The sequence below is a fragment of the Deinococcus sp. AJ005 genome (assembly GCF_009017495.1).
Classification (GTDB): Bacteria; Deinococcota; Deinococci; order Deinococcales; family Deinococcaceae; genus Deinococcus.
In genome coordinates, this window is record NZ_CP044990.1 from 2,561,155 (window position 1) to 2,614,651 (window position 53,497).

The window sequence follows — 53,497 nt, forward strand, 5'->3', positions numbered from 1 at the left end:
AGCACACAGACGTGGCGGGCCTGCGCGTGACGCCTCAGCGGGCCGGGCACATCCTGGGCAGCGCGTACCTGCTGCTGGAGTGCGCGGACGGGCGGCTGATCATGAGCGGCGATCTGGGCAACCGCGCGAGTGGCCTGCAACTGGATTTCACGCCCCCACCCCAGGCCGACGCCGTGGTGCTGGAAACCACCTATGCCAACCGCAGCCACCGCGCATGGCCCGAAACCCTGGCCGAGTTCAGCGCCGCCTTGCGCGTCAGCGTGCGCGCGGGCGGCAAAATTCTGATCCCCAGCTTTGCCATCGAGCGCTCGCAGACCATCCTGCATGCCCTCAAGAAACTGATGGATTCCGGCGAGGTGCCGCGCATTCCGGTGTTTCTGGATTCCCCGATGGCCGCCCGCGCCACCCGCGCGTATTTCGGGTTCGGGGATGAACTGGTGCCCGAGGTCCGGGACGCCCTGCGCGCAGGCGAGGACCCCTTCGCGCCCAGCACGCTACACGAGGTCCTGACCGGCGACGAGTCGCAACGCATCAACCGCTACGACGGCCCGGCGATCATCCTGGCGGGCAACGGCATGATGACCGGCGGGCGCATCCAGCACCACCTGCGCCACCACCTGTGGAAGCCGGGGACCAGCCTGATCATCGTGTCCTACCAGTCGCCCAGCAGCCTGGGCGGGCAGATCGTGGCCGGGGCCGACACCGTACAGATCATGGGCGAGGACATCGCCGTGCGGGCGCAGATCCACACCATCGGCGGCTTTTCCGCCCACGCCGATCAGGACGATCTGCTGGCCTTTCTGGAGACTGCCGGAAACCCCCATGTCTGGCTGGTTCACGGCGAGGTGCCGGTGATGGACGCCTTCCTGCCCAGGCTGGCAGCCCGTGGCCTGAAAGGCGACATCGTGCCGGACCGTCAGGAGGTGGAGTTGCTGGGGAACGGCTTCAGCGGCGGGCGTCCGCCGGGGCTGGCACTGGACCCGCTGGCAACGGGCGTGAAGATGGAGGCGGGCGAATAAAACCTTAACCTGGCCCCGCTATGCTGGGCGGCGATGAAGCGCGCCTTTCTTCCCCTTCTCCTCCTGACCCTGACGGCCTGCAACGACAAGAGTGCCGACCTGGAGGGCCTCCAGACCTTCACCTACCCGGCGGGCGATCACCGCAGCGGCTCCCTGGTCTACGCCGAGAACCCACCTGCCGGGGGCGCACACAACCCGCTGTGGCAAAACTGCGGCGTCTACGCCCAGCCGCTGTACAACGAATACGCCGTGCATAGCATGGAACACGGCGCGGTCTGGATCACCTACCGCCCTGATCTGGACGCGGCGGGGGTGGCGCAACTGAAAACCCTGGTGGATGGCCGCCCTTACACGCTGCTCAGCCCCTATAACGGCATGGACACGCCCGTGGCCGCCAGCGCCTGGGGCGCGCAGCTCAAGGTAGATAAACCCGACGACGCCCGCCTGAAGACCTTTCTGGACCGGTACGAGCAGGGACCCACCACCCCCGAGCGTGGCGCGGCCTGCACGGGCGGCTACAGCAACGTCAGGTAGCGTCGCCCCGCAAAGACCAAAACAGTTCTCCAAATTACGTCACCGGAGTAAAAGACTTCCGGCGACTCCATTCTCTGCTCCGCAGCTTTGCAAGTCCGTCCTGCTCATTAAAAGTCGCTCGCTCCGCTCGGTCATAAACATAGTCTTTTTATGACAACCGCTTTAGAACAGCTCATCCAGCAGGCGGTAATACGCCAGCTTCTGCGGATCGACGAACCCGCGCCCATACAGATCGAGGAAGCCCTCGGCAGCTTCGGCACTGAGGTTGCGACCCAGGCTGCGGTGGGTCAGGGCCAGATCGGCGTGGCGGTCCGCGATTCCGGCGCGGCCCACGTCGATCAGGCCCTCGATGAATTCACCGTTGACGATGAAGTTGGGCAGGCAGGCGTCGCCGTGCGTGACCACCAGATCTTCCTTTTCGGGGCGGGTGCGGGCCAGTTCGTTGAAGACGCTGATCGCGGTGCGTCCCTCGCGTTCGCCGTCGAAATCCGATTCGTCCACCACACCCGCCGCCACCCGTTCGCGGACGTGGGGCAGGATCACGCTCAGGGACATGTTGAAGGGGCACTCGCGCAGCGGCAGGGCGTGCAACTCGCGCAGGGCGCGGGCCAGCAGATTCACCAGCCGGTCCGGGTGAAACAGCACATCCGCGTGCGAGGCGTCCAGGCCGGGCACGCGGGTCAGAGCGAGGTATTCCAGGCCGTCCTCTACCTCGTATCCAACCACGCGCGGCACCGGGACGCGCCCGGCCAGCCAGCGCAGGCGCTCGCGCTCCTGTTGCAGCGAGGTGGCGAATCGCACGCCGCCGCGCGCCTGCACCTTGACCACAAATTTCTGCGACTTCCACACGCCCGCGCCGCTCTCGCCCACGTTCACGCGCTCCCAGCGGGCGGCGGGCAGCACGCGGCGCAGTGGAGGCGGCAGGATCAAGGTTTCGTGAGCTTCAGCGGGCACGGGGCGCAGGATAGATCATGCATTCGCGGCGGGCCACTCAGGGCATCATGAGAGGCGTGACCACCACCTCCAAGAGGGGGCGACCCGTCGCTCCCCCCAGCACCAGACAGCAACGCCAGACCGATGTGTTTTCCGCCGCCATCGGACGCACGCGCTACGTCGTATTGATCGCCGTCGTGGCGGTGCTGCTGGTGTCGTTCAGCCTGTTCCTCCAGGGCACGGTGCTGGCCCTGTCCACCCTCTACAACTCCTGGCACGACACCATCTTCAACGGCATCGAGAGCCAGCGCGGCACCCTGGCCATCGACTTTCTAGAAATCGTCTCCACCATGCTCAAGGCGGTGGTGTTCTACCTGATCGGCGTGGGGCTGTACTCGCTGTTCATCTCGCCGCTGAACCTGACCAGCGCGCTGGGGGTGGAAAGTCTGGCCGATCTGGAACAGAAGATCATCTCGGTGATCATCGTCATTCTGGGCGTGACCTTTCTGGAGCATTTCGTGCGCTGGAAGGACCCGGTAGAAACCCTGTACTTCGCCGGATCGTTTGCACTGGTCGGCGGCGCACTGGTCTTTTTTCAGAGGGTTCACAGCGGCCAGGGCAGCGATCTGCAACAGCCTGAGGCCAAACTGCGCGCCCGCCGAGAACTGTTCGAGCATGACGACGAGCAGCGCCACATTGAGGAAGAGGACGTGAAACGCGCCGAGGAAGCTACCGAAGGCAAGGCCGAGGGGAAAGTGGAGGCCGACGCTGGGGCAGAGAGCTAAAGCGGCTGCACAGGCAACCCTGATCGCCCGAAGTTCCGCCCCACGCTCTGAAAAGCTGATTTTCAGGGCGTGGGTTTTTCCTGTGGTGGGCGGGTGATGTCCAGCCCGTCCTGGGGCCGTACCCCGTCCTCGACCCAGCGGCGCAGTTCAGCGAAGGCAAAGGCGGTCTGCTCCGAGCTAAATCCACAGTGTTCGATGCCCTGCACGCGGTAGAGCAGCACGCGGGTCAGGGTCTGCAAGCGGGGTTCCACCGTCTGTTGCACCAGATTGGCCGTGTTCCCGGCGGCCTCCACCCGCGCCCGCAGCCGCGCCTCGTGCTCAAAGGGAACCAGGGGATCGGCGGTGTTGTGATAGGTCAGCAATTTGGTTTTAAACCGTCCAGTGGCGCTGTACCAGTCCTGCGCGTAGACGACGGCCTGCGGGCTGGAGGCGCGGTATCGCTGAATTCCGGCGTTCAGCGCGGCATTTTCCTGGGCCGTCAGTAGCGGGCTGTGATACACCGTGTCCGCGTTGGAGGCGAAGATGCCCCCAGCCGTCGCGGTGATGTCATTCAGGCCGAACAGTTGCGCGCCCAGCGAGGCGAAGAAGGTGGGGATGTCCGGCATGACCTTCACATCCGGCACCGCGCTGGCGATGGTGTCGATCAGCCGGGCTTCACGCCCCCCCGGATTCAGTTTCGCCCGCAAAAAGAGCTGCCCCACTGGTTTGAGGAGTTCCCTGGGATCGACTTTAAGCGGACCCTGCGTCACGTCCTGCGTGCCTGGCAGGGCGTAGGGCGTGCCCTGGGTGAAGTAATTGTAGAGCGCCCTGAGATCGGTCAGATATTTGACCTCGAACTGCCAGTCGCTGACCGCACCGCAACCGGAGATCGCCCCGGCGAAGGCGTCCGGGTATTTCTCGATCAATCCCATGACGACGCTGCCACCCAGGGAGCTGCCGGTGATGTAATCGCGCGTGGACCCCAGCATGTCCATGAAGCGCTTGAGGCGCAGGGTGTTGACAATGCCGCTCTGCACGGCAAATCCGCGTTTGTCATAGACCGAACGGGCCACCGCAAAACCCTGGCGGTAGGCGTTGGGCAGCACGCCTCGCGTATCGTCACCCTGGATCAGATCGCTGGCCGCCGTGTCCTGTTTGTCGTCGGGCAGGCGGTAGCCGTGGGCATACAGGACAGCCTCGTGGTTCCAGTCGGGTGGGAAATTGGCGCTGAAATAGCGGCCCTCCAGCCGTCCACTCAGCAGCAGACCGCCGTCCAGGCCAGAGCTGAGCTGGATGTCGGTGGCCGGGAAAGTGAGGGACGTGCGCTGAATTTGCTCTTTTAAAGCCAGCGTGGCCGCGTTCGGGGGAGTGGCGGTCAGCGACGGCGCGCAGGCCGTGAGGGTCAGCAGCGAGAAGGTCAGAAGTAGGGTTCGCGGCATGGGGAGCTTCCTTTGCTCCTGGCCGGAAAGAGAGGACAGGCAGCGCCAGCACAGCCTAGGCATCCGCGCCACGACCAGCAAAGGCGAAAGCCTTGGGCAATCCCACACAGCAGCCTTTTCGCTGGTGCGCTCTTCAGCGGAGGTTGCACCTCGCCCCCCACTGGCTGGCGCTGGCCGTTCAATAGCGAGCCTCGTAGCGCCCCCACCCGCCCACGCCGCGTACACTGTCCACAATGAGAGTTGGCCTGTTAAATTCCCCCGCCTCGCGCCTCCGGGCGTACTGGGCGGCGTACCTGAAAGAACTGGACGTGGAGGCCGTGACGCCTGCCCTGGACGATGCGGAGGCCCTGGCGCTGGGCCAGCAGAGCCTGCCCGGCGAGCCGACGACGGTGCAACTGGCGCTGGGCCGCATCCTGGCGCTGGAGGCCGTGGACGCCGTGCTGCTGCCCGAGTGGCCTGCCGTGTCGAACGACGCCTGGAGCGAGGCGCTGACCGAGTTGCTGCCCCGGCGCATCAGTGGCCTGCCCACGCTGATCCCCGTGCCCGACCTGGGCGGTCCTGATCTGGAAGGCCATGCGGCAGAGGTGGGCCTGCGGGTCTCGCAGAACGGCAGCGCAGTGCGCGGCGCACTGACCAAGGTGCGCCTGCTGGCCGCCGAACCCCGGATCAGCATGCCCCCGCTGGGCCGCGCCGGGCTGGTCACCGTGGCCGTGATCGGCCCGCGCACCCTCCTGGCCGAGGACGTGCTGTCCGGCAGCCTGCGCCCCGCGCTGGAGGCGGCTGGCCTGCACGGCGTCTTCTCGCCCGAGTTGCCGCACAGTGACGTGATGCGCCGGGCTGAACGCATGCATGACGCCGCAAAAGTTCCGGCAGGCGAGCGCGAACTGTTCGGCGCGGCCTCGATGCTGGCGGGCAAGAGCGCAGTGCGCGGCGTGCTGCTGGTCTCCCCCGCCCACGACGGCGCGGCGGCGGCGGCCCTGGACCGCATTGCCGCCAAGATGCACCTGCCCACACTGCGAATTGATCTGAATCCCGGACAGACTGAATTTGACGGCCTGGAAGCCTTCGCGGAAAAACTCAATCCCACGGCCCTCCTCTCAACGACACCACCCTCTCAGGAGACCCCATGAATTTCTGGCGCTGGCTGATCACCCCCGATCCCGATCCTGGGTTTACCCGCACCAAACTGCTCAAACTGGTCATCCGTGTGGTGCTGTTTGCCACCGTCGCCACGCTGATCAGCAGCTTGCTGGCGCTGACGCCGCTGCGCCCGTACCTGAATACCTGGTGGGGCAGTCTGGTCTTTATCCTGATCCTGTATGTGCCGATGGCGCGCTTTCTGCTGGTGGATTCCTTCGCGCCGCGCCGTGGGGCTGGCGCAGGAGTCACCTCGGGCAAGGGCGGCAAATCAACCCTCAGCAGCGCCCAGAAACGCAAGGAACGCAACCGCTACGCCGGGGTCAAGAAGGGGCCACCCAAGTACGGGGGACGGCGATAGGCGGGGACAGCCCACACTCCAGCCTGGAGGGGACGCGCAAGAAACGCCCTGCCGACGAGGTGCTGAACGAGCGCGTCTACCGCCCGCTGGCGCAACTGCTGGTGGACCCGCTGGCCCGGCAGAACGTGAATCCGGCCCATGTGGTGCTGTTCCACACGGCGCTGGGGGTGTACGCAGCGTGGCTGATCCGGCGCGGCGGCCCGTGGTGGCGCTCGCGCCTGACGCCCGCGCTGCTGCTGCAAGTCAAGACCGTGCTGGACAATCTGGACGGTCAACTGGCCCGCGCCACCGGGCAGACCACCGAGACGGGCCGGTATCTGGACACCGAGATGGATCTGGTGGTCGATCTGGCGCTGAACGTGGCGATTGCGGGCCGAGCCGGAATTCCCTTGACCGTGCTGCAAAGCCTGATCCTGACCACCGATTTCCTGTGGGAACGCGATCACCGTACAGCGCGGGGCGAGGTGTTCCGGGAAGGGGCGGCGCAGGCGGGCGATGATCTGCGTGTGCTGGCGGTTCTAAAAACCGTATATGCCGCTTACTTTATCCCGCAGGAGCGCGTGCTGGGGGGCTGGTTCGAGACTCGGTTGACAGCTGTGGCAGGCAATTCTCCGACGCCGGAGGAGCGCCGAGCTTACACGCCGCTGCCCATCACCGCCGTCGCAGCGAATCTCGGATTAACGACGCAACTGGCCTTTCTGGGCGCGTGTCTGCTGGCGGACAGACCACAGCTCTACACCCGGTCTCTGCCTGTGCAGGCACTGGTGCTGCTGGGCGTTCAGCGCTGGCGGGAGGGGCAGGTCAAACGCGAGACGGTTTCCCGCACCTGAAGTTCCTACTCTCCCAGTCGGTACTGCTTATCGCCCTCGGCCTGCAAGACCACGCCCACCTTGCCCCGGTCCACAGTCACGTCGCAGTCCAGAATGCCGCGCGGGAGCGCCCCCGGCAGCGCCGTGACGCACTTCAGCCCGTAGGACGCGTTCTCGGACGGTTTGGTGGCCTGCACCGCCTGCACAACGCGCTGGCCGTAATCGCGGGCCGCCTTGCTCTGCACCGCCAGCGTGGCGACGATCACGCCGATGCCCAGCACGAAGGCCCCCAGAATCCAGTAGAAGCTGCGGGCGGCCCTGCCGCGTTCAGCAGGCGTGATGTCGCGCAGTTCGGCGGCCCTGACGGCTGGCGCGGCAGGTGGCTGACCGAGTTTTTTGGTGGGCTGCCTGCCGGATTGTTTTTTGGGGCGAGAACGCTTGCTCATCTGGCGTCCAGCCTATCCTGAGCGGCCCCCGCAACCGTCCCGGACAAACCGCCGCCGCGCTACACTCCGGGCCATGAGCAAGGTCATCATTATCGGAGCGGGCGGCGTGGCAAACGTCGTCGCCAAGAAGTGCGCGCAGAACGACGGCGTGTTCACGGAAGTCCTGATCGCCACCCGCACGGTCCGCAAGGCCGATGCCATCGTGGCCGAGATTCACGAGCATCTGCCGGACAGCAAGACGCAATTCAGTACGACGACGGTGGACGCCGACAACGTGCCGGAACTGGTCAAGGTGATCCGCGAATTTGGCCCGGCAATGGTCATCAACGTGGCGCTGCCCTACCAGGACCTGACCATCATGGACGCCTGCCTGGAAACAGGGGTGCATTACCTGGACACCGCCAACTACGAACCCAAGGACGTGGCCAAGTTCGAGTATTCCTGGCAATGGGCCTACCGCGAACGCTTCGAGAAAGCTGGCCTGATGGCCCTGCTGGGCTGTGGCTTCGATCCGGGGGCGACGCAGGTGTTCACCGCTCACCACGCCAAGCACCATTTCAAAGAAATCCATTATCTGGACATCATCGACTGCAACAACGGCGATCACGGCAAGGCGTTCGCCACCAACTTCAACCCCGAGATCAACATCCGCGAGATCACCGCCAACGGACGCTACTGGGAAGACGGCGAGTGGATCGAGACCGCGCCGCTGGAGATTTCCCAGGACATCTATTACCCCAAAGTCGCCACCCGCAAGAGCTTCGTGCTGTATCACGAGGAACTCGAATCGCTGGTCATTAACTTCCCCACCATCAAGCGGGCGCGCTTCTGGATGACCTTCGGCGAGTCGTACATCAAGCATCTGAACGTACTGGAAGGCATCGGCATGACCAGCATCGAGCCGATTGACTTCCGGGGCCAGAAAATTGCGCCCATCGAATTCCTGAAGGCCGTCCTGCCCGTGCCCGAATCACTGGCCGCCAACTACACCGGGCAGACGTGCATCGGCGTGCAGGCCAAAGGCATTGGCAAGGACGGCGAGGAAAAGGTGCATTTCGTCTACAACGTCACCGATCACGCCCAGACGTATCAAGAAGTGCAGGCGCAGGGTGTGAGTTACACCACGGGCGTTCCGGCCATGATCGGCGCGATGCTGATGCTGACGGGCGTGTGGAAGAAGGCGGGCGTGTACAACGTTGAGGAATTTGACCCCGATCCGTTTATTGCCGCCATGAACGAGTGGGGCCTGCCAGTGGACGAGCTGGCGGGCATCGAACTGGTGAAGTAGTCGGTCAAAGCGAGTGCGCCGCCCAGCTCCTGAAACGGAGGGGCGGCGCGTTCAATTCTTGAAAATCAGGCTGCGGGGATGCCCTGACGCGGCACGGGCACAGCGGCCACCAGCGGGCGCGGCAGCAGCGTACCCAGCGCCAGTCCCAGCAGACTGGCGGTGGCGACGGTCATCCACAACAGGCCCAGTTCCGTGCCGTCCAGCCCTATGCTCAGGGCCACCAGCACGGCGGACACGGCAAAGTGGGGCAGCACGGAGCGCAGCAGATTCTGACCCCGGCGGTGCGCCTCAGCAAAGTCCCTGCCGAAGTACAGGCCAGCACTCAGGGCACTCAGGACGCACAACAGCAGGGGGAAGGTCATGGGCGCAGCTTAGGCCCGCGCCTCTGACCGTTCGCTCACTTGCGGGGGCCAAAACTAACATTAAGGCACGATTCCAAGACTAATGGTTCGGACAGTTTCCAAATTTGAGGGATGACCACCCGATAAACACGAGGTTTTAGCTCCTCCCCCCTACGGGGGAGGCTGGGACTGGCACAGCTCCGCAGGAGAGGGGGGAGCGAGAATGGCGTCCCAGAAATACTTTTCGACCCCGTTTAGGGCTTGAGCGAGCCAGAATCCAGGCCGTCTGGGAAAGCGTTTTCCGCATATTGGAGATCGAAACTGGCCTTTCGCTGAGCCTGTGGGATTCTGCAACCAGAAGCTGTCTTTTCAATGTGCTGCACCTTGAGCGCGAGAGGTGATTCAAAGCCGAGGAAAAAACGTGGCCTGTTCATTTTGAGGAGTGAATGGATTCGTCTTGTTGCTGTCCCAGAGGGGCTTTCCATGATCGGCGTCAGGCCCTAAACGGGGTTTTTCGGGTATTTCCCCAAACCGTTGCCAAAAGTGTCCTCACCGTTGAAGACAGGGTTTTGAGACAGAACAAGGCAGGCGGCATGCGCGATACTGGGCCATGTTCAGTTCTGTTCGATCCACGCTGCGCCTGCCCGGCGGCGGCGCGTGACCCCTCCGGTTGACCTGACGGACCCCGCCGCCCTGCAAACCGCCTTCCGGGCGCAGGGCTACGTGGCCGGAGACGCGCTGGCCACGGCGCTGCGCCTTGTTCCGGCACTTCAAAAGCCGCTGCTGCTGGAAGGTCCGGCAGGGGTGGGCAAAACCGAGGCGGCCAAGACGCTGGCGGCGGCGCTGGGAACGCGCCTGATCCGGTTGCAATGCTACGAGGGGCTGGACGCGCAGGCCGCGCTGTACGAGTGGAATTACGCCCGCCAACTACTGTACCTGCGCTCGGCGGAGATCAGCGGGGGCCGGGTGGACGACGACGAACTGTACGGCGAACGCTTCCTGATGGCCCGCCCGCTGCTCCAGGCCATTCAGCAGGACGTGGCCCCGGTGCTGCTGATCGACGAGATTGACCGTGCCGACGACGCCTTTGAAGCCTTTCTGCTGGAATTGCTGGCCGAGTGGCAGATCACCGTGCCGGAACTGGGAACTATCCCGGCCCGCACGCGCCCGCATACCATTCTGACCAGCAACCGCAGCCGCGAGCTGAGTGACGCGCTGCGCCGCCGCTGCCTGTACCACTGGGTGGAATACCCCACCGCGCGGCAGGAACTGGAGATCGTGCAGGCGCGGCTCCCTGGCATCGACGCGGCGCTAGCCCGGCAGATCACCGACGCCGTACATGCCCTGCGCCAGTTGCCGCTGGGCAAACCGCCGGGGGTGGCCGAGACGCTGGACTGGGCGGCGGCGCTGCTATACCTGCACCGGGACCATCTAGACGCTGCCAGCATCGAGGCCAGCCTGGGCGCGGTGCTGAAGCTACGCGAGGACCATTTGCTGGCCGCACCGACATTGCGTGGTATAGCGGGGCGGGGGGGGGCGGGCCGGGCGGAGGCGGGGTGAGCGACCCCATCTCTGCCGAACTGTCGGCCCAGATCACTGCTTTCGTGGCGCGGTTGCGCGTGCGGCACGGCTTTCTGGTGGGACCGGGAGAAGCGAGTGACGCGCTGAGGGCTGCGGGCGTGGTGGACGTGCTGAGCAAACGTCAACTGCGCGACGCCCTGCGTGCCGTGCTGATTGCCCAGCCAGAACAGGCCCGCATCTTTGACCACGAGTTCAACACCTTCTTCCGCACTGAGGGCAGTCTAGCCCCACCCGAACTTCCGCCTCTGCTGCCCGAAACCGAGGCCCCCGGCACGGAACAGGAAACCGAGACCACGCCCAAAAAACAGCAGGAAGGCGACGGAGAGGCCCCCGCCCCGGCTCCACCCACCCCCGGGGAGGAACCGGAACTAACCACCGTGAAGGCCCAGCCGCAGAGTGAATCCAAGGACGACCCGGATGATTCTGGTGGCGACTTTCAGACCGTGCAGACCCGTCTCAGCCCGAATGCGGGAGCGGGGGGCGAAGTCAGGTCTGAAGACGGTGATTTGCGGGAGCTGTTGCGCGCTGCCACGGCGCTGATCCGGGCGGTGGAACTGGGGCGGTCCCGGCGGCTGAGGCCAATGGCGCGGGGGCCGAAGCTGGATGCCCGCCGCACCCTGCGCGCCGCTGCCCGCACCGCAGGCGATCCGGCGCTGCTGCGCTGGCTGGGGCGTCCGCGCCGTTCCCCGCGCTTTCTGCTGGTGCTGGATGGCAGCCGCAGCATGGGCCGCGACGCCACGCTGCTGCTGCGGTTTGCCCACGCGCTGTCTCTGCGGACGCGCCGGGTGGAGGTCTATGCCTTTTCTACCGGACTGACCCGGCTGACCCCGTATCTACGCCACGCCTCTCCAGGCCAGCCGCTGGCCCTTCCCGATCTGGGTGAGGCATGGGGCGGCGGCACCCGCATCGGCGAAAATCTGCTGCAACTGGCCCGCCAGGAACGCGAACGCGTGAACCGGGACACGCTGGTTTTAATCCTTAGCGACGGGCTGGACACGGGCGAACCGGATGTGCTGGAACGCGCCCTGCGCGACCTGAAGGCGCGGGCAGGGCGCGTAATCTGGCTCTCACCGCTGGCCGCGCTGCCGGAGTATCAGCCGGTGCAGCGGGCCATTCAAGCGGCACTGCCCCATCTGGACGCCCTGCTACCCGCCGGGGGCATGGAGGACTTACACCGTCTGGGCCGCCGCATTCAGCAGAGGAACTAACTTTACCCAGGCTCACGGTGTTGCTGGAACAGACACGGCAGGCGCAGTGGGCGGCACACCCTCTGGCACCTGATTCAATTCGATGGTGTAGCCCAGCAGTTCGCGGCCCAGCAGCACGGTTCGCAGCACGCCGCTGATTTTCGTGCCGGTCAATGTGGCGTGCAGGTTGCCCCGGTGCTTGTCGCCGTTTTCATACAAACCCAGTTCCAGCGCGCCGCCCGTGGCACTGCGCTTAAACGGGCCGCTGGCCGCGTACGCCTTACGGCTTTCCAGATTGGTGATCACCCCGGTGGCGCGGCCCTCGCGCTCCTGCACGGTCAGAGTCATGCGGTAGGGCACGCGACCTGTGCCGCCCACGCCGATGCCCTCGTAGGTGCCGTTCGCGGCGCGTTCCAGCGGGGTCAGGGGGCTGATATACGCGCCAAAGGCGCAGCCGCTGAGAAGGGGGGGCAGCAGCAGGGCGGCGGCAAGGGGACGCATGGAACGCATGCAGGGAGCCTAACGAGATCTCATGAAGTGTGTCTGATGCGGATTCCCACCCGTACTACGCTCAGCCCTCTGCGGCTCAGCCCTCTTCCAGCGGATAGGTGCGGGCAGCGCGCACGGCCAGCCAGATCAGGTAGCTATAGAACACACCGACGATGGCGAAGACCAGCCAGCCCGGAAAGTTGCCGATGTCGGCCAGCGCGAAGGCGTCGGGAAAGGTCAGGACGTAGCCCTTGGGCTGTTCCAGGTCCAGCTTGGCAAACCACGCCAGCAGCACCGCCGCATAGATCCACAGGTAATTGCGCCCCAGCCGCCAGCCCAGCGCGTCATTGCGGCTCATGGGGCTGCGCGGCTTGCTCAGTTCGGCCAGCAGCAACTGGTGCCAGCCGGGGTCCACCCGGTCCCCCAGCATGGCCGGATAGAAGAAGCGCTCCATGATCCGCACGCGGTGGTGGGCAATCTCGTAGGTGCGGAAGCGGCGGGCCTCCAGGCGCAGAAAAAAGTAGTTCATGAACATGGCGAACAGGAAGGTGGCGTGGCTGTTGCCCGCATCCCCCAGCGCAAACGAGGCCAGACCCGCGCTGGTCACCACGGACCAGTTGGTGGTCATGTCCAGCCGCTGCCGCCACGCGGTCATCTTGCCGACTTCGGCGCGGTACAGGTGGATCAGCGCGTTGGCCTGGTTGGTGCTGTAACTGACCTCGGTCAGACCGGGGGCCAGCACCGCGCCCGGCCCGCCGCCTGCGCCCGGCATCAGCCCCGTTCCTGAATCATGCCGCCCAGCGTAGCGCGTCCGGGCAGGTCTTTCGCCACCTCGCTTTCATTTCTGCCCCCGCAACAGCCCTCAGCGCAAAATCAGCGCAAGAAGGGATTGCTACGCCGTTCCGCCCCCACCGTGGTGGCCCCGCCGTGGCCGGAATAGACGGCAGTGGCGTCGGGCAGCGTCAGCAGTTCGCGGGTGATGCCCGCCAGCAGCGCGGCGTGATCACCTCCCGGCAGATCGGTACGCCCGATGCTGCCCTGAAACAGCGTGTCCCCAGCCACCACCACGCCCTTATCTCCATCCGTGCCCGCCAGAAAAACCACATGCCCCGGCGCGTGCCCCGGCAACTCGCGGGCCGTCAGGATCAGGTCACCCGCTGTGAAGGTCTGATCCTGCGCGATTTCGTGGTCTGGGGCATCCGGCTGGATAAAGGGCAGATTCCACCTCTGCGCCGAGGCCGCGCCCAGGCCATACAGCGGCAGATCAGCGGGGTGCAGCCAGACTGGAACCCGCAACGCCTCGCGCACGGGCTGCACCGCCCCGATGTGGTCAAAGTGCGCGTGGGTCAGCAGAATACCGCGCACCGTCACGCCGGAATCCCGCACCAGGGCCAGAATCTGGGCCGCGTCGTCGCCGGGATCAAAGAGGAAGCCCTCATTCTGCGCACCCGCCACCAGCACGGCGTTTTCCTGCAAGGGGCCGGTGGGCAGGGACCACACGCGAACGTGACCATGAACAGAAGGCTGAAGCATAGGCGCAGTCTACTGGTCAAGCCCTCCCCTCCCCCCACCCCGTGAGGGTTCTGTCAGACCCCCCCCCATAAGCTGAGTTTTGTGAGTGGCCGCCTGATCACCGAATCCCCCGCCGATGACCCGCACGGCGGCCTGGCCGTGCGGCGCAGGGCCTCGCGCAACACCCTGCGGACTCAGTTCGCACTCGTGATCTTTCTGCTAGCTTTCCTGCCCAATCTGGTCCTCACGCTGACCGCCCAGCCCAACCTTCCGGCGGGCGCACTGCTGGGCTGGATGCTGCTGGTGGGCGTTCTGTGTGGAATGGTGGGTTATGTTCTCAGCGGCGCGCTGCTGCGGCCCCTCAGCCGCCTTCAGGCCGAGGTGGAGGGCGGCGAACTGGGTGCCCACAGCGACGACCCGGCGGAAATTCTGCTGCTGCGCCGCGCCTTCTCGGACCTGCTGGGCCGCCTGAGCACCGAGCAAACGCGCCGCAACGCCTTCATGGCGACGCTGGTGCATGACCTGAAAACCCCGCTGATCGCCGCCGGGCACCTCACACACGCGCTGGTGAATCTGCCGCTGCCCGAAGCCGAGCGCAAGGAGGTAGGCACGCAGATGCAGGCCGAGACCGCCCGCCTGCTGGCGCTGGTGCAGCAGATGGCCGACGCCCACCGTTTCGAGCGCGAGGACGTGAGCATCCAGGCGGTCCCCACCGATCTACGCGCCCTGCTGGACGGCGTGGCCCGCCGGGTGCAGCCGCAGGCCGAGTGGGGCGGCCTGGAACTGACCGTGGACGGGCACGGCTACGCCCTGGCCGACGCCCCGGTGCTGGAGCGGGCCGTGACCAACCTGACCGAGAACGCCATTCGCTACGCCCGCTCGAAGGTGGAACTGCTCGTGACGCCAGACGGTCTGGTGGTCGCCGACGACGGCCCCGGCCTGGGCGGCTCGCTGGCGCAACTGGCCCAGCCGTTTACCTCGCAGCCCACCACCATCGCCGGACAGCAGTACACCGCCGGAACCGCCGGGCTGGGCCTGTTCATCGCCCGCCGCATTGCCGAGGCGCACGGCGGAGAGCTGCACTACGCCCACCAACCCCACCAACTGCCCAGCCACGACTTCGCTCCCGCCCTCCTCGCATCTACCCTGCCCACCATCTTCACGCTGACTCTCCCGGAGGTCACCCCATGAAACTTGTTATCGCCGACGATCACCCGCTGTTCCGTATGGGTCTCAAGTACGCCCTGATGCACCAGGGTTTCGATGTGGTGGCCGAGGCCGCCGACGGCCTGAGCGCCCTGGACGCCTGCCGAACCCTGCAACCCGACGCCGCGCTGCTGGACATCAAGATGCCCGGCATGACCGGCATCGAGGTCTGCGAACGCCTGCGCATGACCCACCCGCAGGTCGTCAGCGTGCTGATCACCACCTTCGCTGAACCGGCCATCGTGCAGGCTGCCCGCGCCGCCGGGGCGCGCGGCTACGTCAGCAAGGAAACCGATCCCGAGAGTCTGGCCCGCCAGCTCCGTGACATCGTGGCCCACCCCGAGATTGACCGCCTGCCGCAGGTGGACGTGCCCAGATTGACCCCCCGCGAATCGGAAGTGCTGCCGCTGCTGGCTCAGGGCTACAGCAATAAGGAGATCGCCAAGAGCTTGGGCGTCAGCCCCGACACCGTCAAGGACCATCTGGCCCGCCTGTACGCCAAGCTGGACGCCGGGGACCGTACCCAGGCGGTCAGCCGCGCCCGCAGCATCGGCCTGCTGCATTGAGGGAATTGCAGAGTGTTCACTGGGGAGAGGGCCTGCACGCCTTCTCCCTGATTTTTGATTCGCCATTCCAGCCCGCTTGTCTCCCGGCATCCGCTACGCTGGGTCAACCATGCAAACTGCTCTGACCCGAACGCTGGCTCTCGCCTTCGCCCTCGCCGCTGCCCCCTTGGCCAGTGCCCAGACCACGCCAGCAGAGTCCGGCACGCCCATTTTCGTTCAGCCGCCGCAGCAGCAGACGCTGCAAGTGGTGCCGGGTGCGCCGCAGGTAGTCATCACGCCGACACCGCAGCCTGCGCCGGACCGTTTCACCGTCTGGGGCGGCGTAGGCACCGAGTTCTACGTGCTGCCGGGTGTGATGATCGGGGCCAGCGCGCCGATAGGCCATCTGGGCAAGGTGAATCTGGCCCTGCGCGCCAGTGCCGAGGCCCTGCTGATTCCGCTGCCGGACGCCAATGGTCCACTGCCATTCGTGAATGTGGACCTGTTGCTATCGGGGGGTGGGCGCGGGCTGCGGGCCTACGGCGGCCCCAGCGTGGGGACCATTCCCGGCTTTGCTATCCTGCTGGGCGGCGTCGGGGGCGTGCGCGGAGATTTCGGCGCGGGACCGTGGGGCTACTTTGCCGAGGCCAAGGCGCGCGTCGGCTTCGGCGCGGCGGGCGGCGGCGGCGTGGCACTGTTCCTGCCCGGCGTGAATCTGGGGGTCACCTACCGCTTCTGAGGGCCATTTCAGCCCCCACGGAATAACATTGGGGTTTCGCTGCCCTGCCCGGACTGGTTTCCGGGCCATTTTTTTGTGCCATCAATCTCGCCCGAAACTGTCGGCACAGGTAACTTTCAACACTGGAATCAGGCCACGGGCGCTTATCCCGAACGGATTCCCACGCTTTCGGCTGCGCTCGAAGACGGCACAGGAGACCACCTGAACTTCTCTGGCGTCTCGCCCGAACATGTAGCGACTGAACATGCAGCCAGCCAGAAACCCATCTGGATCAGCTTCTCCTCCTCTGATCATGCCCTGATCACGCCGGGGGGCGCACGATGCTTTCACTCCAGCCGCACAGCGTTGTTTCCCGTCACGCGGACGGCTTGAGAACAGGAGAGACGCAGTACCCGACTGCCGCGTCCTGTCCGCTCCGCCCCCATTCGCCGCCCCAGCAACCGATGACCTGTCCAGGAGGCTTTCCCTATGTCCATCCCCAGAGTCCTGCCGTCCGTCACTGCCGCCCTGATCCTGGGTGCGCTGCTCTCGGCCTGCGGGGGCCATGATTCAGCCGCTCCCGCCGCAACACAGACAGACCCTTATGCGGGCGGCGCGTCGTACCCGTGGACCTACACGGCCCCGGCAGGCCAGCTCAGCGCCCAGCGGCTGACAGCGGCCCTCAATACCCTGTCGTTTGAACCGCTGCTGGCCGCCACCAACGGCTGGGGACCCATCGAACTGGACCGCAGCAACGGCGAGCAGGGTGCGGGAGACGGGCACACGTTGACCCTGGGCGGCGTGACTTATGCCAGGGGCTTCGGAACCCACGCGGGCAGCGAGATGCGGTTCTCGTTGAAGGGCCACAACGGGGCGCGCTGCACCCGCTTTACCTCCAGCATCGGCGTGGACGACGAGGTAGGTAACCGGGGCAGCGTGGTGTTCCAGGTCTTTCTGGACGGGGCGCTGGCCTACAGCAGCGGGACCATGACCGGTGCCAGCGCAACCCGCAACATCGACCTGGACATCAGCGGCAGGGGCGAGTTACGTCTGGTGGTCAAGAACGCGGGAGACGGCATCAACTATGACCACGCCGACTGGGCCAATCCCCAGGTACGGTGCGAGAATGACCCTGGAGCCGACCTGCGCTATTCCTTCAGCTTTCCCAGGGGCATCAATGCCAAGTACGGCAAAAAGGTCACGGCCATCCTGCGCGTCACCGATGAGCCGGGACACACCAGCGGCCCGGTTTCGTTCAAGCTCTCGGTGTTCAACTGGACCAGCCCCGGCGCTCCGCCCCTGCAACTGCTCGAACCTGACCGCGTCTATGATGCCACCACCCTTCCAGCAGAATTTCCCGTTCGCCTGCGCCTCAAAACGCCTTTCCCGGACGGTTTCACGCCGCCCACCGGAAGGGTTGAAATCACCTTCGCGGCCAACCTGGAAGACCGGGGCTTTTTCAAGCGCGCCTACCTGAACTGGAACGTTCTGCCGTAACAGTTTCCCTTTGCCCTGCGCCGTCAACCGCTGGCGGCGCACTTCTTTGCTGCCGACTCTGATCACTGCAGACGTCGCCCCTGTACCCTGATTCCCATGAGCAGCCCCTTTTTACTGTCGGCGCGTGCGCTGAGCCTCAAGCCCTCGTCCACCGTTGCGGTGACCAGCCGCGCGCTGGAACTCAAGCGCGCCGGGGTAGACGTGATCAGCATGAGCGTGGGCGAGCCGGATTTCGACACCCCAGGGCATGTCAAGGCCGCCGCCATCCACGCCATCGAGTCGGGCAAGACCAAGTACACGGCAGTCAGCGGCATTCCCGAATTACGGGAGGCGATCAGCGCCAAATTCAAGCGTGAGAACGGGCTGGAGTACGCGCCAGACGCGGTGACGGTCACTTCGGGCGGCAAGCAGGCGCTGTTCAACGCCTTTTTCGCCCTGCTCAATCCGGGGGACGAGGTGCTGATTCCCGCCCCGTACTGGGTCAGCTACCCGGAGATGGTGGCGCTGACGGGGGCGTTTCCGGTGCCTGTGCCCACGCATGCGGCGAACGGCTTCCAGCTCGATCCGCAGGCGCTGGAGGCCCGCGTCACCCCCATGACCCGCATGATCGTGCTGAACAGCCCCGGCAATCCCACGGGGGCGGTGTTCCCGCCGGAGGTGCTGAAAGCGGTGGCCGAAGTCGCCATGCGCCACAACCTGATGATCGTCACCGACGAGATGTACGAGCATCTGGTCTACGACGCCCAGCAGGTCAGCATCGGCACCTTTGCGCCGGAACACACGCTGACCGTCAACGGGGCCAGCAAGGCGTACGCCATGACCGGCTGGCGCATCGGCTACGCGGGCGGCCCGAAGGCCGTGATCGCCGCCATGAACGCCCTGCAATCGCAGAGTACGAGCAACGCCAGCAGCGTGTCACAGTACGCCGCCCTGGCCGCCTTCCAGCAGCACGAGGAAACCACGCAATTTATCGGGATGGCCCTGAAGGCTTACCGCCAGCGCCGGGACCGCATCGTGGCCGGGCTGAACGCGCTGGGTCTCAAAACGCCCACGCCGCAGGGGGCCTTCTACGTGATGGCCGACACCACGCGCATCCATCCCGATGAGCTGGAGGCCGCCCGCATCATCCTGGACGACGCGCGGGTGGCCGTGGTTCCCGGCACTGATTTCGCCGCCCCCGGTCAGGTCCGCCTGAGTTACGCCACCAGCATGGAAAATATCGAGGAAGTGCTGAGGCGGCTGGGCGAGTTGCTAGAGAGGCGGGCGCAGCAAGAGTGAGGGTGCTGGGGTTGTCGGGCAGTTTGCGGGCGGCTTCGGTCCACACAGCGCTTTTGCACGCGGCGGCGCAAACGGCTCCAGACGGCGTGACAATGGAACTTTTCGACGGCCTGGCTGATCTTCCCCATTTCAATCCAGATATTGAAGAGCAGGAGATTGCTGCCGTCTCTGCCTTCCGCGCTGCCCTGAATACCGCCGACGCCGTGCTGATCGCCTGCCCGGAGTACGCGCATGGGCTGCCAGGGGCCTTCAAGAACGCGCTGGACTGGGTTGTGGGCTGTGGCGAAATGAGCGAGAAGCCTGTGCTGACGCTGAACGCCTCGGCCAGATCGATTCACGCCCCCGCACAACTGGCCGAAGTGCTGCGGACGATGGGCGCGCGGGTGCTGGAGGGCGTGCTGATCGAGGTGCCGCGTCAGGCCAGAGACGTGCTGGATGTGCCGGGAGTCGCTGAAGCTTTGCAGGAGATGTGGCGCAGCCTCTTCCAGACGGCCAGCGGGGCCGACGCTCTGGCCTGAACGCCCCTGCTTTCGCCACAGCCCACAACCCAATCCTCTACACTGCGCCCCAATGGCTCTGGTGGTGATGGCGACAGGTGGAACGGGCGGACACATTTACCCGGCGGTGGCAACCGCGCACGAACTCATTTCGCGCGGGCACGCGGCCATGATTCTGGGCCAGCGCGGCGGTATGGAGGAACGCATCGCCGCCGATCACGGCCTGCTGTTTCAGGGCGTGGACGCGGGCAAGCTGGCCCGCAGCGGGCAGGGCCGCCCAGACCCGCGCGAGCTGATCCGTGCCGGGCAGGGCATCGCTCAGGCGCGGGCCGTGCTGTCCAAGCTCAAGCCCGGCGCAGTGGTGGGCTACGGCGGCTTTGCCAGCCTGCCGGGGGTGCTGGCCGCCCAGAGTCTACGGATTCCCACCGTGCTGCACGAGCAGAACGCCCGCTTGGGCCTGACCCAACGGCTGGCGGTGCGGCAGGCAAAAGCAGTGGGGACAGCTTACGAGCGGGTGCTGGGCCTGGACCCCCGCAAGGCCACGATGGTGGGTATGCCCGTGCGCGAGGAACGCATGGACCGCATGGAAGCCCTGGACCGCCTGAAACTGCGCGTCGGCCCGCTGACGATTCTGGTGATGGGCGGCTCGCAGGGTTCGCTGTTCCTGAACAACAACGTGCCCGATACGCTGCGCAACATCCTGGGCACCGAGGGCCTGCTGGAAAGCGGCTCGGCGGCCACCACGGCCCGCATCGACCTGCAATTTGAAGCCCAGGACGAGGGCAACCTGTTCCGCGATCTGGTCTCGGAGGCGGTGGGCAGCGAGGCCATTCAGGTGATCCATTCCACCGGGCCGCGCTGGTTTCCAGAGGTCGCCTCGCGCGTGCAGGACATGGACTGGTACCACGCCACGGGCTTTGTGGACGCGGTGGCGGCGTGGTCTGCGGCGGACCTGGCGATCACGCGGGCGGGCACCGGCACGCTGGCCGAGGCGGCGTTTCATGGCGTGCCCACCATCATGGTGCCGCTGCCCGAATCGGCGGAGAACCACCAGTTCCACAACGCCAGCATGGTGCAGGAAGCCGGGGCCGGAATCCTGGTAGAACAGTCGCGCGTGAATGCGGATCTGGGGGCGGCAGTGTTACAGTGTTCCTCGCCCGCCGCCCGCGCCGAGATGCGCGACGCGGCCCTGGGACGCTCCCCGGTGGGCGCTGCCGGACGCTTCGCGGACCTAATCGAAGGCAAGTTGCGCTAATGGTCCCACCCCCCTCTGACATGACTGACTCTTCCTCCTCAACCCCACCCCTGCCGCCCCAGATGCACTACCACCTGATGGGCATCGGCGGCATCGGCATGAGCGCTTTTGCCCGCCTGCTGGTGGCGCGTGGCGCGCAGGTCAGCGGCTGCGACGAGTCCGTCACCGAACTGACCGCGCAGCTCCAGGCCGAGGGAACCCCCGTGGACACTGGCCACGCAGCATCACACGTCACCGATCAGCCCCATGGCAAAATCGACGTGCTGGTGGCCTCTGAAGCCGTGCCGAAAGACCACCCGGAACTGGTGGCCGCACGCGCTGCGGGCATTGAGGTCCGCCCGCGAATGGCGCTGCTGGACGAGCTGCTGCGCGCAGGACCGAGCATCGGTGTGATCGGCACGCATGGCAAGACCACCACCACCAGCATGATCGCCGTGGTGCTGGCCGGGGCTGGGCTGGACCCGTCGGCCTTTGTGGGCGGCATCGTGCCGGAATTTGGCAGCAATGCCCGCGTGGGTACTGGTCCCTTTGTGGCCGAGGTGGACGAGTCGGACCGCGCCTTTGCCGAACTGGGCAGCCAGACCGCCGTGTTCACCAACGCCGAGGATGATCATGTGGGCGGCAACCAAGCCACCTACTGGGCCACCGTGGAGGAACAGCACGCTGGATTCGCGCGGTATGTGGCGCAGTCCGGGCGCGTCCTGCTGTGCGCCGACTGGCCGGGACTGGAAGAGCTGTGCGTCGGGGCAAAAGAGATTCTCAGCTACGGACAGGCCGAAGGGGCCGATTACCGCGCCGTGAACCTGCGCCCGGACCCGGACGGCACATCATTCACCATTCTTTTCAGAGGCGAGACGCTGGGCGAGGCGCGCGTGGGTCTGCCGGGCCTGCATAATGTGCTGAACGCACTGGCGGCGCTGGCGGTCAACCACCTGTACGGCGGGGAGTTCGGGCCAGCCGCCGCCGCCCTGGCTGCCTTCGGTGGACCGGGCCGCCGCTGGCAGCGCATCGGCACGCTGAACGGGGCGCTGGTCATCGACGATTACGCGCACAACGCCACCAAAGTCGCCGCCGCCGTGCAGGCCGCGCGCCAGACCGGGCGGCGCGTGCGGGTGGTCTTCCAACCCCACCGCTATCTGCGAACCCAGCAGAGCTGGCCCCGGCTGGCCGACGCCCTGATGGACGCCGACGAGGTGCTGCTGCTGGACATCGCCGCCGCTTCCGAGACGCCCATCGAGGGCATCCACGCCACGCTGATCTCGGACCGCATGGCGGGGAACGGGCACGCGGGCGTGCGCTACCTGCCGGACCGCGCCGAGGTGCTGAGTGTGCTGCGCCAGTCGGCACAGTCCGGCGACATCATCGTGACGATGGGCGCGGGTGACGTCTGGAAGCTGTCGCGTGAGCTGGTAGAACCGGAAGTTGGCGAGGTGTCGGGGTGACCGCCGACTTCCAGAGCAAAGACTTCCAGAGCAAAACGGGCGCGCGGGTGGAACGCCTGCCGCTGGCCCGCTTCACGACGCTGGGCGTGGGCGGCGAGGCCGAGGTCTGGTTCGTCGCCAATCATGAGCAACTGGCCGAGGCGATGGCGGCTCCGTACCGCATCCTGGGCGGTGGCAGCAATCTGGTGATCGCCGACGAGGGTGTACCTGAACGTGTCATTCGCCTGAGCGGCCCACTGGCCGAGCGTGACCTGACGACGGACGCCGAACTGAGCGACGGAGACGCCATTGTGACCGGCTGGGTAGGCGGCGGCGTGCCCCTGCCCGGACTGATCCGCGCGCTGCAAAAGCTGGGCTACAGCAACCTGGAAGGCACCGTGGGCATTCCCGCACAGGTGGGCGGCGCGGTGTGGATGAACGCCGGAACCCGCTACGGCGAGATGTTCGACGGCCTGCACACGCTGGAAATTGCCACGCCGGACGGACTGAAGGTGGTCACCCCCGATGATCTGCGCTGGGGCTACCGCGACAGCGGGATTCCGCGCAACCACATCGTCACGCGAGTGCGCCTCAAGTTGCAGCGCAGCACCCCGGAAGAGGTGCTGGCGAAAATGACGCTGGCCGACACTGCCCGCAAGGGTCAGCCCAAGATGAAGACCCCTGGCTGCGCCTTCAAGAATCCTGGCGGCGTGGGCGCCGGGCGGCTGATTGACGAGGCCGGACTGAAGGGAACGCGGGTGGGGAGCGCCCTGATCGCCCCCGAACACGCCAACTTCATCGTGAATCTGGGCGGCGCAACCGCCAACGACGTTCACGCCCTGCTGGACCTGATCCGCGAGCGCGTGGGGGTGCCGCTGGAGCTGGAATACGAGCTGTGGCCGGACGACGCACAGAGACAGGCCGTGCCCGCCTCCGCAGATACGCAGTGGCGAGCGGGAACAGAGTGAGCGGCCCCGACGACTCAGCTTCTGAATTGAGCGCCCCGGTCCCCTCGGTCTCGACAGTGCGCCCGCCGTCCCGCCGCCGCTGGTGGTGGATCGGCGGCGGCGTCGTACTGGCCGGGGCACTGGCCGCAAGCTGGTTCGCGCTGCCCATCCGTACCGTCGAAGTGACGGGCAAGCAACACCTGAACGCCGAGCGGGTGCGTGAGCTGGCGGGCCTGACCCCGGACTTCGGCTGGCTGTACTACGGGGCGTGGCGGGCGCGCGGGTTGCTGGCTGATCCCTGGGTTCTCTCAGCGGCGGTCACGCGGCGTTTCCCTGACACGGTCACCGTGCAGGTCAACGAGCGCAGGCCAGTGGCACGCTGGCAGAAAGCAAACGGGACTGTGGTGGGTCTGGCGCTCGACAGCACCGTGCTGCCCACGACACCCGAGGAAAACGCCGGACTAGCCGCGCTTCCCCTCATCCAGGGCTGGGGGCCGTCCCGGCTGGGCGACGCCCTGAAGGTGTTGGGCGCTCTGGGCGGTTACAATGTAGAGTCGGTGGCCTACACGCCAACCGGACTCCGGGTTAAACTGCCCGCTGGGTCGGTCTGGAGCGGCGACCTCAAATCCTTACTGAAGTATGCTGGGAGTATCGGCATGTACCCAAAACAGAACATCAACATCTATCCCTGGGGGGTGAGCGTCCAGGAATGAAGGACAACGCAATCAGGGACAACACCATCATCGTGGGCCTGGACATCGGGACCACCAAAATTACCACTGTCATCGGCGAGATCGGCTCGGGCGGCGGCATCGACATCATTGGCGAGGGCAGCGTGCCCAGCGAGGGCATGAAGCGCGGCAGCGTGGTCAACCTGGAACGCGCCACCTACGCCATCAAGCAATCTGTGCTGGCCGCCGAGCGGGTGGCCGGGGTCAAGGTCAGTAGCGTGTACGTCTGCGTTGCAGGTAACCACGCCAAGGCCATCACCAGCCACGGCCTGGCCGCCATCCGCCGCAACCAGGAAATCGGCCAACCGGACGTGGACCGCGCCATCGAAAACGCCCGCGCCGTGCCGCTGGACCCCAACCTCGAAATCATCCATACGTTGCCGCAGGAGTATGTGGTAGACGGGCAGGAAGGGATCAAGAGTGCGGTGGGCATGCACGGCGTGCGGCTGGAAGTCGACGTGCATATCGTGGCCGGGACCGCCGGGCCGCTGCTGAACCTGCGCCGCTGCGTGCAGGAAGCGGGGCTGCAAGTGGAGGGCTTCGTGCTGCACGTCCTGGCTTCCGGGCTGGCCACGCTGGAGGCGCTGGAACAGACCCAGACCGTCATCGTGATTGATATGGGCGGCGGCACCACCGATATCGGGGTGTTCAAGCGCGGCAATCTGGCGCACTCGGCCACCATTCCGATTGGCGGCGAACACGTCACGGCGGACCTGGCTCAGATCCTCAAGATTCCCATGGAGGAAGCCGAGAACGTCAAGAAGCGCTACGGTTCAGCCCTCCCTGATCTGGCCGATCAAGACCTAACACTGGAGATCACCACCGCGTCGGGCAGCACCCACGCCATCAGCGCCTTCGAGCTGTCGCGCATCATCAAACCGCGTCTCTCGGAAATCTTCTCGATGATCCGCGAGGAGATCGACCACACCCTCGGTCCCGCCGAACTGGTGGCTCAGGGCGTGGTTCTGACCGGCGGCGCGTCGCTGCTGCGCGGCACCGTGGAACTGGCCCGTGACCGCTTCCGCCTGCCCGTCCGCATCGGGCGTCCGCGCGGCATCGGCGGCCTGACCGATATCGTCGGCGGCCCCGAACATGCCGCCAGCGTGGGGCTGGTGCTGTATAGCCTGGGCGAGAACGGACGCATTCCGCAGATCGTGTTTCAGGAAAAGGAGCCGGAAAAGGCTTCTCAGCCACAGGACCCGATCATCAAGGATGCCACTCAGCCCAAACCCAGTCCCAAACCCAATCCCATTCCCACCAAGACCACGCAGCCGAACGCAGGTTCGGGCCTGATGAGCCGCGTGCGCAACTGGCTCAAGGAATGGACCTGAGATGACGCCGACAGGGTAAAGATGTGTGAGAGCTGATTTTCTTCAGTTCTCGCCTTCCTTTATCTGGCCCGGCAACCCTCTGCGCCGCATCCTGTGCGAAACCTCGCATAAAGGTGCGCTAAACTACCACCAACCCAGAAAGCGACCTCTCCTCTGCCCAGCAGGCCGGGATGAGGCAAGGAGAAGATGAGATGCAAGCGGCCAGAATTCGCGTGATCGGCTTGGGCGGGGCAGGCAACAATGCCGTTAACCGCATGATTGAATCGGGACTCGAAGGCGTGGAATTTATCGCCGGGAACACGGACGCCCAGGTGCTGGCAAAAAGCCACGCCGAGATCCGTATTCAACTGGGTGACCGCCTGACGCGCGGCCTGGGCGCGGGCGCGGACCCGGACGTGGGCGAGAAGGCCGCGTTGGAAGACCGCGAACACATCAAGGAATACCTGGGCGGCACCGACATGCTGTTCATCACGGCGGGCATGGGCGGCGGCACCGGCACCGGCTCTGCGCCCGTGGTGGCCCAGATTGCCCGCGAGATGGGCATCCTGACGGTGGCCATCGTGACCCGCCCCTTCCGCTTTGAAGGCCCCAAGCGTCTGCGGATTGCCGAGGAAGGCATCAGCAAGCTGGCCGACGCGGTAGACGGCATGATCGTGGTGGACAACGAGAAGCTGCTGACTGCCGTGGACAAGAAAGTCTCCTTCCGCGAGGCGTTCCTGATCGCGGACCGCGTGCTGTACTACGGTGTCAAGGGCATCAGCGACGTGATCAACGTCGAGGGCATGATCAACCTCGACTTCGCGGACGTGCGTAACCTGCTGTCCAACAGCGGCACGGTCCTGATGGGCATCGGCGCGGGCCGGGGCGAGAAGGTGTCCGAGGAAGCCGCCATGAGCGCCATTCACAGTCCGCTGCTGGAACGCGGCATTGAGGGTGCGCGCCGCATTCTGGTCAACGTGACCGGCAGCTATGACCTGAGCATGACCGACGCGAACGACATCGTCGAGAAGATCCGTCAGGCCACCGGCTTCGAGGACCCCGACATCCTGTTCGGGATCACCCCGGATGAGGCTGCGGGCGACGAGGTCCGCGTGACCGTGATTGCCACTGGATTCAACGAAACGCCCATAAGCATCGGCAGCGGCCCCGCCCGCAGCGGCATTCCCGAGACCATCCGCCCCGTGCGCGGCAACGGCAGCAGCTACGATCCCAAGGATTACGACATCCCCGCCTTCCTGCGGAACGTCGAGCGCGAGTAAGCTACAGGATCGACAAGAAGGCCGGGGCAGATTGCTCCGGCCTTCTTCATTAGACCTCATGCGAAAGTCATGCCACGCCGGCAATGGAGCGGTTACACACTGCCGCAATGAGATTGACGCGTAAGGAAAAGCGCCGCCTTCGGTGACGGTATATGGCCTTCAGCACGCGGAAAATCTTCAGACGCCGAATGACATGCTCGACCCGCTTGCGGGTCGACGCCAGTTCCCGATTCTGCTGACGCTGTTCAGGCGTCAGCGGTGTTGCTTTTGTTCCTTTGTGCGGTGTGATCGAATGACCGTGATGCCGCCAGATGCCCTGGTAGCCGGCATCGCCGATCAGCGCCGTCTCGGGGTGGACACGGACGCCCGAATGCCGAAACAGGGTGAGGTCATGCATGGACCCGAAGGCGGGAGCAACGGACAGGATCATGCAGGTGGTGACGCTGATCACGACTTGCGTTTTCAGGGTGTGCCGTTTCTTCTTGCCGCTGTACCAGCGGCGTTGCTTTTTGATTGGCCGCTCACATGGGGTTTCAGCGGCATCCACGGCGATGATTTGGAAGACGTTTTCTTCCTGTTTCAGGCTCTTGTTGCCGGGGAGTCGGAACTCTTCGCTCTGGATCAGGGCGGTTTCGACGCGTTCCACCGTGCGCTGCACGGTGGTTTCATGGACACTCCAATCGTCGCCGAGGTGAGCGAAGGTGCGGTATTCCCGCCAGAATTCAAGAGTCAGGAGGAGCTGTTCACCAGGACTGAGGGCGGCGGGCCTGCCGGATTTCTTCTTGGCGCGTTCCCGCCGGGTCAGGACGGCTTCCATCTTGGCAAAGGTCTCGGGGGAGATCCCGGTACGCCGTTTGAAGCGCGTGCGGTTCATCTTCAGCGTGCGTTCCAGACGGCTGTGCATCACTTATACAGCTTGACCAGGGACTTTCGCAGGAGGTCTATTGTCGAAACTGATCAATAATGTGGAGAGTAAAAAACCCGCCCATTCTCCAGCAAAATAGAACACCATCATACAGGAATAGATTGTCCCCAAGAGCCGCGCCACAGCGAGTAAAATGACGACTTCCCCATTGTCAAAAAGTACCTGAAGATATGTGATTGATCGACCTCTGTTCATGGTGAAATTCTCTCCTCATTAACAGGACCAATTTGACACAGTTGGCGAAAATCGTTAGGCTGATGTCATCTATTTGAAACTGATTCTGGCCTCTTCAATCTCGGCCCGTACATAGTAAGGGCTGAAATTTTCATCTTGAACGCCGAGTCTCCTGGAGGAATGAATGAAGAAAGTGACCTTGAATCTGATAACCCTGGGCCTTCTTGCTACTGGCGTGGCAGGCGCGCAGACCACCATCAAGATCGCCAGTCTCTCGCCGCTGTCGGGGAGCCAGAGCTTTACCGGCACGTTGCTCAGAAACGGCACGCAACTGGCCGTCGACGAGCAGAAAGCCGCCTTCAAGAAGCTGGGCTTCGATCTGCAATTCGTCGGCTACGACGATCAGGCGGACCCGGCCACCGGCACGGCGGCGGCGCGCAAGATCGCCTCTGACCGCACGATTCTGGGCGTGGTGGGAACCATGAACAGCGGCGTGGCGATTCCGGCCAGCGAAGCGCTGAAGGCCAGCCACGTCACGATGGTCAGCCCAGCGGTGACCGCCAACGAGGTCACGGACCGGGGCCTGGCCAACATGAACCGCATCGTGGCCCGCAACGACGCCCAGGGACCGGCGGGCGCGCAGTTCATGATGGATAAGCTGAAGGCCAAGTCGGTCTATATCTTGAACGACAAAACCTCTTACGGTGAGGGACTGGCCGCCGAGGTCGAGAAGACCCTCAAGGCGGGCGGGGCCAGGGTGATCGTCAACGAGGGCACCGAGGAAAAGAGCGACTTTTCCAGCATCATTGCCAAGATCAAGTTGCAGAAGCCGGACGCGGTGTATTTCGGCGGCATCTACACCCAGATCGGCATCTTCATCCGGCAGTTGCGTGACGCGGGTATCAACATTCCCGTCGTCGGCGGCGACGGCCTGGACAGCACCGAACTGGCAACCATTGCGGCCAAGGGTGCCAACAATATTTATTACACCACCATCGTCGCGCCGCTGGAGTCGCTGCCCGCGGCCAAGACCTTCACGGCCAACTACCGCAAGGCATTCAAGACTGTACCCGCCGGGTACGCCGCCTTCTCCTACGACTCGGCCAACGTGATCGCACAGGGCATCCTCGACGCGGCCAAAGCCAACGGCGGCAAGTTGCCCAGCCGCACGCAGGTGGAAACGGCCATTCGCAAGGGCAGCTTCAAGGGCCTGCTGTCGGGCGACGTGACCTTTAACAGCGTTGGGGACCGCAACTCGGTCACGCTGTACATCATGAAGGTGGAGGCGGGCAAGCAGAGTCTGTCGGCACAGTCGACGGTCAAACCGCCCAAGCAGTAAGCGGCAGACCAAAGAGGCGGGGCGTGGGAAAGATGGTTTCCCTGCGCCCCGCCCCTTTGGATGTCTGCCCTAAACGCTCAGTTTCTTGGCGCAGCGGTAGAGGTCGCGGTTGACATCCTTGCGCTTTTCCCAGGTCTCGTGTAGGGGCGTGTGGATGATGTTGCTGCCGTGCCGCCCCACCATCACGCCGCTGACGCCGTCCATCAGGGCATAGACGGCGGCCTCGCCCAGACGGCTGGCCAGAATGCGGTCACTGGAGACCGGGGCACCGCCGCGCTGGATATGACCCAGGATGCTGACGCGGGTTTCCAGGCCCGTTCCGGCCTGAATGGCGTCGCCCACGCCCTGCGCGCCGCCTGGCACGCCCTCGGCCACGATCACGATGCTGCCGGTCTTGCCCTTCTTGACGCTGTCCTTGACGATCTGGATCACGTCCTCGATGGGTTTGTCGTCCTCGGGGATAAAGACTTCCTCCGCACCCCCGGCCACGGCCACGTCCAGCGCGATATGCCCGGCGTGGCGGCCCATCACCTCGATCACGAAGATGCGCTCGTGGCTGGCCCCGGTGTCGCGCAGCTTGTCCACGGCGTCCAGCGCGGTCTCCACGGCAGTGAAATAGCCGATGGTGTGATCGGTCCCGTACAGATCATTGTCGATGGTGCCGGGAATGCCGATCACCGGAATACCGTGTTCCTCTTGCAACAACTGTGCGCCGTGAAAGCTGCCGTCGCCGCCGATCACGATCAGGCCGCCCACGCCGTTGTCACGCAGATGCTGCGCGCCGCTGGCCCGGCCCTCGGGGGTGCGCCAGGTGGCGCTGCGGGCGGTCAGCAAAATGGTGCCGCCGCGCTGGATGGTGTTGGCCACGTCTCTGGGGCCGATCAGCTTCAGCTCGCCCCGGTGCAGACCGGAAAAGCCCCGGCGCACCCCCATGACCTCCAGCCCTTCAAAGGCGGCAGTGCGAACCACCGCGCGGATGGCCGCGTTCATGCCGGGGGCGTCGCCGCCGCTGGTCAGGACCGCTACGCGCTGGATGCCTGTGAGGTTGGGATGCCGGCTGGGGGTGGGTTCAGTCATATTGAGTCTCGCTTTTCGGGGAAAGGAAAGATCGGAGGGAAGGTGGCACTGTGATTCAGCCCGATTGATTCAGCTCGGATCAGAAAGGTCTGGCCCATCAGAAAGATCTGGCCCGGCCTTCTCAGTGACCCGCAGGGCCAACGCATAAGCGTCATTCTTACGCAAACCCTGGGCCATCAGCGCGTCACGTATATCCCTGGCCGTTTTTCCCTGCGCGGCCAGCCCCACCGCCACCGCCTCGTGATCGGGCGCGGATGCGTCTGGATGGGCCTCGCCTGCCGGACGGCCCGCCACCACCACCACGATCTCGCCCCGCACTCCGGCGGCGAACTTCTGCGTCAGCTCCGCCAGGGTGCCGCGAACCGTTTCCTCGAACTTCTTGGACAGTTCGCGGGTCACGCTGGCCGGGCGCGACTCGCCGCAGACGCCCGCCAGATCGCCCAATGTGGCCCCCAGACGGTGCGGACTCTCGTACAGCACGGTGGTTTCTGCGCGGGCAGCCAGAGCCGACAGCCGGGTTTTGCGTTCGCGGCCACTGCGGGGCAGGAAGCCCTCGAAAGTGAAGCGGCCCGTATCCAGCCCCGACAGCACCAGCGCGGGCACGAAGGCGGTGGCTCCGGGCAGCACCTCTACCGGAATGTCTGCTGCGATGGCTGCCGCCACCAGTTCCGCGCCGGGATCGCTGATGCCGGGGGTACCCGCATCCGAGACATAGGCCAGCCGGGGGTACTTTTCCAGCGTGGAGGGGGCGCGGCGCATGGTGTGGGCGTCTAACCGCACCAGCGGCTTCTGGATGCCCAGGTGGGCCAGCAGCGCGCCGCTGCGGCGGGTGTCCTCGCAGGCCACCGCGTCCGCGCCCCTCAGCACCTCCACGGCGCGCAGGGTGATGTCACCCAGGTTGCCGACAGGAGTGGGCACCAGCCACACGCGCGGGCCGTCCTGTGACCCGGAAACAGGAGCAGTCCGTTCGGCGGCCTGCTCGTCAGAGAGTTCAGGGCCAGACCGTTCAAGACCAGTCAATTCGAGATCCTTCAATTCAGGACCAGACAACTCAGTCATCGACTCCAGACGGCGGCAGCGTCAGCGTCAGATTCGCCCCCATCAGCCCTGCGCCGTCGGTTCCGGTGGCGGCCAGCCCGACATTGGGCTTGATCCTCACCTTGACCTTGCGGGGCCGCTTGAGAACGTTGGTGATCCGGGCGCGCAGCAACTCGCCCTCGCCCACGGTGACGGTGACCACCGTGCCCTCGGGTAGGCGGGTGCCCAGCACCACCACCACCCCATTTTCCACAATGCCCTTGTAGGCCCTCATGCTTCCCTCCCCTGGGCACGGCGCTGCCGCCGGTTCGCCCTGGACAATGCTTCCTGCAAAGCCACGATTTCCGATTCACGTGCCCCGCCCAGCCGGGCATAACGATCAATAATTTCAGCCGCCTCACGCCGACGGTCCAGCCGCAGCAGCAGCGCGCCCAGATGCTCGCCGCCCACGAAGTACGAGCGGGGATTTTCCGGGTCCGCCAGAATCTGCGCGCGGGCCTTTTCCATTCTGGAGAGTGCCTGCTGATGACGGCCCACCTGCCAGCGCACTAGATACAGCGCCAGCCCGAAGGTCAGCAGCGCACCCAGCGCCGAGATCGAAATGGTCTCCGAGACCCCGAAGCCCGCGCCCAGCCGCAATGTCAGCGGAAAGCAGAAGGCCAGCACCACCATCACCGCCAGCGTGGCCGCGTAGTTCATGCGCCGACCCGCGTGGGAAGGCTGGAAGGAGTGCCGCTCTGGGGAGTGGCGAACAGGACCATGCCCGACAGTCTAGCGGGCGGCGGCGGGTGCGGGCAGTTAATCCGCTTACGCTGATCTGGGGTGGACCGGAAAAGCTAGGCTGCTGCGCATGAGGCTGCACCTGATCACCGTCGGAGAACCCCGGCTGGCCTACGCCCGCGCGGGCTGGGACGAGTACGCCACGCGGCTGCGGCGCTACCACAAGGTGCAGGTCAGCCGGGTGTCCGGCAAGACGCAGGCGCTGGAAAGTGAGGCCATTCGCAAGGCTGCCGGAAAAGCGCCCCTGATCCTGCTGGACCCACGCGGGCGGCAATTTACCTCCGAGGGCCTGAGCGCGTATCTGGACGCCCGCGCGCTGGGCGGCACCGGGGAACTGGCCCTGGCGGTGGGCGGTCCGGAAGGTCACACCGACGAGCTGCGGGCCAGTGTTTTGCAGAGCAGTGCCGACGCCCTGTGGAGCCTGGGCGAACTGACCCTGCCGCACGATCTGGCGATGGTGGTACTGGCCGAGGCGCTGTACCGTGCGGCGACGATCAGCGCGGGGGAGCCGTATCACCGGGGCTAGGGTGCCCAGCGGCCATCTGGCAGGTGAATACCCGACCATGTCCTAGACTTCCCGCCGTGACCCCTGACGCTCCTGCCCCCGAAATCGAGTGGTTCCAGACGCCCACCCTGCGGGGACGGCATATTTTTTTAGAAGGTCTGGACGAGTCGCACGCCGCCGACCTGTGCGCCGGGGCGGACGACGAAACGGTGCGGCTGCTGGCGCGGGGCGGCCCAGCCGAGGCCACGCCCGACGCTTGGGCCAACTACATCGGGCGGCTGAATGCCCTGCCGAACCGGATCAATTTCGCCGTCTGTCTGCGTGAGAGCGGCGTCTGCGTGGGCCGCATCAGCTACAGCGAGATCCGGTGGGCAGACCGCTGGGCCGAGATCGGGACCATGTTGCTGCCCGCCGCACAGGGCACCGCCGTGAACCCGGAAGCTAAGCTGCTGCTGATGGCCCGCGCCTTCGAGGTCCTAGGCGCGGGCCGCGTGCAGTTCAAGGTGGACAGCCGCAACGCCCGCAGCATCCGCGCCATGCAGAAACTGGGCGCAGAGGAGGAGGGCACCCTGCGGCAGTATCAGGTGGTTCCTGACGGCTTCGCCCGCGACAGCGTGGTTTTCAGCGTCCTACGGGGCGAATGGCCCGCCGTAAAAGCTGGGCTGGAGACCCGCGTGGCTGCGTTGAGCTGACCTCTCGCGCTGGCAGGTGTCCTCATCTGGATGAGCGCACCGCTAACGATTGACAAAGGAATGCCTGTTAGCCTCATGGGCAGTATGCCCACGTCGCGCCCCGTCCTCGTCTCCGCCCTCGCCCTGAGTTTGCTGGGGCCGTGCGCCTCCGCCCTGATTGTGCCCATGAGCGGCTGGGTACCGGTGAACGGCAACGCCAACGTCTGGACCGACACCAGCGGGGCCTGCCTGCTGCGCGAGGAACGCTCCGGGCAGGCGTTCCCGGTGCTGGCCTCACAGGAGGAGGCGCTGGCCTTTGCCGCCAAATTGCGCGTGCAACTGAGCAAGTCAATGGGGCCAGTGGTGATCCAGCCAGTGGACCGCGCCGGATTCTGGGCCGTGCTGGCCGCCTACGACTACAAGAAAGAGGACGCGACGTACAAGGTCTCGCAGCTCTACCTCAACGACTTGGGAACCCTACGGACCGTGACCGGCAGCAGTGCCGACGGCGAGAAGGGCGCGTGTGTGAATGCCATGCGCGAATTTATCCGCTATCTGGCAGATTGAGGGCTGGCGGCTTGGGGGCAGACGGGTGGCCGGGGTCTGCTGGCAGAACTGAGGACCGGGCCGCCCAGCGCCCGCGTGCTACCCTCGCCAATTGATGTGTGAACAACATTTGCCCCCCTTTCCTGTGTCAAGTGCCGACTTGAGGACCCAGCCATGATGGTTGTTGCTGCGCTGCTCTCCTTGCTGCTGGTGTGGCTGTTTATCCGTGCCAGCAAGGCGCAGGGCTGGGGGCAGCCGGTCCGCAAGGACGGTCCTCAGACGCACCTGATCAAGGAGGGCACGCCCACGGCGGGCGGCGTGGCCTTCGTGCTGGCGCTGGCGCTGGTGTTCTTCCCGCTGTACTTCACGGGCAATGCGGGCGGCCCCCGCGAACTGCTGATCATGTTGACCGCGCTGGGCATGGGCCTGATCGGCGGCATAGACGACTTTCTGAAGGTCCGTTCGCGCATGAAGGGCAGCGGCAAAAAGGAATTGATTGCCCGCGAGAAGATGCCCCTGCAACTGCTGGTGGGCCTGCTGTTCGGCTGGTTCGCCGCGCCGCTGGCCGCGCATGAACTAGTGCCGGGCTTCGGGCAGATTGGGGACACGATTCTGCTGACGCTGGTGATGATCGGCAGCGTCAACGCCTTCAACTTCACTGACGGGCTGGACGGCCTGCTGGGCGGCGTGGCGATCATCGTGTTGCTGCCGCTGCTGGCGCTGTCGCCGGTCTCGGCGCTGCTGGTGGCCGTGCTGCTGGGCTTTCTGTGGTTCAACGCACACCCGGCCAGGGTGTTCATGGGCGACATGGGCAGCCACGCCATCGGGGCCATCGCGGCGGGCGCATACGTGCTGTACGCCGACGTGTGGCTGCTGCCGCTGGCCGCCATCATTCCAGTGGTGGCCGTGCTGAGCGTGGTGATTCAGGTGGTCTCCTTCCGCACCCGCAAGAAGCGCGTGTTCAAGATGAGTCCTATCCAGCACCACTTTGAGCTGAGTGGCTGGCCCGAGACCCACGTCACCCTGCGCTTCTGGGTAATCACGGCGGTGGCGACGGCGGCGGTGTGGTGGATTCTGGGCGGCAGGCCGTGATCAAAGGCGTCCCGTTCTCTGTTCACAGATTCCATGCTTGACAGTCTCTCCCATCTGCTCGCCCGCCGCGCCCATCTGCCCGCGCAGGGCACCACCTTCTACCGGGGCATCCACACCACCGAAACTGCCGGGGAATTCTCGCTGGACGTGGCCGGGGACACCGGGGTGCTGAGCCTGTATGCTGATCTCTCGCCACAGAAAGAGGCAGAATTAGCTGAGGCTTGTGGCAAGGCGGCGGGGCTGGCAGGCATCTACCTCAAACGCCGCCCCCCCGAAGCGCGGCACGCGGCGAATGTGGAACGCGACTGGCTCTCGCCCCCTGATCCCATCTGGGGCGAGGCGCAGGGGGAAGTCACGGCGCTGGAAAACGGCGTGCCCTTCCTGATCCGCCCCGGCGCAGACCTGAGCATCGGCCTGTTTGCGGACGCCCGCCCGGCGCGGGGCTGGGTCCGGCAGCAGGCCCCAGCGCGGGTGCTGAACGCCTTCGCCTACACCTGCGGTTTTGGCGTGAATGCCTCGCTAGGCGGCGCGGAGGCCGTCAAGAATGTGGACCTGTCGCGCAAAGTGCTGGCCTGGGGGCAGGAGAATTACGCGCTGAGCGGCGTCAGCGCCCCGGAGGAAGATTTTCTGTACGGCGACGTGTTCGACTGGTTCCGGCGGCTGGAACGGCGCGGTGAGACCTTTGATCTAGTGATTCTGGACCCTCCCAGCTTCGCACGGGGCAAGGCCGGAATCTGGCGCGCGGAACGGGATTACGGGCGGCTCGCGGCGCTTGCGGCGGCAGTCACCGCGCCGGGCGGGCAGATCATGACGCTGCTGAACCACGCAAGCGTCTCCCTGGCCAGCTTTGAGCGCATGGTCCGGCTGGGTTTAGAGGAAACCGGGCGACGGAGCCGCGCCGCAGAAAGCCTAGGCGCAGGCGAGGACTTTCCGGGGGCCACGCACCTGAAAGCAGTGGTGTGGGCGCTGGACTGAGCTGACGGAAATGAACTCGCCGGGTCTGGGTTGCCAGGACTAGATTTCTTCGGGCAGGCGGAAGGGGGCCAGCTTGCCCGCCGCGAAGCTACAGATCAGGTCACCCAGGGCAATGTCCTCGCTCATGGCCTCATAGACAGTAAAACGGATGACTTCGCCCGCCTCCACGCGGCGCAACACGTTCAGCGTGACCCAGCCGCTGACGGTGATCTCGCCGTAGGTCATGCTGAAAAATTCGGTGGCGTCGGGCGGACTGGACATCCTTCAAAGATAGTGCAGCTCCCGCTTTTTCGCCCCTTGCGCCTGTCCCACCCCCCCCAATATGCCGAATTCCACCCCCACTTGTGGGCCGCCTCACTTCGTTTTGTAAAGCGGCGGGTATGCTGGGGGCATGACGCAAACTGCTGACGCCGAGAAACAGGTTCTGGTGCCCCTGACCACCCCTGAAGAAGTCGATCAATTCCTCCAGGACTACCCGCTGGCCGCCGTGTTCAAGGCCGGGACCTGCCACAAGACCATGCAGGGCTTCGGCGTGCTGGAAACCTTCTTGCAGGACCACGAGCTGCCGGTGGGCTTTATCCGCGTGGTGGACTGGCGGCCCGCCAGCAACCGCGTGACGGAGATGACCGGCATCGTTCACCACAGCCCGCAACTGATGATCTTCAAAGACGGTCAGGTGCAGTTCGAGGTCAACAACTGGGACATCACCCCTGAGGCGCTGGAACCGGTGTTCGCGCAGGTGCCCGCCCGCAGCGCATCAGGCAGCGTGCAGACCGACGACAACATCGAGCCGTACCGCCGCCTGATGCGCGACTTCGTGGACGGCAAGGTCAGCGACTGGGCGTTTCAGGACCAGTACGTGACCATGTTCCGCGACGACGCCAGCCTGAGGAGCCAGCGCGAGTTTGAGCTGCTCTCCCGCCTGTTCGGTGATCCCGACGCCTACCACGGCGGCCTGCACCAACTGGGCCAGCCCCAGGAACGCGGCGAGTTGAAGGACCGCGTTCAGCAGCTCCTGACCGAACTGGGTTAAACCACTTCTCGACAACCATCAAAAAGAGTGCCGAACATTGCGTTCGGCACTCCTCTCTTTTACTGGCTTACTTGACGCTGAGGCGCACGTCCACGTTGTTGCGCGTGGCGGCGCTGTAGGGGCAAACCTCGTGGGCCGCCTTCATCAGGTCCATGGCCTGCTGCTCGTCCATGCCGGGAAAGTGGCCCTGGAGTTCCACGTCCAGCGCGAAGGCCCCGGTTTCATTGCTCAGGCCCACCATCGCCGTGATGGTCTGATCGCCGGGCAGCGTGATCTTGTCACGGCGGGCCACAACGCCCAGCGCGCCCTGAAAGCACGCCGCGTAGCCAGCGGCGAACAGTTGCTCGGGGTTGGTGCCGGGGCCGTCGTCGCCGCCCATGCCCTTGGGCACGCTGAGGTTCAAGTCGATGCGTCCATCATTGCTCTTGGTGTGTCCCGCGCGTCCGCCGGTGGCGGTGGCCTGTGCTGTATAGAGGTTGCTCACAGTAACAGGATGCCACAGCGCTCAGGTGTCAAAGGGAATCCGTCTGGACTTGCCACCGGATCAGGGCGAGAACATTGGCTTGCAGGGCATTTGGACGGTTCACGAAGTCCAGTAGCGAGTACACGTCCAGCGCCCGCGCTTGCCGCACGGCGTCGGGAAGCGGGTGGCTCCAGCCGCGCAGGACTCCAGCAGAAAACGGCGTTCCTGCGCGGTTCTCGAAGCGCAACAGATTCCCCAGGTCCATCAGTGGTGGGCCGCTCAGGGCGAATTCCCAGTCCAGTACGGCGCTTACCTGCCAGCCCGCGTGACGCCGCTCCACGAGAACATTCTTTGTATTGGCGTCCGCGTGAACCAGCGAGCGCTGGGGTTCCAGACCACACAGACAGGGCGCTTCCCGCTCGATCAGGCCCCACCACCCGGCCTGAAGCTGTGCGCCCAGCACCGCCCGTGCCGCGTCGTTCCAGATCAGCGGGTGGGCGTAGGCCAGCAGGTTGTCCGCCGCGTCGCCCGTGAAGGCGTCTACCCGCAGCGTTTCATCAGCAAACAGCCCAGGAGCTTCAAACTGAAGAGCGCCGATACGCGAGAACGCTCCGCCCAGAACCGCACCAATAGCCTCAGCCTCATCTGGAAACCAGGCCAGAGCCTCGTCGCCGCGCATTCCTGGCATGTCCTCAAGCAAGGCAAAAGGATGCGCTGTATTCAGGGCTGAGGCGAGGATTCGGGGCACAGGAACGACTTGTGCCGCCCGCGCCATCACCGCCAGTTCCCGCGCGGCCACGCCCGGCGCACGTCGCCACTGCCGGACGATCACGCTGGGAAATGATGCGCCGTCCAGCCCCACCCGGAAGAGATCGTTGGCATAGCCGCCAGACAGCGCGGAGACCTCTCCTATATGCGAACCGGGGAAGGTCTGCTCGATCAGCGCGGTGAAATCCATCACGCCAGCTTAAAGCGGACGCCCCCATGAAGAGGTATCCGCCAGAGAATTTGTCGGAGAATTTGATGATCAGTCGTTCGCTACCGAAGGCACGTCTTTGGGCGCAGGCGTCTCGCCTGGCGTAAAGCGGCCCTGCAACATGCTCAGCAGGTTGACCCCGGTGGCGTTCTCCACCTGCTCCACCAGCCCGATGATGTTGGCGGGCATGGTCTGCATGGCACTCCTCACAGCGCGTCCGTCGCCGCTGTCGATCACGGTCACCTTGTCGATCTGCATGCCCCGCACGCTGCCGGTGATCTGTTCGATAATTGCGGGCAGCATGTTCAGCACGTAGGCGCGTTCGCCCTCGGGTCCGGCGTCGCGGAAGGCTTCCACCATGAGTCTGACGGCCTCTGCCTTGGCGCGACCCTCCTCGATGATCGGGGCGGCGGCGGCCTGGGCGGCCAGCAGTTCGGCCTCGCGGTGGGCGCGGGCGGGGGCCACCACATCGGCCTCCAGACGCTTCTGGTTGAGGATAATTCGCTCCTGCTCCAGTTGCTGCTCGGCCACCACGCGGGCGCGTTCGGCCCCCACTTTGGCCTCGTTCTCGCGGCTGGCGGCCACGGCTTCCAGTTCGGCGCGGCGCACGCGCAGCTCGTTCTCGCGCTCCAGAATGGCCTGCTGTGAGGCAGTCTGGGCAATCACCGAACGCTGCCGGGCCTGGGCTTCAGCCTCGGCGGCCTCGGCATTCTGCTCGGCCTCGATCACGCGGGCCTGGCGCTGGGCCTCGGCCTTTTTCTGGCGCAGCAGGGCTTCTAAGGCCGCTTGCTCCTGCTCAAAGTTCTGGGTGGCGCGCACTTTTGCCAGTTCAGATTCCACCGTCGCCTCGTTCTGGCGCGACAATTGAATGGCCCCCAGCTCTGTACGGCGGACTTCCAGTTTGTTCTGCTCCTCCAGAATGGCCTGCTGGGCGATGGACTGCGTGACCTGGGCGCGTTGCACCGCCTGGGCCTCCGACTGGGTGGCCTCCGCGTTGCGCTCGGCCTCGGCCACACGGGCTTCCTTCAGCACCTCTGCGGTCTGCCGCCGCCCGATGCTTTCCAGATACCCGGCGATGTCGGATACGTTCTGAATCTTGAGGGTGTCGAGCTTGATGCCCAGGTTGTTCATGTCATGCTCGGCCTCCTCGATCAGCGATTCGGCGAAACGCAGACGGTCCTGGTTGATTTCTTCGGGGGTCAGGGTGGCGATCACGCCGCGCAGGTTGCCCTCCAGCGTATCGCGCACGATGTTGGTCAGTGACGCGCGTGGCACGTCCAGAAAGCGCTCGATAGCGTTCCCGAGTTGCGGATCGGAGCCGTTGATCTTGACGTTGGCCACCGCGTGGATCTTGAGGGGAATGCCGCCGCGCGAGTAGGCGTTTTCCACGGTCAGGTCCAGGGGAATGGTAGTCAGGTCCATCCACGACACCTTTTCCAGCAGCGGAATGCGGAAGGCGCGTCCGCCACGGATCACGCGGTAGCCCACCGTGTCGCCCTCAGCGGTCTGCCTGCTGCGCCCGGAAATGACCAGCACCTTGTTGGGTGGAACCACGATCAGCAGGTTCTGAATGAGCATGATCACCAGCACAATGCCGACGACGATGATGCCAGCGACGAATAGAACAGGAATGAAGTCGTTCATGGGATGTTCCTCCAATAAGTGAGTACGCGGTGAGTCGGGATGAAGTTCCCAGGACGCGGTCAGGGGCAAAAGACGTGGCCGAAAAGTGAGATTTTCAACGTCTGTAAGCGGGGAGTAAGAGGGTCTGGGGTGTCATGGGCTTCATTCTCGTTGCCGCACCCTTCTTCACGGCCCTCACCGCCCAGCTTCCCAATCATTCAGCCCACCGCCTGCCTCCAACTCTGCCCCCGGGACCCTGCCCATGACTGAATCCCCCACCCTGCCGCCGCCCACCGCCCCGCCTCCCCTGCCCCTGGACCGCGTGATCTATGCGGACCTGTGTACTGACCATTACCCCTGGACCGAGATCATGCTGGACCTGGAAACCCGCCAGACCGCAGGTTTCAGCGGCGTGCTGGACGCCGTGCAGGGGGACCGCTGGGCACGTTTTGTATGGGTACGCGGGCAATGTCTGGGCGGCTTCACGGGCGGCGGGCAGGCCGTGGGCTGGGACGTGACCCACGGCGGTCTGCCGCGTGCCCGCGTACGTCTGGGCGAGTGTTCGCCGCCTGTGGCCGCAGTGGTCTGGACCAGCCGTGCGGCGCGGGCGGGCCAACTGGCCGGACGCTGGCCCGACACGCAACTGATTCTCAAGCGCGAGCAGTTCTACGGTCTGGTGGTCTCGGAGGAACTGTGCAGCGTGTGGGAATCGGGGCAGGTGCTGGCCGGACATCTGCCAGACGACGGCGCGCTGTGCGTGGCCTACTCGCCCAACACGGCAGAGAACCGTGAGCAGTTGCTCCAGTTCTGGCGTCATCTGCTGGCCGCAGTTCACAGCAACGTTTCGCTGGACGAGGTCTGGCAGCAGACCTGCGTGCGCCTGAGCGCCGAGCATCCCTGCCTGGACCCCTTCGTACGCGAGGTCACGCTGCGCGGCGGCGTCCTGAACATCGATCCGAGTGTGGCTGTCGGAGAATTCCGCCCAGCGCTGCAAACGGCGCTGCGGGTGGCCCTGATGACCCTGGGCGTCAGTCTGGACGATCTGGCACTGGGTGACCTGCCAAACCGCCCCGAATGGGCCGCCGCCGGACTGGGCGGCCCGGTGGCAGGCACCGCGTCTGGGCGCCGTCAGGTAGGCCGATGAGCACGTCTGGACCAGGAGCATTGACGTGGCCGGATGGCCTGCGCCCTGAGATGGCCCTGCCGTTTGCGCTGTGGCGCACGCTGGACCTGATCGACGGCACGCGCGACGCTGCCGAGGTGGCCCGGCTGGCCGGCCTGAGCGCTCCCGAACTGCGCCGCAAGCTCCATGAGGCGCAGGGGTGGATCAGCCGCGCCGAGGACCACGGGCGCCCGGTGACAGACGAAGCGGCCCGGCAGGTGACCCAATGCCTGACCCAGGTGGTCGGCCCGGTGGCCGAACTGATGGTGGAAGAAGTTCTCGACGACCTGGGGGAAGCCGCCACCCTGAGTGCCCTGCTCTCGGGTCTGACCGCCGAACTGACCCCGGAACAGACGGGCCGTTTCGCGGGGCACCTGCGCTCACGGGGACTGGCATGAATCTAGGAGCTGGTATGAATCTGGCGACTGGCCTCAAACAGGGATCAGGCCCACGAAGATCGGCGCAACGACAGGCAGAACAGGGAACGAACAGGAGCAACGCAGGGCGGCCAGCAGAGCTGCGCCGTGAGGAACCGCGCAACACCGGGCAGGGACGGGGAACAGCAGGAGGGGGCCAACCATGAAATACACCGTGACCATTCAACAACCTGTGCAGGCCGAACGTCGGCGCGCACTGGAACAGCAACTGAGTGAGCGCTTCAGCCTCAGCGCCGAGCAGGCCGGGCGGCTGTCTGGACGCCGCACCGGACGCCTGATGAAGCCCACCAGCCGCGCCCGCGCAGAACTGCTGCTGGACGTGTTCCAGTTAGCAGGGGCGGCGGTGGCCCTGGAAGAGGTTCAGGAAGAGACCCAGATGCTCAACGAGCCGTTCCAGGGGCTGGCTCCCTCGCCCGCCACGCCGTTCGCCCGGAATGACGCCCCGGACGAGGCGTTCCTGGCCTCGCCGATGCCCGCGCCCGCCTGGCCCGGTTCGCCGGAAAGCACCTCGGCCTCACCCTTTGACAACATGTCCACCGCCGTGGTGACCAACGATCCCTTTTCCACGTCAGCTTTTGGGGGCAGCTCCGCTCAGTTTTCGGGCGGGGGTCTGGCGGTGGCCTCGCCCCTGACCAGCATGGACACGGCGCTGGGACAGACTTTCGGCAGCGCGTCCCTGACCTCCAGCACGCCGCTCTCCGACATGCCGCCCAGCGACGTCTGGTCAGATTTCACGGGCGCGCTGACCATGACCGACGCCACGGCCACACCGGCTGCACCATCGTCCGGGATGGGCAGCGCCGCAGCGATGGTGCCAGTGGTCCTTCCCGCCGGGACCGGGGAAGCCGAACCCAAAGGCCCGCGCCGCAGCCTGACGCGTCAGCTCACGCTGGGCACGCTGGCCCCACTGGCACTGTCGAGCGCCGTGACACTGGGTGTGCTGGCCCTGGTTCTGCCCGCTGTGCAGCGTCAGGCCGCGCAGGAGCAGGCCCGAACACTGGCCGCCGCCGTGGGGGCCAACCTGGGCAGCGGGGCACAGCTCAGTGCCCAGATTGGCGCGCTGGCCGCCACGCCGGGGGTGGGCTTCGTGCGGGCCGAGTTCCCCGGCGGCCAGACCACACTGCGCGCCCAGGACGCGGGTGTGGGCAGCCAGAACAGGGAACTGTCGGCCTGGCTGGGAAGCCACCCCAACGGCGGCACGCTGAAGCTGGGCGGCACCCAGTACGTGATCGCCCAGGCCACCTTCCGCAAGAACGCGGCAGGCAAGGCCGAGGTCATGCCGGCGGGGGCGGCCCAGAACACGCCCGTGCTGCGGCAGGTGGTGGTGGGCGTCCCGAACACCCAGGCCACCTCCGCCCTGCGCAACGCGCTGCTGCTGGTCCTGCTGGCGGCGCTGCTGGGTCTGGCCCTGGGGGGCTGGCTGGCTGGCCGCGCGGCCCGGCAGATCACCCGGCCCATTGAGCGGCTGGTCAAGGCCGCCGACGCCATCAGCATGGGGGACCTGTCGCGCCCGGTCCACGCTGATCAGAACGACGAAATCGGCGATCTGTCCCAGGCGCTGGAGCGCATGCGCCAGAGCTTGGAAGCCGCGATGGAACGTCTGCGCCGCCGCCGCAAGACCTGAGCGCGCAGCAGAAGAGAGGGCCGGAGTGTAGATCTCCGGCCCTCTCTCTACGCGTCACTTGATTCAGTCGGGTTTCATGCTGTGCTTCAGATCACGGATCTGATCGTGGCTGGCCTTGACCTGGGCGTACTGGCCGTCCACAAAGGACCGCAGATCAGCGGGAAGCTCTGTTTCGTTCAGCACGTCCTGATAGTTCTGAATCGCCACGTCCTCACCGCGCTCGGCCTCGGCCACCACGGCGTAATCGCCCTTGCCCGTCATGGCGTCGCGCACGTTGAGCCAGGTGCGGTGCAGGGCCGCGCCGACGCTGCCGCCCTTGTCGGCGTCGCCCCCCATACTCTGAATCTTTGTGACGACTTCGCCCGCAAGCGTGGCACGCTGCCGGCTGCGCTCGGTGAACAGGGTTTTCAGGTCAGGGGCGTCGGCGTGATCGGCGGCCTGGGCAAAGCCCTTCTCACCGTCGCGCAGGGTGCCCAGCAGGTATTGCAGTTTGTCGATGGCCTGTTCGTTGTTCATCATGGTGGTCTCTCCTTCGGCGCGGCCTGCACAGGCCGCCGTTGCCGTTGCAGAGCAGGTTAAGCGGCCAGTTCAGGAGAAGACTGTGTGGGAGCTTAACGAGGCCCACTGTCACGTCTTGAGCTGACCTTGATTATTCACGCAGACCCGACGCCTCTGCCCGCGCTAGCGTCTGAAACATGTCCCCGCCGCCCGCCACCCTTCCCTGGATTCTCCGCATGGCCTGGCATGACCTGTGTTTCATGCACTGGCCGGTGGACGCGCAGGCCATTGCCCGTACCCTGCCGCGCGGCGTGACCGTCGATACCCACGGCGGCAAGGCGTATCTGGGCGTGGTGCCGTTCCGCATGGCAGACGTGGCCCCGCGCTTGGTGCCGGGTGTACCGGGCCTGAGCGCCTTTCCCGAACTGAACCTGCGGACCTATGTGACGGCAGGCGGCGAACCGGGCGTGTGGTTCTACAGTCTGGACGCCGCACAGCCGCTGGGGGTGAGGCTGGCGCGGCGGTTCTTCCATCTGCCCTACTTCGACGCCCGGATGTGGGTCTCGCGTGAGCAGGGCATCACACGCTACGCCAGTCTGCGGACGCATCGGGGCGAGCCGCCCGCACGTTTTGCCGCCGCCTACCGGCCCATCGGTGGGCCTGTCGAGGCCCCGCCCGGCAGCCTGGAAGACTGGCTGACCAACCGCCTGAACCTCTACAGCGCCGACAGGCGTGGGCAGGTCTACCGGGGCCGCATCGCACACCATGCATGGCCCCTGCGCCGCGCCGAGGCCCTGATCCACGAAAACACCCTGGCCGATGCGCTGGGCATCCTACTGGAGGGACCGCCCCATCTCCTGCACGCCGAGGAACTGCGCGTCCACGCCCACTGGCTGGAGCGGGTGAAGTAGAGGCAAGCAAGGAAATTCAGCCCTCACACAGCCTTTACCATCAGATGAGACACCCCCAATTGTATTGATTGCAGTTTGCAATCATCTTCGCCGTCGGGCATCATGGTGCGGTGAGTCTTCCCCCCTCCTCTCCACTCACCGATGCCGAGCTGAACAGCCCCGAATTGCATTTCCTGACGGCGCTGTGGGATACCTGGCAGGCATTGACCACGGTAGGCGAGGCCTGCCTGCGCCGCCATGAACTGGACCTGCGGAGTTTTATCGCCCTGTCCTACCTGCAAGGCGGGCCGCAGCAGCCTGCCGATCTGGCCCGCGAACTGGGCCTGCCGCGCTACGAGATCAGCCGGGTACTGTCCGTGCTGGACGCGCTGGGGGCCGTGACCCGCGAACGTGGGGCCATCACACACATCGGGGCGGACGGACGCGGCGTGATCGTCCGCATCACCCCGGCTGGGCGTGAGCGCTGGGCCGCAGCCCTGCAAACCGTCCGCATGCTGACCGGACCCCCGCTAGCCCATCTGGACGGCGCCCAGCAGCTCGGCCTGATCCAGACCCTGCAAGGCGTGGCCCACGCCGCCCAGCAGCAACCCCAACACACACAGGAGCCAACCCCATGACTGAATCTTCCAGATCTGACCGCAAGACCCCCACACCCTCCCCCGCCTCCGGCTGCCCCTTCGGCTACGGCGAACCGCTGACGCACGAGGCCAGGGACGTGGCCCGCCTGCCCGCCGTGACGCACGGTGAGGACGGTCTGTACCACGTTCACCGCTTCGCCACCGCCCGCGAGGTGCTGAAACAGGACGGTGTGTCGCAGGCCGGGTTCATGTCGGAATCCTCCCAGCGCAGCGGGCCGTCGCTGACCAACCAGCCGGTGCTGTTTGCCGAGGGAGACCACCACCACGACATGCGCCGCCAGACCGCCAAGTACTTCACCCCCGCTTCAGTGGCGGGCTATCAGCTCATGATCGCGGCCCTGGCCGACAAACTGATTGCCGGGCTGGTGCGCGACGGAGAGGGCAATCTGGATAACCTGAGTCTGGTGCTGGCCGTGGAAGTGGCCGCGCAGGTGGTGGGGCTGACCAGCAGCGTGCTGCCGGGCCTGGAAAAACGCGTGATGAGCTTCGTGGAAAACGGCCTGGACAGCCAGCCCGGAGCCGCCCAGAAAATGGGCAAAGGCAAGCAGACCCTGATGCAGAGCAATCTGGCCGCCTTCTTCCTGCTGGACGTGAAACCCGCCATCGCCGTGCGCCGCCGCAAACGCCGTGACGATCTGATCAGCCATCTGATCGACCGCAACTACAGCGACGTGGAAATCGTGACCGAGTGCCTGACCTACGCCACGGCAGGCATGGTCACCACCCGCGAGTTCATCAGCGCCGCCGCGTGGCACCTGCTCCAGCATCCCGAACTGCGTGCCGACTACGTCCACGGCACCGAGAAGGAACGCCACGCCATCCTGCACGAGATTCTGAGGCTGGAGCCGGTGGTCCGCACGCTGTACCGCCGCGCGAACGAGGACCTGACGCTGGACGGCCAGACCGTTCCGGCAGGGAGCGTAATGGCCCTGCACATCACCGACGCCAATACAGACCCGGATGTGGTGGGCGACCCGGCCAATGCCCTGTGCCCCATGCGCCCGCTGCCGCGCGGCGTCCAGGCCCCGGTGCTGGCCTTCGGCGACGGCCACCACCGCTGCCCCGGCGCGTTCCTGGCGATCCGCGAGAGCGACGCCTTCCTGCGCCGCCTATTGATCTGGAACGACGTGGAAATCGTCACCGCGCCCACCGTGGGGACCAACGAGACGGTCAAGGGCTATGAAATCCGGGACTTCAAGATCCGGCTGGGCCAGGGGCGCGGGGCCAACGCGAAAGCCTGAGCGGCAATGACCTGAGAGAAAATGAAAAGAGGGCGGCGCAATCATCAAAGATTGCGCCGCCCTTTCCCGTTCATTTCAGCCTGAGTTGCCATTCGGTAATCGCCACCCAGGGTTTAAAGCCCAGTGCCACGTTGATGCCCAGCATGGCGGCGTTTTCCTCGGCGTTGTTGGTCTGGATCACGCGGGCTTCGGAAGCATTCTGCGCGAGGTAGTCCAGCATCAGCGCCTTGAGCCATTTGCCCAGGCCCTGCCCACGCGCGACGGGGCGCACGGCAGTTGATCCCTGATGGATGATGGAGGCACGTTCAGGTGTCCAGGAGACATCGGTGTAGCCCACCAGTTCGCCGCTCCGGGTGTCTTCCACGGCGATCAGCAGTTCGCGCTCACCACTTTCCGCCGAATTCGCCTCCCAGCCCCGGATCGTTTCGGGGGTGATGCGCCAGTCGTCCATGTCCAGTTCGCCCTTCGGGGCAGAGTTCATGACCATCATCAGATCGGCCATGCGCTCTAGAAACTCGCCGGGGATGGGGCCGTCCCAGGTGTGCAGGCGGTACGGCTCTCCGGCTGGCCGGATCAGCCACTGGGCCAGCAGGTCACGGTCCACCCCCGCCAGTTCCAGACGGCTCTGGCGCGTGGGCAGCGCGGCCTCGGCCCCCAGCAGCCGAGCAAAGGGTTCTCCGCCCGCGTGACGGTCAGAGGTCACGAAGGTGATGGTGCGGCGCGTTTCACGGCGGGCCACTTCCTCCAGAGCGGCGGCCAGCGCGCGGCCCAGTCCCTCACGCCGACGCTGCGGGTGGACGATCAGCCGCGCGTGGGCCAGATGAAGATTCTGCTGCGTGTCGTAATTCAGGCTGCCCCAGCCCACCGCCCGTCCACCATCCCACACCACGAAATGTTCGGTCCGGTCCTCAGGCATCCCCTGAATCAGTCCCAGCGCCTGTTTCCCGGCGTTCAGCGGCGGCTCGCCGGGATACGCGAAGGCGAACACGTCCACATTGAGTTGCCCCACCGCCAGACGCTGTTCAGGCAGGGCCGTATGGGGATCGAAAGGCGTCACCGTCAGTTCGGTCAGGGTCACGCCTCAGTCTGAATCATTCGCGTCAGGAAGACATGGGCCAGATGGCGCAGAGAAGAGGTCAGGCCCACACCATTGGCAGCTCCACCCGCACCCCGCCCACCTCGCGCCCGGCCCAGTTGTGCAGCGTGTCAGGGGCCAGGGCACGCAGCTCTGACGTCAGCGGCACGCCCAGCGCCTCCAGCACCCCCAGCGCCACGTGCGCCCGCGCCCGCTCGCCGCCGTCCATGATCTTGAAGGCCACGCCCAGCGGTCCGCGTGGGCTATCCCGAAGGCCGATGCCGTAAAACGCCTCCGCGCCCATCTTGGCCACCAGACCGGGAACCAGAGGCATCAGGGTGGTGTCCAGCCGTCCGGGTCCAGCCACCAGAAAAGGATGTTCGGTCATGGCGGAAAAGATGCGTTCCAGCGCCTCTGCATATTCACCTAAAGGCTGCGCCAGCCCCACGAAAATCCGGGCGGCGGCGCTCAGCGGCAGCGCGAAGGCCGGAACGCTACAGCCGTCGGTACCCACTTCTACCTGTTGCAGATCGACACCACCCAGTTCGGCATGCAACTCCCGAATGCGGATTTGCAGGGGGTGACCGTGTTCGGTGTAGCCCTCCTTCGGCCAGCCATTCAGCACGCACGAAAGTAGCATTCCGGCGTGCTTGCCCGAACAGTTGTGGTGCAAAGGCGTCGCAGTCTCACCCGCACGGATCAGTTCTGCCGCCACCGCCGCGTCGAAGGGCGGGTGCATACCGCATTTTAGATCAGCCACGGTGCTGCCGGAACGCTCCAGCAGTCGCAGCACCGCCAGCCGATGCTCTGCCGTTCCGGCGTGGCTGGCACAGGCAATCGCCAGCTCATCGGACGGCAATTCGGGGGCGGCCAGGGCCAGCGGCAATGCCTGCACCGGCTTGCTGCTGCTGCGCGGGAAGGTGACCAGAGCGGGGTCACCGCAACTGGCGATCAAGGTTCCATCCGCGTCCACCACGGCCAGATGAACGGTGTGAATACTCTCGTCCACGCCGCCGCGCGTGAAGACCACCCGGGCCACCTGTGATTCAGTCTGTGTCATGCTGCCTAGAGTAGCCCCAGAAAGCGCCCAGCTTGACTTCTCCGGCCCTGACCCTTAATCTTCTGTCCGCTGGTCCGCCAGCCTGAGCTGGAAAATATAGGGTCCGGTAGTGTAGCGGTTAGCATATCTGCCTGTCACGCAGAAGGTCGCGGGTTCAAATCCCGTCCGGACCGCCAGAAGAGAAGGGAGTGGGGAGCAAAGTGCCTCGCTCCTTTTTTTTGTCTTGTCTTGACACAGCCGTGGAGGTTCGGCCATATGCGGCCAACGTGACACCCTGCCCCCGCGCTTTGTCCTATGATGCGTCCCGGTTTCGCACGGCGTCCGTGAGCAAATTTTGTGTTCCCCACTGCTCCGAACCCCGCGCACGGCGAGCCTATCCCCAGACACCCTGGCCCCAGAAGCCCTGGTTTCTGCCCCGGAGGAGGACGCCCGAACATGACTGCCACTAAATCCCCCCTGACCACCCCCCTGTTCACCACCACCGACGCCGCCGAGCTGTATCAGGTGCCCAACTGGAGCGGCGGCTGGTTCCGCGTCTCCGAGAAGGGCGAGATGGAAGTGACGCCCGCCCCCGGCCTGCACGCCCCGCTGCGCGCCATTGTGGATGAGATCGTGGAGCGCGGAGAGAGCCTGCCCGTGATCCTGCGCTTTCCCCAGGTCATCACCGGGCGCGTCAAGCACCTCAATGAATCCTTCCAGAACGCCATCACCGAGTACGGCTACGGCAACCACTATCAGGGCGTTTTCCCTATCAAGGTCAACCAGCGCCGCGTGGTGGTGGAGTCGGTGGCCGCCGCTGGCTACGACTACGCGCACGGCCTGGAGGCCGGCAGCAAGGCCGAGCTGGCGCTGTGTCTGGCCCAGCGGATGCACCCCGACGCGCTGCTGTGCTGCAACGGCTTCAAGGACGACGGCTTTATCAAGCTGGCGTTGTGGGGCCGCACGCTAGGCAAGAATGTGGTCATCACGATTGAGAAATACAGCGAGCTGGACCGGATTCTCAAGCAGGCCAAAGCGCTGGGCGTCAAGCCCGCCATCGGGGTGCGCTTCAAGTTGCATGCACGCGGCAGCGGCCAGTGGGAGGAATCCGGCGGCGATCAGGCCAAGTTCGGCCTCAACGCCTACGAGTTGCTGCGCGTGGTGGAGCGCCTCAAGGAAGAGGACATGCTGGACAGCCTGGTAATGCTGCACACCCACATCGGCTCGCAGATCACCGACATCCGGCGGGTCAAGGTGGCCGTGCGCGAGGCCACCCAGACCTACGCGGGCATGATCGCGGCGGGCGCGAAGCTGAAGTATCTGAACGTGGGCGGCGGCCTGGGCGTGGATTACGACGGCTCCAAGACCACCTTCTACGCCTCCATGAATTACACCGTGCGCGAGTACGCCGCCGACATCGTGTACACCATTCAGGAGGTCTGCAAGGCCCGCGAGGTGCCCGAACCCGTGATCATCAGCGAGTCTGGCCGCGCCCTGACCGCCCACCACGCCGTGCTGATCATGCCGGTGGTAGATGTGACCGGCCCCACCCGTGACCTGGAAGACCTCGCGCCCGCCAGCGAGGACAGCCACCAGATCGTCAAGGACATGGAAGACGTGCTGGAAAAGATCACCCTGCGCAACTACCGCGAGTCTTACAACGACGCCGTGGGCGACAAGCAGACGCTGCACAACCTGTTTGATCTGGGTTACGTGACCCTGATGGACCGGGCGCGCGGCGAGGCGCTGTTCAACGCCATCCTGCGCCGCATCGCCAAGCTGATCCAGAACGAGAAGTACGTGCCGGACGAACTGGAAGACCTGCAAAAGGTGCTGGCCGACAAGTTCATCTGCAACTTCAGTCTGTTCCAGAGCCTGCCGGACAACTGGGCGATTCAGGCGCTGTTCCCGATTGTGCCGCTGGACCGCCTGAACGAGCAGCCCACCCGTCAGGCCACCATCGTGGATATCACCTGCGATAGCGACGGCAAGATTGACAAGTTCATCGACCTGCGCGACGTGAAGTCCACCCTGCCGCTGCACGAGCCGGGGGACCGCCCGTACTATCTGGGCACCTTCCTCATGGGTGCGTATCAGGACGTGCTGGGCAGCGCCCACAACCTGTTCGGCAAGGTCAGCGAGGCGCACGTAACGGTTAAGCCGGGAGGCAAGTTCCACATTGATCTGTTCGTGCGCGGCCAGAAGGCGCGGCGCATGATCGAGTCGATGGGTTACGAGGAACCCATGCTGCGCGACGCCATCGAGGATCAGGCCGACGACGCCATCAAACAGGGCATCCTGACCAACGAGCAGGAAAACGAACTGCTGGACGATTACGGCGAGGAATTGCTGGGCTACACCTATCTGGAGTACGAGGAAGGCTGAAGCCCGGCAGCGTGGAAAAGGCGGACGGCGAACCATTGATCAGGTTCGCCGTCGTACTTTGTCTATGCCATCTTCCAGACGTGAACCTGCCCCGGCTTCAGCGCGGCGGCGCACCCGGCAGATCGACAGCCTGCACGGACACCGGTTCCCCGAAACGGGGGTACTTGCTGCCCAGACTGGGCTTGCCGCGCCCGCACAGCACCGTGATTCTAGGCTGGCTGCCCCCCTTGATCTCGGCCAGCGCCAGTCGGCCCGTCTCGTAGGCCCCCATATCGATGTACAGGTGGCGGCCCATCCGGGCGGGGACCGGGACCGGGGTGTGGCCATGAACGCTGTAGACCACACCGTCAGGCAGGGGAAACGGTCCCTCGAAGGGGCGCAGCCACAGCGCCGCCGTCATGGCGTCCGGGTACTGCTGGTGGCGCACCGGGGGCGAGGCGTGGGCAATCAGCACGCTGGGCGTGGTGGGCGGCTGATCGTGGACCGCGCCATCCTCGGTAACGTAGACCACCCGGCCCAGGTCCTGCAAATATTCTTCCAGCAGCGCCGGAAACTGTTCCAGGGTCAGGCCGCCCAGTTCGCTGCGGACCGTCTCGCCCCCGGCCCGCATCCACGAACGGAAGCCCTCGATGGCGCGGCGGTAATCGCCCATGTCGTGGGTGCCCAGATACTGCCGGTACCAGCGCAGGCCCGAGGCCGCCATCAGCTCATGGTTGCCCATCAGCAGGGTGGCGCGGCCTTCCTTTTTCAGGGCCAGCAGTTTTTCCACCACTTTCATGCTGCGCGGTCCCCGGTCAATAGCGTCGCCCAGGCTCACGAAATACGCCTCCGGGTACTGGGCAAGGGCGGCGTCCAGCAGGTCCGGTCTGCCATGCAAATCCGGGATCACCACCACCTGACGGGTCATAACGGTTCTCCTTGCTCTTCACCAGGGCTGTTTTCATCCGTGAAGTCCAGCAGCGTCTGCTTGCTGCGTTCGCGCAACAGCCGCGCACCGTCCGGGTCCGGCGTGAAGGTCACGGTGCCGCTCGCCCCGTTCATTTGTACGACCACCCGGTACGCCCCGCCGTCCGCAGCAGCGGGCAGCCACTCGGCGGGCAGTTGGAAGGTGCGTCCCCGCGTATCTTCCACATCGGCCAGACCCGCGTCCTCGTCCAGCACATCAATTACCAGCAGTTCTTCGGTGTTCACGCTCATCTGCGGCAGTCTAGCGCCCCCCTTCCTACAGTTCGCTGACCTGCATCCTTCGGGGGACGCCCTGCCCCCACCAGGGGGGGTAGGCTGCGCGACATGTCTACCCCCCGCCCCCGTGGCCCCCACCTGACCCGCCGCCGCGTGCTGCGCGGGCTGGCGGGCACTGGCCTGGGCGTGGCGGCGCTGGGTGGTATGGGCGCGGCGCAGGCGTACCAGTTTGGCGTGACGCAGCACACCCGCACGCTGCCAGGCCTGACACGGCCCCTGCGGGTGGCCTTTCTGACCGATCTGCATTTCGGGCTGTTCATCTATGGCGGCAGCGTGCGCGCCTGGGTGGACGCTGCCAACGCCGCCAGGGCGGACCTGATCGTGCTGGGCGGCGATCAGATGGACTACCGCGCCGACGAGGCCCCTGCCGCCCTGCTGAGCGAATTGAAGCGCCTGAAGGCCCCACTGGGCGTGTACGGCGTGTGGGGCAACCACGATTACGGCAGCTTCGGCAAGTATTACAGTCCGCACTACGGCCCGCGCCGCAATGACTGGCCCCAGCGCCGCGAGGCCTTGCGCGCCGCCTACGCGGAGGCAGGCGTGACCATTCTGAGAAACGAGGGCCGCAGCGTACGGGATGACCTGTATCTGGCGGGAGTAGACGACCTGTGGGAGGGAGAGGTAGACCTGGGCGCAACCCTGGCTGGCAAGCCTTCGGCAGGGGGAACGCTGCTGCTCAGCCACAATCCCGATCTGCTGCCGGACCTGCCTCCTGGCCTGGGGCTGGTGCTGAGCGGCCATACCCACGGCGGTCAGATTCGGTTGCCGCTGATCGGCGCTCCCATAGTGCCCAGCAGGTACGGACAGCGTTACGCGATGGGCTGGGTCACAGGCTCACACGGCACGCCTGCCTATGTCAGCCGGGGGCTGGGCCTCAGCGGCGTGCCCCTGCGGAACCTGTGCGAGCCGGAAATAGCCGTGTTCACGCTGACGCCTGAATAAGGGTTGAGGGCCATGAAAAGCCCTCTCCAGATGAAAAGCCCTCTCCAGATGAAGAGGGCCGTAGTTACAGGCTTTCTTGCTTTACCTCTCCGTGAAGGCCCCCAGCGCCCGGAAGCGCGCCGCCCGCCCCTTCTTCAACTGTTGCGGCGACTGCGCCATCAACTCGGCCAGATGGCGGCCCACCGCCTCGCCCACGGCGGCGGCGGCCTCGTCCATGTTCAGGTGTGCGCCGCCCGTGGGTTCGGGGATGACCTCTTCCACGATGCCCAGGTCCAGCAGATCGGGGGCCGTGAGCTTGAGGGCCTCGGCGGCCAGGGGGGCCTTGCTGGCGTCCTTCCAGATGATGCTGGCCGCACCTTCTGGGGAGATCACGCTGTACCACGCGTTTTCCTGAATCAGCACGCGGTTGCCCACCGCCACGGCCAGCGCGCCGCCGCTGCCACCCTCGCCGATCACGGCGCAGACCACGGGCACGCGCAGGTTCAGCATGCGGCGGATGCTCTCGGCAATCGCCCAGCCCTGACCGCGTTCCTCGGCCTCCAGGCCCGGATACGCGCCCTG

Annotated in this window: 58 protein-coding genes and 1 tRNA gene (2 of these 59 running past the window's edge); 37 read left to right on the top strand and 22 right to left on the bottom strand. The window is 65.5% G+C overall.

Features of this window, described 5'->3' with window-relative positions:
• On the top strand, positions 1–1,019 hold the 3' portion of the coding sequence (locus DAAJ005_RS14270) for an MBL fold metallo-hydrolase RNA specificity domain-containing protein (RefSeq protein WP_151847699.1). 445 nt of this gene lie to the left of the window's left edge; 1,019 of the gene's 1,464 nt are visible here — the last part of the coding sequence; its start codon lies off the left edge, out of view; it ends in the stop codon at positions 1,017–1,019.
• Positions 1,020–1,052: 33 nt separating this feature from the next.
• Entirely contained in the window at positions 1,053–1,553 is a 501-nt protein-coding gene (locus DAAJ005_RS14275) for a DUF3105 domain-containing protein (RefSeq protein ID WP_151847700.1), read from the top strand.
• A gap of 162 nt (positions 1,554–1,715) precedes the next feature.
• On the opposite strand, the gene DAAJ005_RS14280 is transcribed toward DAAJ005_RS14275, so the two are convergent.
• Positions 1,716–2,507, bottom strand: a complete 792-nt coding sequence (locus DAAJ005_RS14280) for an APH(3') family aminoglycoside O-phosphotransferase (RefSeq protein WP_151847701.1) — start codon at positions 2,505–2,507, stop codon at positions 1,716–1,718.
• A gap of 47 nt (positions 2,508–2,554) precedes the next feature.
• On the opposite strand from DAAJ005_RS14280, the gene DAAJ005_RS14285 reads away from it, so the two are divergent.
• On the top strand, positions 2,555–3,271 hold the full coding sequence (locus tag DAAJ005_RS14285) for a YqhA family protein (protein WP_151848573.1): 717 nt from the start codon (positions 2,555–2,557) through the stop codon (positions 3,269–3,271).
• Between the two features lie 62 nt (positions 3,272–3,333).
• On the opposite strand, the gene DAAJ005_RS14290 is transcribed toward DAAJ005_RS14285, so the two are convergent.
• A complete protein-coding gene (locus tag DAAJ005_RS14290; RefSeq protein WP_192930781.1) occupies positions 3,334–4,689 on the bottom strand; it encodes a S9 family peptidase in 1,356 nt (451 codons plus the stop codon).
• 233 nt (positions 4,690–4,922) lie between these two features.
• Between DAAJ005_RS14290 and DAAJ005_RS14295 the strand changes: the two genes are divergently transcribed.
• The 3 genes from DAAJ005_RS14295 to DAAJ005_RS14305 are packed head-to-tail and all read left to right on the top strand — an operon-like array spanning position 4,923 to position 7,017.
• The gene (locus DAAJ005_RS14295) at positions 4,923–5,819 is read left to right on the top strand and encodes a hypothetical protein (RefSeq protein WP_151847703.1); all 897 of its coding nucleotides are present in this window, start codon (positions 4,923–4,925) and stop codon (positions 5,817–5,819) included.
• Positions 5,816–6,187, top strand: coding sequence for a hypothetical protein (locus DAAJ005_RS14300; protein ID WP_151847704.1), 372 nt, complete (start codon positions 5,816–5,818; stop codon positions 6,185–6,187). Before DAAJ005_RS14295 ends, DAAJ005_RS14300 begins: the two co-directional genes overlap by 4 nt.
• A gap of 59 nt (positions 6,188–6,246) precedes the next feature.
• Complete coding sequence (locus tag DAAJ005_RS14305; protein WP_226342441.1) at positions 6,247–7,017, top strand: CDP-alcohol phosphatidyltransferase family protein; 771 nt, start codon at positions 6,247–6,249, stop codon at positions 7,015–7,017.
• A 5-nt stretch (positions 7,018–7,022) separates the two neighbouring features.
• Here the strand turns inward: DAAJ005_RS14305 and DAAJ005_RS14310 are convergent, their stop codons facing one another.
• Positions 7,023–7,442, bottom strand: a complete 420-nt coding sequence (locus tag DAAJ005_RS14310) for a hypothetical protein (RefSeq protein WP_151847705.1) — start codon at positions 7,440–7,442, stop codon at positions 7,023–7,025.
• A gap of 73 nt (positions 7,443–7,515) precedes the next feature.
• Here DAAJ005_RS14310 and DAAJ005_RS14315 point away from each other — a divergent pair, with 73 nt between their 5' ends.
• On the top strand, positions 7,516–8,730 hold the full coding sequence (locus DAAJ005_RS14315; protein WP_151847706.1) for a saccharopine dehydrogenase family protein: 1,215 nt from the start codon (positions 7,516–7,518) through the stop codon (positions 8,728–8,730).
• Positions 8,731–8,795: 65 nt separating this feature from the next.
• On the opposite strand, the gene DAAJ005_RS14320 is transcribed toward DAAJ005_RS14315, so the two are convergent.
• Positions 8,796–9,092, bottom strand: coding sequence for a hypothetical protein (locus DAAJ005_RS14320; protein ID WP_151847707.1), 297 nt, complete (start codon positions 9,090–9,092; stop codon positions 8,796–8,798).
• A 636-nt stretch (positions 9,093–9,728) separates the two neighbouring features.
• Between DAAJ005_RS14320 and DAAJ005_RS14325 the strand changes: the two genes are divergently transcribed.
• Both DAAJ005_RS14325 and DAAJ005_RS14330 read left to right on the top strand, forming a co-directional pair.
• Positions 9,729–10,631, top strand: a complete 903-nt coding sequence (locus DAAJ005_RS14325; RefSeq protein WP_226342442.1) for a MoxR family ATPase — start codon at positions 9,729–9,731, stop codon at positions 10,629–10,631.
• Positions 10,628–11,860 carry a VWA domain-containing protein gene (locus tag DAAJ005_RS14330; protein ID WP_151847708.1) on the top strand — a complete coding sequence of 411 codons (1,233 nt, stop codon included), beginning with the start codon at positions 10,628–10,630 and terminating at the stop codon, positions 11,858–11,860. The genes DAAJ005_RS14325 and DAAJ005_RS14330 overlap by 4 nt, the downstream gene beginning before the upstream one ends.
• Positions 11,861–11,872: 12 nt before the next feature.
• Here DAAJ005_RS14330 and DAAJ005_RS14335 read toward each other — a convergent pair whose 3' ends face one another.
• From DAAJ005_RS14335 to DAAJ005_RS14345, 3 genes are all read right to left on the bottom strand, one after another.
• Positions 11,873–12,349, bottom strand: coding sequence for a hypothetical protein (locus tag DAAJ005_RS14335; RefSeq protein ID WP_151847709.1), 477 nt, complete (start codon positions 12,347–12,349; stop codon positions 11,873–11,875).
• Positions 12,350–12,425: 76 nt separating this feature from the next.
• Positions 12,426–13,100: a DUF2270 domain-containing protein gene (locus tag DAAJ005_RS14340; RefSeq protein ID WP_151847710.1), complete on the bottom strand. Its 675-nt coding sequence runs from the start codon at positions 13,098–13,100 to the stop codon at positions 12,426–12,428.
• A 101-nt stretch (positions 13,101–13,201) separates the two neighbouring features.
• The gene (locus DAAJ005_RS14345; RefSeq protein WP_151847711.1) at positions 13,202–13,861 is read right to left on the bottom strand and encodes an MBL fold metallo-hydrolase; all 660 of its coding nucleotides are present in this window, start codon (positions 13,859–13,861) and stop codon (positions 13,202–13,204) included.
• Positions 13,862–13,942: 81 nt separating this feature from the next.
• On the opposite strand from DAAJ005_RS14345, the gene DAAJ005_RS14350 reads away from it, so the two are divergent.
• The 12 genes from DAAJ005_RS14350 (at position 13,943) to ftsZ (ending at position 26,525) form a co-directional block, all read left to right on the top strand.
• The gene (locus DAAJ005_RS14350) at positions 13,943–15,031 is read left to right on the top strand and encodes a sensor histidine kinase (RefSeq protein WP_370519722.1); all 1,089 of its coding nucleotides are present in this window, start codon (positions 13,943–13,945) and stop codon (positions 15,029–15,031) included.
• The gene (locus DAAJ005_RS14355) at positions 15,028–15,612 is read left to right on the top strand and encodes a response regulator transcription factor (RefSeq protein WP_029483556.1); all 585 of its coding nucleotides are present in this window, start codon (positions 15,028–15,030) and stop codon (positions 15,610–15,612) included. Before DAAJ005_RS14350 ends, DAAJ005_RS14355 begins: the two co-directional genes overlap by 4 nt.
• Positions 15,613–15,721: 109 nt before the next feature.
• Positions 15,722–16,330 (top strand): hypothetical protein, encoded by a 609-nt coding sequence (locus DAAJ005_RS14360; RefSeq protein ID WP_151847712.1) that lies wholly within the window; start codon positions 15,722–15,724, stop codon positions 16,328–16,330.
• 468 nt (positions 16,331–16,798) lie between these two features.
• A complete protein-coding gene (locus tag DAAJ005_RS14365; protein WP_151847713.1) occupies positions 16,799–17,806 on the top strand; it encodes an NPCBM/NEW2 domain-containing protein in 1,008 nt (335 codons plus the stop codon).
• A 96-nt stretch (positions 17,807–17,902) separates the two neighbouring features.
• The gene (locus DAAJ005_RS14370; RefSeq protein ID WP_151847714.1) at positions 17,903–19,084 is read left to right on the top strand and encodes a pyridoxal phosphate-dependent aminotransferase; all 1,182 of its coding nucleotides are present in this window, start codon (positions 17,903–17,905) and stop codon (positions 19,082–19,084) included.
• 2 nt (positions 19,085–19,086) lie between these two features.
• Complete coding sequence (locus DAAJ005_RS14375; RefSeq protein WP_192930782.1) at positions 19,087–19,602, top strand: NADPH-dependent FMN reductase; 516 nt, start codon at positions 19,087–19,089, stop codon at positions 19,600–19,602.
• A gap of 52 nt (positions 19,603–19,654) precedes the next feature.
• A complete protein-coding gene (gene murG / locus DAAJ005_RS14380) occupies positions 19,655–20,836 on the top strand; it encodes an undecaprenyldiphospho-muramoylpentapeptide beta-N-acetylglucosaminyltransferase (RefSeq protein WP_151847716.1) in 1,182 nt (393 codons plus the stop codon).
• Positions 20,837–20,856: 20 nt separating this feature from the next.
• Positions 20,857–22,278: a UDP-N-acetylmuramate--L-alanine ligase gene (gene murC / locus DAAJ005_RS14385; protein WP_192930783.1), complete on the top strand. Its 1,422-nt coding sequence runs from the start codon at positions 20,857–20,859 to the stop codon at positions 22,276–22,278.
• Positions 22,275–23,225, top strand: coding sequence for a UDP-N-acetylmuramate dehydrogenase (locus DAAJ005_RS14390; RefSeq protein ID WP_151847718.1), 951 nt, complete (start codon positions 22,275–22,277; stop codon positions 23,223–23,225). Before murC ends, DAAJ005_RS14390 begins: the two co-directional genes overlap by 4 nt.
• Positions 23,226–23,251: 26 nt before the next feature.
• Complete coding sequence (locus tag DAAJ005_RS14395; protein ID WP_226342443.1) at positions 23,252–23,917, top strand: cell division protein FtsQ/DivIB; 666 nt, start codon at positions 23,252–23,254, stop codon at positions 23,915–23,917.
• An 11-nt stretch (positions 23,918–23,928) separates the two neighbouring features.
• Complete coding sequence (gene ftsA, locus DAAJ005_RS14400) at positions 23,929–25,266, top strand: cell division protein FtsA (protein WP_151848577.1); 1,338 nt, start codon at positions 23,929–23,931, stop codon at positions 25,264–25,266.
• Between the two features lie 191 nt (positions 25,267–25,457).
• Positions 25,458–26,525, top strand: a complete 1,068-nt coding sequence (gene ftsZ / locus DAAJ005_RS14405) for a cell division protein FtsZ (RefSeq protein WP_255447988.1) — start codon at positions 25,458–25,460, stop codon at positions 26,523–26,525.
• 67 nt (positions 26,526–26,592) lie between these two features.
• On the opposite strand, the gene DAAJ005_RS14410 is transcribed toward ftsZ, so the two are convergent.
• On the bottom strand, positions 26,593–27,429 hold the full coding sequence (locus DAAJ005_RS14410; protein WP_226342400.1) for an IS5 family transposase: 837 nt from the start codon (positions 27,427–27,429) through the stop codon (positions 26,593–26,595).
• A gap of 379 nt (positions 27,430–27,808) precedes the next feature.
• Between DAAJ005_RS14410 and DAAJ005_RS14415 the strand changes: the two genes are divergently transcribed.
• Positions 27,809–28,963, top strand: coding sequence for a branched-chain amino acid ABC transporter substrate-binding protein (locus DAAJ005_RS14415; RefSeq protein WP_151847721.1), 1,155 nt, complete (start codon positions 27,809–27,811; stop codon positions 28,961–28,963).
• A 69-nt stretch (positions 28,964–29,032) separates the two neighbouring features.
• Here DAAJ005_RS14415 and pfkA read toward each other — a convergent pair whose 3' ends face one another.
• From pfkA to DAAJ005_RS14435, 4 genes are all read right to left on the bottom strand, one after another.
• Positions 29,033–30,040, bottom strand: coding sequence for a 6-phosphofructokinase (pfkA, locus tag DAAJ005_RS14420; protein ID WP_151847722.1), 1,008 nt, complete (start codon positions 30,038–30,040; stop codon positions 29,033–29,035).
• 69 nt (positions 30,041–30,109) lie between these two features.
• On the bottom strand, positions 30,110–31,099 hold the full coding sequence (rsmI, locus tag DAAJ005_RS14425; RefSeq protein WP_151847723.1) for a 16S rRNA (cytidine(1402)-2'-O)-methyltransferase: 990 nt from the start codon (positions 31,097–31,099) through the stop codon (positions 30,110–30,112).
• Positions 31,092–31,352 (bottom strand): hypothetical protein, encoded by a 261-nt coding sequence (locus DAAJ005_RS18985; protein WP_192930982.1) that lies wholly within the window; start codon positions 31,350–31,352, stop codon positions 31,092–31,094. Before DAAJ005_RS18985 ends, rsmI begins: the two co-directional genes overlap by 8 nt.
• On the bottom strand, positions 31,349–31,777 hold the full coding sequence (locus DAAJ005_RS14435; protein WP_075835330.1) for a hypothetical protein: 429 nt from the start codon (positions 31,775–31,777) through the stop codon (positions 31,349–31,351). Before DAAJ005_RS14435 ends, DAAJ005_RS18985 begins: the two co-directional genes overlap by 4 nt.
• Before the next feature lie 151 nt (positions 31,778–31,928).
• Between DAAJ005_RS14435 and DAAJ005_RS14440 the strand changes: the two genes are divergently transcribed.
• The 5 genes from DAAJ005_RS14440 to DAAJ005_RS14460 all read left to right on the top strand — a co-directional run bounded on the left by DAAJ005_RS14440 (position 31,929) and on the right by DAAJ005_RS14460 (position 35,647).
• The gene (locus DAAJ005_RS14440) at positions 31,929–32,384 is read left to right on the top strand and encodes a 23S rRNA (pseudouridine(1915)-N(3))-methyltransferase RlmH (RefSeq protein WP_151847724.1); all 456 of its coding nucleotides are present in this window, start codon (positions 31,929–31,931) and stop codon (positions 32,382–32,384) included.
• Between the two features lie 56 nt (positions 32,385–32,440).
• Positions 32,441–33,055, top strand: coding sequence for a GNAT family N-acetyltransferase (locus DAAJ005_RS14445; protein WP_151847725.1), 615 nt, complete (start codon positions 32,441–32,443; stop codon positions 33,053–33,055).
• 84 nt (positions 33,056–33,139) lie between these two features.
• Entirely contained in the window at positions 33,140–33,601 is a 462-nt protein-coding gene (locus tag DAAJ005_RS14450) for a hypothetical protein (protein WP_226342444.1), read from the top strand.
• A gap of 153 nt (positions 33,602–33,754) precedes the next feature.
• A complete protein-coding gene (locus DAAJ005_RS14455) occupies positions 33,755–34,672 on the top strand; it encodes a phospho-N-acetylmuramoyl-pentapeptide-transferase (protein ID WP_151847726.1) in 918 nt (305 codons plus the stop codon).
• Between the two features lie 33 nt (positions 34,673–34,705).
• Positions 34,706–35,647, top strand: coding sequence for a class I SAM-dependent rRNA methyltransferase (locus DAAJ005_RS14460; RefSeq protein WP_151847727.1), 942 nt, complete (start codon positions 34,706–34,708; stop codon positions 35,645–35,647).
• 39 nt (positions 35,648–35,686) lie between these two features.
• Here the strand turns inward: DAAJ005_RS14460 and DAAJ005_RS14465 are convergent, their stop codons facing one another.
• On the bottom strand, positions 35,687–35,908 hold the full coding sequence (locus DAAJ005_RS14465) for a hypothetical protein (protein ID WP_151847728.1): 222 nt from the start codon (positions 35,906–35,908) through the stop codon (positions 35,687–35,689).
• 130 nt (positions 35,909–36,038) lie between these two features.
• Between DAAJ005_RS14465 and DAAJ005_RS14470 the strand changes: the two genes are divergently transcribed.
• Positions 36,039–36,680: a monothiol bacilliredoxin BrxC family protein gene (locus DAAJ005_RS14470; protein WP_151847729.1), complete on the top strand. Its 642-nt coding sequence runs from the start codon at positions 36,039–36,041 to the stop codon at positions 36,678–36,680.
• Positions 36,681–36,747: 67 nt separating this feature from the next.
• Here DAAJ005_RS14470 and DAAJ005_RS14475 read toward each other — a convergent pair whose 3' ends face one another.
• From DAAJ005_RS14475 to DAAJ005_RS14485, 3 genes are all read right to left on the bottom strand, one after another.
• Complete coding sequence (locus DAAJ005_RS14475; RefSeq protein ID WP_151847730.1) at positions 36,748–37,164, bottom strand: organic hydroperoxide resistance protein; 417 nt, start codon at positions 37,162–37,164, stop codon at positions 36,748–36,750.
• A 28-nt stretch (positions 37,165–37,192) separates the two neighbouring features.
• Positions 37,193–38,101, bottom strand: a complete 909-nt coding sequence (locus tag DAAJ005_RS14480; protein ID WP_151847731.1) for an aminoglycoside phosphotransferase family protein — start codon at positions 38,099–38,101, stop codon at positions 37,193–37,195.
• 69 nt (positions 38,102–38,170) lie between these two features.
• Positions 38,171–39,763: a flotillin family protein gene (locus tag DAAJ005_RS14485; RefSeq protein WP_151847732.1), complete on the bottom strand. Its 1,593-nt coding sequence runs from the start codon at positions 39,761–39,763 to the stop codon at positions 38,171–38,173.
• A gap of 241 nt (positions 39,764–40,004) precedes the next feature.
• On the opposite strand from DAAJ005_RS14485, the gene DAAJ005_RS14490 reads away from it, so the two are divergent.
• From DAAJ005_RS14490 to DAAJ005_RS14500, 3 genes are all read left to right on the top strand, one after another.
• On the top strand, positions 40,005–40,886 hold the full coding sequence (locus DAAJ005_RS14490) for a hypothetical protein (RefSeq protein WP_151847733.1): 882 nt from the start codon (positions 40,005–40,007) through the stop codon (positions 40,884–40,886).
• The gene (locus DAAJ005_RS14495; protein WP_151847734.1) at positions 40,883–41,302 is read left to right on the top strand and encodes a hypothetical protein; all 420 of its coding nucleotides are present in this window, start codon (positions 40,883–40,885) and stop codon (positions 41,300–41,302) included. The genes DAAJ005_RS14490 and DAAJ005_RS14495 overlap by 4 nt, the downstream gene beginning before the upstream one ends.
• A 181-nt stretch (positions 41,303–41,483) precedes the next feature.
• On the top strand, positions 41,484–42,965 hold the full coding sequence (locus DAAJ005_RS14500; protein WP_151847735.1) for a HAMP domain-containing protein: 1,482 nt from the start codon (positions 41,484–41,486) through the stop codon (positions 42,963–42,965).
• A 63-nt stretch (positions 42,966–43,028) separates the two neighbouring features.
• Here DAAJ005_RS14500 and DAAJ005_RS14505 read toward each other — a convergent pair whose 3' ends face one another.
• Entirely contained in the window at positions 43,029–43,484 is a 456-nt protein-coding gene (locus tag DAAJ005_RS14505) for a PA2169 family four-helix-bundle protein (RefSeq protein ID WP_151847736.1), read from the bottom strand.
• 176 nt (positions 43,485–43,660) lie between these two features.
• Between DAAJ005_RS14505 and DAAJ005_RS14510 the strand changes: the two genes are divergently transcribed.
• From DAAJ005_RS14510 to DAAJ005_RS14520, 3 genes are all read left to right on the top strand, one after another.
• The gene (locus DAAJ005_RS14510; protein WP_151847737.1) at positions 43,661–44,374 is read left to right on the top strand and encodes a YqjF family protein; all 714 of its coding nucleotides are present in this window, start codon (positions 43,661–43,663) and stop codon (positions 44,372–44,374) included.
• Between the two features lie 110 nt (positions 44,375–44,484).
• Positions 44,485–44,991 carry a MarR family winged helix-turn-helix transcriptional regulator gene (locus DAAJ005_RS14515; RefSeq protein WP_151847738.1) on the top strand — a complete coding sequence of 169 codons (507 nt, stop codon included), beginning with the start codon at positions 44,485–44,487 and terminating at the stop codon, positions 44,989–44,991.
• Positions 44,988–46,253 (top strand): cytochrome P450, encoded by a 1,266-nt coding sequence (locus DAAJ005_RS14520; RefSeq protein ID WP_151847739.1) that lies wholly within the window; start codon positions 44,988–44,990, stop codon positions 46,251–46,253. The genes DAAJ005_RS14515 and DAAJ005_RS14520 overlap by 4 nt, the downstream gene beginning before the upstream one ends.
• A gap of 70 nt (positions 46,254–46,323) precedes the next feature.
• Here DAAJ005_RS14520 and DAAJ005_RS14525 read toward each other — a convergent pair whose 3' ends face one another.
• Together DAAJ005_RS14525 and DAAJ005_RS14530 are read right to left on the bottom strand one after the other, a co-directional pair.
• Positions 46,324–47,331, bottom strand: a complete 1,008-nt coding sequence (locus DAAJ005_RS14525; RefSeq protein WP_151847740.1) for a GNAT family N-acetyltransferase — start codon at positions 47,329–47,331, stop codon at positions 46,324–46,326.
• A gap of 58 nt (positions 47,332–47,389) precedes the next feature.
• Positions 47,390–48,388, bottom strand: a complete 999-nt coding sequence (locus DAAJ005_RS14530; protein ID WP_151847741.1) for an asparaginase — start codon at positions 48,386–48,388, stop codon at positions 47,390–47,392.
• Between the two features lie 100 nt (positions 48,389–48,488).
• On the opposite strand from DAAJ005_RS14530, the gene DAAJ005_RS14535 reads away from it, so the two are divergent.
• Both DAAJ005_RS14535 and speA read left to right on the top strand, forming a co-directional pair.
• Positions 48,489–48,564, top strand: a tRNA-Asp gene (locus DAAJ005_RS14535).
• Positions 48,565–48,823: 259 nt separating this feature from the next.
• Complete coding sequence (gene speA, locus DAAJ005_RS14540; RefSeq protein WP_151847742.1) at positions 48,824–50,752, top strand: biosynthetic arginine decarboxylase; 1,929 nt, start codon at positions 48,824–48,826, stop codon at positions 50,750–50,752.
• Positions 50,753–50,849: 97 nt separating this feature from the next.
• Here the strand turns inward: speA and DAAJ005_RS14545 are convergent, their stop codons facing one another.
• Positions 50,850–51,659 carry a metallophosphoesterase gene (locus DAAJ005_RS14545; protein ID WP_151847743.1) on the bottom strand — a complete coding sequence of 270 codons (810 nt, stop codon included), beginning with the start codon at positions 51,657–51,659 and terminating at the stop codon, positions 50,850–50,852.
• Entirely contained in the window at positions 51,656–51,949 is a 294-nt protein-coding gene (locus DAAJ005_RS14550; RefSeq protein ID WP_192930784.1) for a hypothetical protein, read from the bottom strand. The genes DAAJ005_RS14545 and DAAJ005_RS14550 overlap by 4 nt, the downstream gene beginning before the upstream one ends.
• Before the next feature lie 93 nt (positions 51,950–52,042).
• On the opposite strand from DAAJ005_RS14550, the gene DAAJ005_RS14555 reads away from it, so the two are divergent.
• Positions 52,043–52,936 (top strand): metallophosphoesterase, encoded by an 894-nt coding sequence (locus tag DAAJ005_RS14555; protein WP_151847744.1) that lies wholly within the window; start codon positions 52,043–52,045, stop codon positions 52,934–52,936.
• Positions 52,937–53,017: 81 nt separating this feature from the next.
• Here DAAJ005_RS14555 and DAAJ005_RS14560 read toward each other — a convergent pair whose 3' ends face one another.
• A protein-coding gene (locus DAAJ005_RS14560) for an acetyl-CoA carboxylase carboxyltransferase subunit alpha (protein ID WP_151847745.1) crosses the window boundary here: on the bottom strand, positions 53,018–53,497 show its 3' portion. The gene runs 465 nt beyond the window's last position; the window shows 480 of its 945 coding nt (coding positions 466–945); its start codon lies beyond the right edge, outside the window — the gene reads right to left on this strand; its stop codon occupies positions 53,018–53,020.

Excerpts from the sequence above, each read along its gene's own strand:
- DAAJ005_RS14295 (WP_151847703.1), top strand. The coding sequence starts at position 4,923 with ATGAGAGTTGGCCTGTTAAATTCCCCCGCCTCGCGCCTCCGGGCGTAC.
- DAAJ005_RS14495 (WP_151847734.1), top strand. The coding sequence starts at position 40,883 with ATGAGCACGTCTGGACCAGGAGCATTGACGTGGCCGGATGGCCTGCGC.
- DAAJ005_RS14450 (WP_226342444.1), top strand. The coding sequence starts at position 33,140 with ATGCCCACGTCGCGCCCCGTCCTCGTCTCCGCCCTCGCCCTGAGTTTG.
- DAAJ005_RS14545 (WP_151847743.1), bottom strand. The coding sequence starts at position 51,659 with ATGACCCGTCAGGTGGTGGTGATCCCGGATTTGCATGGCAGACCGGAC.
- DAAJ005_RS14520 (WP_151847739.1), top strand. The coding sequence starts at position 44,988 with ATGACTGAATCTTCCAGATCTGACCGCAAGACCCCCACACCCTCCCCC.
- DAAJ005_RS14465 (WP_151847728.1), bottom strand. The coding sequence starts at position 35,908 with ATGTCCAGTCCGCCCGACGCCACCGAATTTTTCAGCATGACCTACGGC.
- DAAJ005_RS14530 (WP_151847741.1), bottom strand. The coding sequence starts at position 48,388 with ATGACACAGACTGAATCACAGGTGGCCCGGGTGGTCTTCACGCGCGGC.
- DAAJ005_RS14470 (WP_151847729.1), top strand. The coding sequence starts at position 36,039 with ATGACGCAAACTGCTGACGCCGAGAAACAGGTTCTGGTGCCCCTGACC.
- DAAJ005_RS14550 (WP_192930784.1), bottom strand. The coding sequence starts at position 51,949 with ATGAGCGTGAACACCGAAGAACTGCTGGTAATTGATGTGCTGGACGAG.
- DAAJ005_RS14355 (WP_029483556.1), top strand. The coding sequence starts at position 15,028 with ATGAAACTTGTTATCGCCGACGATCACCCGCTGTTCCGTATGGGTCTC.
- DAAJ005_RS14300 (WP_151847704.1), top strand. The coding sequence starts at position 5,816 with ATGAATTTCTGGCGCTGGCTGATCACCCCCGATCCCGATCCTGGGTTT.
- DAAJ005_RS14275 (WP_151847700.1), top strand. The coding sequence starts at position 1,053 with ATGAAGCGCGCCTTTCTTCCCCTTCTCCTCCTGACCCTGACGGCCTGC.
- DAAJ005_RS14340 (WP_151847710.1), bottom strand. The coding sequence starts at position 13,100 with ATGCCGGGCGCAGGCGGCGGGCCGGGCGCGGTGCTGGCCCCCGGTCTG.
- DAAJ005_RS14435 (WP_075835330.1), bottom strand. The coding sequence starts at position 31,777 with ATGAACTACGCGGCCACGCTGGCGGTGATGGTGGTGCTGGCCTTCTGC.
- DAAJ005_RS14440 (WP_151847724.1), top strand. The coding sequence starts at position 31,929 with ATGAGGCTGCACCTGATCACCGTCGGAGAACCCCGGCTGGCCTACGCC.
- DAAJ005_RS14285 (WP_151848573.1), top strand. The coding sequence starts at position 2,555 with ATGAGAGGCGTGACCACCACCTCCAAGAGGGGGCGACCCGTCGCTCCC.
- speA (WP_151847742.1), top strand. The coding sequence starts at position 48,824 with ATGACTGCCACTAAATCCCCCCTGACCACCCCCCTGTTCACCACCACC.
- murG (WP_151847716.1), top strand. The coding sequence starts at position 19,655 with ATGGCTCTGGTGGTGATGGCGACAGGTGGAACGGGCGGACACATTTAC.
- murC (WP_192930783.1), top strand. The coding sequence starts at position 20,857 with ATGACTGACTCTTCCTCCTCAACCCCACCCCTGCCGCCCCAGATGCAC.
- DAAJ005_RS14460 (WP_151847727.1), top strand. The coding sequence starts at position 34,706 with ATGCTTGACAGTCTCTCCCATCTGCTCGCCCGCCGCGCCCATCTGCCC.
- DAAJ005_RS14485 (WP_151847732.1), bottom strand. The coding sequence starts at position 39,763 with ATGAACGACTTCATTCCTGTTCTATTCGTCGCTGGCATCATCGTCGTC.
- ftsZ (WP_255447988.1), top strand. The coding sequence starts at position 25,458 with ATGCAAGCGGCCAGAATTCGCGTGATCGGCTTGGGCGGGGCAGGCAAC.
- DAAJ005_RS14510 (WP_151847737.1), top strand. The coding sequence starts at position 43,661 with ATGTCCCCGCCGCCCGCCACCCTTCCCTGGATTCTCCGCATGGCCTGG.
- DAAJ005_RS14335 (WP_151847709.1), bottom strand. The coding sequence starts at position 12,349 with ATGCGTTCCATGCGTCCCCTTGCCGCCGCCCTGCTGCTGCCCCCCCTT.
- pfkA (WP_151847722.1), bottom strand. The coding sequence starts at position 30,040 with ATGACTGAACCCACCCCCAGCCGGCATCCCAACCTCACAGGCATCCAG.
- DAAJ005_RS14415 (WP_151847721.1), top strand. The coding sequence starts at position 27,809 with ATGAAGAAAGTGACCTTGAATCTGATAACCCTGGGCCTTCTTGCTACT.
- DAAJ005_RS14555 (WP_151847744.1), top strand. The coding sequence starts at position 52,043 with ATGTCTACCCCCCGCCCCCGTGGCCCCCACCTGACCCGCCGCCGCGTG.
- DAAJ005_RS14310 (WP_151847705.1), bottom strand. The coding sequence starts at position 7,442 with ATGAGCAAGCGTTCTCGCCCCAAAAAACAATCCGGCAGGCAGCCCACC.
- DAAJ005_RS14410 (WP_226342400.1), bottom strand. The coding sequence starts at position 27,429 with ATGCACAGCCGTCTGGAACGCACGCTGAAGATGAACCGCACGCGCTTC.
- DAAJ005_RS14490 (WP_151847733.1), top strand. The coding sequence starts at position 40,005 with ATGACTGAATCCCCCACCCTGCCGCCGCCCACCGCCCCGCCTCCCCTG.
- rsmI (WP_151847723.1), bottom strand. The coding sequence starts at position 31,099 with ATGACTGAGTTGTCTGGTCCTGAATTGAAGGATCTCGAATTGACTGGT.
- DAAJ005_RS14315 (WP_151847706.1), top strand. The coding sequence starts at position 7,516 with ATGAGCAAGGTCATCATTATCGGAGCGGGCGGCGTGGCAAACGTCGTC.
- DAAJ005_RS14370 (WP_151847714.1), top strand. The coding sequence starts at position 17,903 with ATGAGCAGCCCCTTTTTACTGTCGGCGCGTGCGCTGAGCCTCAAGCCC.
- DAAJ005_RS14480 (WP_151847731.1), bottom strand. The coding sequence starts at position 38,101 with ATGGATTTCACCGCGCTGATCGAGCAGACCTTCCCCGGTTCGCATATA.
- DAAJ005_RS14290 (WP_192930781.1), bottom strand. The coding sequence starts at position 4,689 with ATGCCGCGAACCCTACTTCTGACCTTCTCGCTGCTGACCCTCACGGCC.
- DAAJ005_RS14345 (WP_151847711.1), bottom strand. The coding sequence starts at position 13,861 with ATGCTTCAGCCTTCTGTTCATGGTCACGTTCGCGTGTGGTCCCTGCCC.
- DAAJ005_RS14455 (WP_151847726.1), top strand. The coding sequence starts at position 33,755 with ATGATGGTTGTTGCTGCGCTGCTCTCCTTGCTGCTGGTGTGGCTGTTT.
- DAAJ005_RS14505 (WP_151847736.1), bottom strand. The coding sequence starts at position 43,484 with ATGATGAACAACGAACAGGCCATCGACAAACTGCAATACCTGCTGGGC.
- DAAJ005_RS14360 (WP_151847712.1), top strand. The coding sequence starts at position 15,722 with ATGCAAACTGCTCTGACCCGAACGCTGGCTCTCGCCTTCGCCCTCGCC.
- DAAJ005_RS14500 (WP_151847735.1), top strand. The coding sequence starts at position 41,484 with ATGAAATACACCGTGACCATTCAACAACCTGTGCAGGCCGAACGTCGG.
- DAAJ005_RS14320 (WP_151847707.1), bottom strand. The coding sequence starts at position 9,092 with ATGACCTTCCCCCTGCTGTTGTGCGTCCTGAGTGCCCTGAGTGCTGGC.
- DAAJ005_RS14365 (WP_151847713.1), top strand. The coding sequence starts at position 16,799 with ATGTCCATCCCCAGAGTCCTGCCGTCCGTCACTGCCGCCCTGATCCTG.
- DAAJ005_RS18985 (WP_192930982.1), bottom strand. The coding sequence starts at position 31,352 with ATGAGGGCCTACAAGGGCATTGTGGAAAATGGGGTGGTGGTGGTGCTG.